The sequence below is a fragment of the Neisseria sp. P0004.S004 genome (assembly GCF_051963335.1).
Lineage (GTDB): Bacteria > Pseudomonadota > Gammaproteobacteria > Burkholderiales > Neisseriaceae > Neisseria.
On record NZ_JBQCUK010000013.1, the window covers coordinates 1 to 55,610 of the forward strand.

Consider the following 55,610-nt stretch of genomic DNA (forward strand, 5'->3'; position numbering starts at 1 on the left):
AAATCTCTTGCTTAATTTACAATTGGTTATCTGCATTTTCGTAGCCTAGCATAACTGCTAATCTACGTCAGCCCCTTGAATAAAGCTTGCTTAGTGATCCAAACTGTTGGTTTCCACCTTAACCGCTTTATCGGTTTTATCTTCCGGTAAAACCAAGTTCAACAATACCGCCATAATACCGCCTGCGGAAATTGAGTTTTGGAACAATACCGGCAGGTTTTTGAACACTTCCGGCTCAAACGCCACGCCCAAACCCAAACCGACAGAAGTCGCCGCGATAACTGCTTCACGGCGGCGAATACCGTGGCTGACCAAAATCCGCACACCGGCAATCGCAATCAGGCCAAACATCAATACCATCGCGCCACCCAAAACCGGACTCGGAATCGTGGTAAACGCCCGGCCGATAACAGGGAACAAGCCCAACAACACCAAAATCGCCGCAATATATTTGCCCACATGACGCGAAGCCACGCCGGTCATTTGAATCACGCCGTTGTTTTGCGCAAAAGTAGTCAAAGGCAAAGAACCCAACGCAGTCGCAATAACAGACACCAAACCATCCGCCAACACACCGCCGCGCAGGCGTTTGGTATATTCCTCACCCTCGATCGGCTGCTCGGAGACCATCGCAGTCGCCGTCAAGTCGCCCACTGCTTCAAATACGCTCAACAGGAAAATCGCACCGGCGACAATAAACGCGTGCCAATCGAATGCGAAACCATATTTAAACGGAACCGGCAGGGTAATCAGCGGCAGATTTTGTAGGGCGGAAAAATCCACTTTGCCCAAAAACAGCGCAACGATATAACCGACAATCAAACCCACCGCGATGCCGCTCATGCGCAGCAACGGATTTTTTAAGCAGTTGAAAACCAAAACAATCAGCAACACCAGCGATGCCAGACCCAAGTTTTCCATCGAGCCGAACGTACCGTCTGCTTTCGCACCGAAGCCGCCGCCAAAGTCAGTAATGCCGACATGCACCAAGCTCAAGCCGATCAACATCACGACCACGCCGCTTACAGTCGGCGTAATCACTTTTTTCAGATAAGGCAAAAGCCAGGCGGAGAAGCACACCAAAAACGCACCGACAAAGGACACGCCCAAAAGCGTTGAAATCATTACATCTTTAGTCAAACCGCCCTCTTTCATGCCGGTACCGAGCGCAATCATCACGGTTACAAAAGAGAAATTGACCGACTGAATCGACAACATGCCCGAACCGACCGGCCCGAAACGGTTGACCTGCAAATAAGTGCCGACACCGGAAGCCACCATCGCCATCGACACCAAATAAGCCGTCATTTCAACCGGCAGCTCCAACGCCCCGCCGACAATCAGTGCCGGCGTAATCATCGGGACAAAAATAGCCAAAAGGTGCGTAACCGCACTCAACAACGCATTCCCAAACGGCGGCTTGTCTTCCAAACCGTAAACCAAATCAGGCGAACCGGCCTGTTTATCTGTCATTTCGGCCATAATGACCCTTTCTTAAGAATCGTTAAAAAATATTAAGATGCGCATTTTAACTAATTTAAAATGTATCAGCAAATTCAAAATCATCAGGCCGTCTGAAAGTTTTGCCCGATCATTTTCAGACGGCCTCAAACAGCCTTAACACATTTTAATCCTTGACAGTATTTTTCCATCTTAAAACAAACAAACTAATGATTTAAAAATGTATTATTCATTAAGATAATGACAAATCACGATTAAACGGCCCGGCCTCATAGCGGATATGTTTCACACAAACAACAAAGTAAGCTACAATCCGATGAATAATCCACCCACATTATAAAATTAAAGGTTTCCGTATGTTAAAAGGCAGTCTGGTTGCCCTGATTACCCCGATGAATCAAGACGGCAGCATCAACTACGAACAACTTCGCGACTTAATCGACTGGCACATTGAAAACGGCACCGACGGCATCGTCGCAGTCGGCACCACCGGCGAGTCAGCCACCCTGCCTGTCGAAGAACATTTGACCGTTATCGAAGCCACTGTCAAACACGTCAACAAGCGCATTCCCGTTATCGCCGGCACAGGCGCCAACAATACTGTCGAAGCCATCGCCCTTTCCCAAGCCGCCGAGCAAGCCGGCGCGGACTACACCTTATCCGTCGTCCCCTATTACAACAAACCTTCCCAAGAAGGCATTTACCAACATTTCAAAGCCATCGCCGAAGCCACTTCGATTCCGATGATTATTTATAATGTTCCCGGCCGCACCGTCGTCAGCATGAGCAACGACACTATTTTGCGCTTGGCCGAAATTCCGAATATCGTCGGCGTGAAAGAAGCCAGCGGCAAAATCGGCAGCAACATCGAATTGATCAACAGCGTTCCTGAAGGTTTTGCCGTGTTCTCCGGCGATGATCCTACCGGCCTGCCCTTCATGCTGTGTGGCGGCCACGGCGTGGTAACTGTCGCAGCCAACGTTGCACCGAAACTCTTTGCCGACATGTGCCGAGCCGCCCTTGAGGGCGATATTGCGACCGCCCGTCGTCTAAACGAGCAACTTATCCCAATTTATAACACCATGTTCTGCGAGCCCAGCCCGGCCGCGCCCAAATGGGGCCTGAGCTTATTGGGCAAATGCGAACCCCATGTTCGTCTGCCTTTGGTTGCACTGACCGAAGACGGTCAAGCCAAAGTCCGAGCCGCTCTGGAAAAATCAGGACAAATCTGATCCGGAAATAAGGCCGTCTGAATCCCAAACACCTTTTCAGACGGCCTCCCTGTTAAGAACTTCATCCACAGGAAAACAAGATGACCTATATCAAACCCATCGTAGTAGCCCTCGCCCTGATTAGCATGACTGCCTGTTCCGGCAGCAAAAAAGAACAACCCAAACTCGACTATCAAAGTCAATCGCACCGCCTGGTCAAACTGGAAGTACCACCTGATTTGAACAACCCGGACCAAGGCAACCTCTATCAATTACCGGCAGGCAGCGGTGCCGTCCGTGCCAGCGACTTCAACAAACGCCGCACTCAAGCCGTACAACAACCTGCCAATGCAGAAGTTTTGAAATCCGTTAAAGGCGTACGCCTTGAGCGTGACGGTAACCAACGCTGGTTGGTTGTCGATGGCAAATCGCCTCGCGAAATTTGGCCGTTGCTGAAAGTATTCTGGCAAGAAAACGGTTTCGACATCAAATCCGAAGAACCGGCCATCGGCCAAATGGAAACCGAATGGGCTGAAAACCGAGCCAAAATCCCTCAAGACAGCCTGCGCCGCCTGTTGGACAAAGTCGGCTTGGGCGGCATCTACTCCACCAGCGAACGCGACAAATTCATCATCCGCATCGAACAAGGCAAAAACGGTTCGACCGACATCTTCTTCGCCCATAAAGGCATGAAAGAAGTTTATGCCGACCGTAAAAAAGACACCACCATGTGGCAGCCAAGCGAGAGCGACCCTAACCTCGAAGCCGCATTCCTCGCGCGCTTTATGCAATACTTGGGCGTTGACGGCCAACAAGCCGAACAGGCCCTGACCCAAAGCGTTGCCGCCCGCAACAATGCTTCTGAGTTGGCCCGTGTGGACAACGGCACCCTGCTGCTGGCAGGCGATTACGGCCGCAACTGGCGCCGTACCGCACTTGCGCTCGACCGCATCGGCCTGACTGTTATCGGTCAAAATGCCGAACGCCGCGCTTTCTTAGTTCAACAAGCGCCAACCGAAGGCGAAGCAGTTGCCAATAAAAAACCCGGCCTGTTCAAACGCGTATTTGGCAAAGGCAAAGCAGAAGCGCCAAAAACTTATCCTGAAATCATCGTTTATGTTGAGCCTATCAACAATGGCGCACGCCTCCATCTGTTGAACAAAGACGGCAGCCCATACAAAGGCAGCGATGCCTCCACATTGTTGAGCCGCCTGCACACAGAATTGCGTTAATCCGTTATTCGACTTAAGGCCGTCTGAAATATTCAGACGGCCTTTTTAACGAATCCGGCATGGTTTCAAATTCCCAATCTGACGTTATAATCAAAACATTTTTTCCCTTTACCCAAGCTGCCATGACCCGACAAAAAGCCTATCTGATCCTGACTGCCCTGTTTACCCTGATGTTTATCGTACTGATTCTGTTGGGCGCTTATCTTCTGAGCATTCACAGCAAACAATTCGCCGTTGCCGCCTTTCTGTTTGCCTTTGCTGCCGTTTTTGCCCAAATCGGCAGCCTTGCACTTTACATCCGCCACAAAGCACGCGCGCAAATGGCCCGTATGCAGCAAACCGAAACCCATTAAGGAAAAACCATGTTTGAAAAAATCGTCCTTGCCAGTGGCAACGCAGGCAAACTCAAAGAATTTGCCCGCCTCTTTGCCGACTTAAACATCGAAGTCCTGCCGCAATCGCAGTTCAATACGCCCGAATGTCCCGAGCCGTACCATACCTTTGTTGAAAATGCCCTGGCTAAAGCACGCCATGCCGCCAAATACAGCGGCTTACCGGCACTTGCCGACGATTCCGGCATCTGCACCAACGCCTTAAACGGCGCACCCGGCATTTTCTCCGCACGTTATGCAGGCGAAAACCCCAAATCCGATGCCGCAAACAACGCCAAACTGTCTGCAGATCTTGCCGATAAAGACGACAAAAGCTGCTACTACGTCTGCGTACTCGTACTCGTCCGCCACGAAAACGACCCGCAACCCATCATCGCCGAAGGCATCTGGCGCGGCCAATGGCAGTCCGAAGCAGCCGGCACAAACGGCTTCGGCTACGACCCTCATTTCTATCTGGCCGAACACGGTTGCACCGCCGCCGAGCTTGACCCTGAAATCAAAAATGCCGAAAGCCACCGCGCCCAAGCATTGCGTGAATTGTTAAGAAAAATCGAAGCCCTCTGAACAATAAAAACGTCGTCTGAAAACCCGCCACACCGTTTTCAGACGACGTTTTTCATCCCGTTTATCCGTAAAACGCACCACCAAAGGAACAAAACTTATAAAATTTTTTCAAAAACTTATAATATCCAAAAAACAGCAAATATCCTTACTCAAAAATCCCCATCATAAAAACATAAAACACATTCTACAAACCACTCCTTGAAAATTGATTACCGTCCGCACCCGACGGAGCGCCTGTTATAAAGACAATACAAGGAGTCATCACATGAGAAACTACCCCTTCAAAACCATCGTCGCCTGCCTCAGTATTTTATGGCACAGCCCGCACCTGTGGGCAGCAGATGCGGTTACACCCGACACCGCCGTCCTCGACACTATCGAAGTCCGCGGCAAACGCCTGACCAAAGACCAGAAAGGCGAAGCGCTGCAATACAGCAAAAACGTCTCCAACGCCTATCTCGGCAAAGAATACCTCGAACGCTACCGCCCCGATGCCGCCGGCGATATCCTCAAGGGGCTTAACGGCGTGTACAACATGAATACGCGCAATGCGGGTAGCGCGATTACGCCCAGCATCCGCGGCATCGCCGGAAAAGGCCGTATCCCCGTTACCATTGACGGAACGGAACAGACCGTCGATGTGTGGATGAACAATTACGGCGTTGCCGACCGAAACTACATCGATCCCGCCCTGTTCCGCAGTATTGCGGTAGAAAAAGGGCCGTCGATGACCCGAGGTGTCAAATCGGGAGTAGGCGGTTCGGTCGCCATTCAAACCATTGAGCCGGAAGACATTGTTCCCGAAGGGAAAAAATGGGGTATTCAGATAAAAGGCAGTTTTTCGGGCAATACGGCCAAACCCCGCGTTGATAATTTGCAATACCTCGGTGTTGAAGACTACCGCACCATTCCGGGCAGGCCGACGGCAGACGGGGCGGCTGGCGCAGTCGCCGGAACGTTGGAGCCTTATCAGGCACTCGATTTCCAAGAGAAAAACCCACCGCGCAGCCGCAGCAGCAAAATCGGCAATTTCAGAGACGACCGCTCAGGCATGGTTTCGGCGGCGTTTAAAACCGATATTTCAGATGGCCTGATTGCTTACAGCGACCGCAAAAAAGGCAATTACTTCAGCGGCAAACGCGGGGCGGGCGGCTATCTGAACAATCCGGAATACGACCCCGACAATGCGGATTTCGACAATACGGGCGCGACCATGATACCGAACATGGCGAAGCTCTATCGCCCCGGCGAAGAAGTGTTCAACAGTAACGTGGCGAGCAAAAGCCTGCTGCTGAAAAACAACTGGTATCTGCCTAACAACCAGAAAATCAGCCTCGGCCATATGCGCACCCGCGTCCGTTTTGGTGAAAACAACCCCTTTTACAACGCCATACTGCTGGGCTTCAGCAACGAGTTCAACTTCACCGGCAGGCCGCCGCTGGTCATACCTACGCAAACGCTCAATTCCACCATTGACACCAAAAGCCATAAAATCGGCTACGAATGGAAGCCCGAAGGCAGCCGCTGGATAGATTTGCAGGCCAATATCTGGCGCACCCAAACCACCGGTTCCCGCCATCAAAGCGGCGGGCCGGATTTGGCCGTTGCCTACGGCGATCAGGAATACGACAAGTGGGCGAACTGCTTTGTCCACAATAAAATTCCCAATGAATTTATCGGCAGGCACATCAACGAAGGTATAGGCTGCCGCGAGCTGGTTGCCGAAGGTTTGGTTCCTGCCGAAGAGCCGAAAGATCCGCCTCCTGTACCCAGTGCATACCGTGTCAAATCAGGCGTAGAACAGCGCACCCGCGCCACCCGTACCGGCGCCGACATCAGCAACCGCATGCGCCTGACCGACAAGATCGCCATGACCCTCTCCGCCAACGTCCAATATGAAAAACTGGACGAATCCAACCGAATCACCAGCAACGACAAAGATATCTTCGACATCATCGGTGCCGCCACAGCCGCCACAGCCGTTGCCGGCCCGAGGGCGGGACGCCGCCACGAATGGGGTACGGGAGTCGCTTTCGACTGGCAGGCGACCGACCGCCTGAACATTCAGGCAGGCATACGCTACGACAAATTCTGGGCTTACGACGATGCCTTGGCAAAAGCAAGGCGGGTGAGGAAAGATCCGTTTTATTCCGTCGATTTGCAAGGAGGGAAAAGCTCGGACGGCTATATCCTCGGCAGCTATATCCCCTATTACGAACTGATTGCAAATAAAGAAGAAGCGGAAGATGTGCGGAAAATCCTGAGGACAGAAGATGTTGACGAGTCAAATCGTCTGATAAACGAATTCCGCAACAAATACGGTTATGACTATAACGATAAAGGATATTCGATTAATGGAGAAAGGCAGACCGGCGAAGTCATCTATGCCAACGCAAACGGCGACAATCCACAGGTAGATAACCCGTCCTTCAACCACGACGAAGCCGTTTACCGGCAGAAAGAAGTCTATACACCCTATATCGACGGCAAATATCAAGGGCCGGTTTTCGCGCAAGGGCAATTTAACGAAAAAGTAAACAATCCTCAGGGATTGCAAGGCAGCTATTTCAAATATTTAAGCAATGCGGCAATAGATGATGTTAAAACACCCTATCTGCAAAAAAAAGAGCGGGCGACTACGATGGGCAGTACCGGCGGCCACCGCCTCTATAAAAAAACTACCAACGAAGACGAAGTATGGCCCATGCCTAAACACCTGAAAGCCAGCGCATGGTCGCCTGTCATCGCCGTCAGCTACGATTTGACCGACAACAGCCGCCTGTTCGCCCGCTTCGCGCAGGCGACCCGCTTTCCCAGCATTTACGAAGCAACCACCACCAACGTCAACCTGCTGGAAGCCTACAATACCGAATTCAACCTGAAGCCCGAACGCAGTACCAACTGGGAAGCAGGCTATTCCTTCAATTTCGCCCCCTACTGGCAACGGCTGAAACACGGCAACATCCGCCTGACCTACTACAACAACACCATCAAAAACGCCATCGATATTACCGAAAACAAAAACCTGACCCAATATGACAAGAAACAGACCAGCGGCATCGAGCTGCAAAGCCGTATCGACAGCGGCAAATGGTTTGCCTCATTCGGCGCAAACTACCGCCTGAAGCAGCGCACCTGCGACAAATCGACCGCTTTCAATTACGACGTCTATAACAACCGTATCCCCGAATGTATCGACGGCGGCTTCGGCGCCACCCGTTTCTATCAAACCATGCAGCCGAAATACTCGCTCAACCTCAATGTCGGCACCCGCCGCTTCAATAACAGGCTGGAACTGGGCATGCGCGGCATCTACCACAGCACCGTCGATACTGGCCAGCAGGACGAACTGGCGCGTCAAGGCTTGGCGCGGATTATGCAGGCATCAGGCCGCCCCTACCACTGGCGTTCCGCCTTGGTATTGGATGCTTACGGACACTACAACTTCGGCAAAAACTTGAGTATGAACTTCAGCATCAGCAACCTGACCAACCGCTATTATCTCGACCCGATGTCCAACGTTCCCATCCCCGCACCGGGACGGGCGGTTACCGTTGGGTTTACAGGTAAATTCTGACGGGGCAATGCTTGAGAGGTCGTCTGAAAATTTCAGACGACCTCTCCGACAAAAGCTGTTATGATGCCTGCGTTCCCGCCTGCCACGAAAACAACCCGCAACCCATTATTCCCAAAAGCCTCAGAGGGCAGGCGTTGCGGGAATTGTTGAAAAAATCGAAGCCTTATAAATCGATGATAGGTCGTCTAAAAACCCCGAAACGCTTTTTCAGACGACCCAAACCCACCACATCACGAAAGAAACTCATGTCCCCCAAACAAATCCTGATCGTCGCCGTCCGTTTGATCGTTTTAATCGGTATCGTACAAACGCTCAGCAGCATCGTTACCATATTTGCCCAGTCTGGAAGCGAATATAACAGCGCACAACTCCTGTTGCCGCTATCCATCTACGGCTTTTATTTGGCCGTATGGCTGCTGCTATGGTGTTTCCCTGCCGCCATTGCCAACCGCCTGTTGCCCGAACATCTGCAAACCGTACAGGAAGCCCCAAAACACCCTGCACCATGGCTGACGACCGGTATTGTATTAATAGGCATATATACTGTTTTCCAAGCTATCCCCGACCTAATTTACCAGTTCTCTCTCTATCTTTTTGTACAGTCTATTGCTATCGACACACATACATCCGTTTGGGCGGACCTCGGCGCACAAAACCAAGCCGGTATACTTGCCAACATCGCGCAGCTTTTTATCGGCATTTTTCTGCTATTCGGTGCACCCAAACTCTCATCTTGGATGCGCAAAAGACTTTAACTACATAAAAACAACAGGCCGTCTGAAACCTTCAGACGGCCTACCTCACATTCATTCCCATGCCCAAACCCTCGCCTGAAGAATTGGCAGCCTTTGCAAAACACGTTGCTGCCTTCATCCCAACCACACCTGACGAACTTCTGCAACTCATTGACAGTCAAGAAACTGCTATCGTCTTTTTAGGCAAACCAAGCTGTTCATACTGTCGCCGTTTTGTTGCAAAACTGTCTACCGTTTCCTTAAACAAGCAGCTTACCGTCCGCTTTACAGACAGCAACAACAAAGCGGCTTTAAAAACTTTTCGTGAACAACACGGCATCAAAACTGTTCCCGCATTACTCAACATCTCACAAGGCAAAATAAAATTTGTCTGCAATTCCAAATTATCAGAAGAAGAAATTGAGGCTTTTTTGAGCGCTTAGACTGCGCAAATTTCCTACTGATTACTTTCCCGGCCGACATTTCAGTTAAAATAAGGCCCTAAAAATTTCAGACGGCCTCGAGCCTCAACACATATCATGACCCAAATCACCTTCCAACGCCCCGGCCAGTTAACTGCCCTGCCTCCTTTATCACTCTATATCCATATTCCTTGGTGCATCAAAAAATGTCCATATTGCGATTTCAATTCCCACAGCCTGAAAAACGGCCTGCCGGAAGAAGCCTATATCGATGCCCTATTAACCGACCTGCAGCTTGAGTTGCCGAATATTTGGGGCAGACCTGTGGAAACCATATTCTTCGGTGGCGGTACGCCCAGTCTGTTTCAAGCTGAATCAATTGACCGCTTGTTAAGCGGCGTGCGTTCGCTGTTGCGCTTGCAACCCGAAGCGGAAATTACTTTGGAAGCCAATCCGGGCACATTTGAAATTGAGAAGTTTCAAGGATTTAAAGACGCAGGCATTACGCGCCTGTCTATCGGCGTACAAAGTTTTAACGACGATATGCTTGCTCGATTGGGACGCGTTCACAACGGCAAAGAAGCCCTGACAGCCATTGATACTGCCTTGAAATTATTTGAAAAAGTCAATATCGATTTGATGTATGCCCTGCCAAACCAAACGGTTCAGACGGCCTCAAACGATGTGCAAACCGCTATTGCAACAGGCGTATCGCATATCAGCGCATATCATCTGACCATGGAGCCGAACACGCCTTTTGGTCATACGCCGCCAAAAGGTTTGCCGCAAGATGAGGCAGTATTGGATATTGAAGATGCCGTACACGGTGCGCTGGAAGGCGCAGGCTTTGTCCACTATGAAACCTCGGCTTTTGCAAAACCAGCCATGCAGTGCCGCCACAATTTGAACTACTGGCAGTTCGGCGATTATTTGGGCATCGGCGCGGGCGCACACGGAAAAATTTCCTATCCCGACCGCATCGAGCGCACCGTCCGCCGCCGTCATCCCAACGACTATCTTACCGCCATGCAGAGCAATCCGCATGAAGCAGTTGAACGAAAAACCGTTGCTGCCGAAGACCTTCCATTCGAATTCATGATGAACGCCCTGCGCCTGACCGACGGCGTACCTACTACAACGCTGCAAGAACGTACCGGCGTACCCACTGCAAAAATCATGGCTCAAATCGAAACCGCCAGACAAAAAGGCCTGCTTGAATCAGACCCGACCGTGTTCCGCCCGACTGAGCAAGGCCGTTTGTTCTTAAACGACTTGTTACAGTATTTTTTATAAGTGCGGTTTTACAACAGTTGAAACATTTTTAGATTTGCTTAATTTACGACAAGAAAATACAATCAGAATAATTGTTGGGAACGACCAACCCCGGCGATTATCCACTACTTCTCATCCTACATTAAGGACAAATTATGAAAAAAGTTCTGGTAACACTGATTGCTCTTTCCCTGCCTACATTTTCATTGGCTGATGCAACCAAAGGTTTTTATGTTCAAGCAGATGCTGGTCATGCTACTGTAAAACAAAAAGCTAATAATGCCAGTGGCTCGGTTAAAGGCTTTAGTCCACGTATTTCTGCCGGTTACGATTTCGGCGATTTCCGTGTTGCCGCTGACTATACCCATTATAAGTCTGAAAAAATCAATACTGCCTCATTCGATGCTGAAGGTAAATACCACAGTGCCGGCGTTTCTGCTATTTATGACTTTGATCTGCAAACTCCTGTAAAACCTTATGTAGGTGCTCGTGTGGCTATTAATCATGCTTCTGCAAAAGTTAAGACAGCTAATTCATATTATGAACGCAGTGATACTAAAACTGGTGTTGGAGCAATGGCTGGCGTAAGCTACGAAGTAACACCTAACGTTGCCTTGGATGCAGGCTATCGCTACAACTATTGGGGCAAAATGAATAGCATTAAGTTCCATACTCACGAAGTATCTGCCGGCGTACGCGTAACATTCTAATTCTTGTCTTGAAGCAATCATTGCTTCAAATATCAAGTAACAAAAGGCCGTCTAAAACCTATTTCTCAGGATTTCAGACGGCCTTTAAGTTTTTTTTTAAATATATCTAACTTTTTGCTGCTTTTACTTTTGCTGCAAACCACAACGCCGCAGCCGTACCCGCCATATCGGCAATGCCGTCCGCGATCGAACCTTGGCGCGTAGTAGTCAGAAATGCCTGAGCCAGCTCGCTTCCTACTGCAAACAATAAAGCGGCAAACAGAATGCCTTTATAGGGAATATTCCTATTGTCTTGAATAAATATTTTTGCACACAACCATGCCTGACCAAAAAACAGTCCGAAATGGCCGACTTTATCAAAATGGGGAAATGGTGGAGCGCTATTACCGCCCTCTTTGAAAAGTAAGGCATAAATGGCGGCGGCAAACCAGATAAAGGCAGCGGCAGTAAATTTGTTTAACGGCAAGGCTTTCATTTGTCGGCCTCTTCATCCAGCCATGTTTGGCAGATGTCTGCCAAGCGGACAAATTTCCCACCCCGCGCCTTCAAAATATCACGCCATTGTGCTACTTCTTCTGCATCCGGGGCATCTTCAATACTGCATTCGTAAAGGCAGAAGTCTAATGTTTCGCCAACAATGCCTGGGGCTTCGGTCTGCATCAGGCTGGTCAGTTCGTTCATATTTACTGTTTCTTTAATTGGTTTATCGCTAGCCAGACTGCGCCGTCTGTTTTCGGGCCGTCTGAACTAATGTGCAAGGCTGTCCGTTTGATTTGGGCACGCTTACTTACTGTGTAAAAAACGTGTTGCCTCTTCCCATTCGCCATTCAACACGGCCGACAATCCTTGCAGGGATTTGGCGATGGAATCATCAATTTGCTGTCTGTGTTCCGCCGACGGTTTATTCAACACATAACCGACAACCAGATTACGGTCGCCCGGATGATCAATACCTAAGCGCAGGCGGTAGAAATTAGGCGTACCCAAACGAGCCTGAATATCTTTGAGGCCGTTGTGTCCGCCGTTGCCGCCGCCAAGTTTGAATTTGATACGGCCGCATGGAATATCCAGTTCGTCATGAACCACCAAGATTTCCTCCGGCTTGATTTTGTAAAACTGAGCCAAAGCGGCAACAGCCTGACCGGAGCGGTTCATAAAAGTCATGGGTTTGAGCAGCCAAACATCACCATCAGGCGTAATGGCGCGTGCTACTTCGCCGTAAAATTTCTTCTCGTCTTTAAAATTGACTTTCCATTTCCATGCCAGTTCGTCCAACAGCCAAAAGCCGACATTGTGGCGCGTTTGTTCGTATTCTTGGCCTGGATTCCCCAAACCGACGATTAATTTAATTTTCAAGCTCATTACTGTTCTTTCAGTTTGACAGGCCGTCTGAAAAAGTTTCAGACGGCCTTGGATTTATTCTTGCCCGGCGCGTTTACGTCGCGCTTCTTTCGGATCAATCAATAATGGACGATAAACCTCAATCCGATCGCCATCGCGCAAAACAGTCTCGTCTTTCACCGCCTTGCCGAAAATACCCAAAGGCGCTTGTTGCAAATCCAACTCTGGGAACTCTACCTCCAAACCGCTTTGCTGAGCAGCTTCGCGTACGGTTGTCCCTTCGGCAACGGTCATGTTCTTCAACACTTGCCTATCGGCCAGTCCGTAAACAATTTCAATCTCAAGCATAGCGGCGGTCGGCCTCTTTAATAAAAGCATCCACCAGCGTGCCGGCGAGGTGGCCGAACACCGGGGAAATCATGGCAGAGAGTACGGCATTGGAGAAATCGTATTCTAATCTGAATTCGACTTTACACATATCATCGCCCAAATCGATAAATTTCCAAGTGCCGCGCAGGGTTTTAAACGGCCCTTCGAGTAAATCCATGCGGATTTCCTGACCCGGGATATTGTGGTTGTGCGTTGCAAACGACTGTTTGACGCGCATATAGTCCATAAACAGGCGCGCTTTGAGCTCGTTGCCTTTGCGTTCGATGACTTCGGTCTTGCTGTACCACGGCAAAAATTTTGGATAGTCCTCGACCTTGTCCACCAGCTCAAACATTTCCTCAGCGCTATGCAGTACCAATACGTTTTTCTCGACTTTTTTCATGTGGTTGTAGACCTTGTTTTTGAATATTCGGGGTTCAGACGGCATGATTTAGAAAAATATCCGCCCAACTTTGGGACAAAATTCCCAATTTAAACCGCTTCTCCGTTTTGTTTCGCTTCCAGCCATTCCCAGCGTTCGAGCTTTTCCAAAAGCAGCATTTCGATTTCTTCCGCCCTGCTTTGCAATGCGCCTGCTTTTTCGTAATCTTTGAAAATTTCTGGATCGGAAAGCTGGGTATTGATTTCAGCCTGCTCGGTTTCCAAAACGGCGATTTCATCAGGCAGGGCGTCAAGTTCGCGCTGTTCTTTATAGGAAAGTTTGACTGTGCGGTTGGCTTTGGGTTTGACTTTCTCAGGCTCGGTAACCGCTTTAGGCGCAGAGGCCGTCTGAATTTTCTCTTCGCGCGATTTTGCGTCGATATAATCCTGATAGCCGCCGATGTATTCTTTCAGACGGCCTTGTCCTTCGAAAACAATGCTTTGGGTAATCACATTATCCAAGAACATACGGTCATGCGAAACAAGGAATACCGTGCCTTGGTAATCGCGCAGCAAGTCTTCGAGCAGCTCTTGGGTATCGATGTCCAAGTCGTTGGTCGGTTCGTCCAAAACCAGGATATTGGCAGGACGGGTGAAGAGTTTTGCCAGCAGAAGGCGGTTGCGTTCGCCACCGGAGAGCGATGAAACAGGACTTTGCGCACGGGCGGGGTGGAACAGAAAATCTTCCAAATAGCTCATTACATGCTTTTTCTTACCGCCGACTTCAACGTAATCATTGCCCTGTCCGAGCGTGTAAAACACGGTGTCGTTTTCGTTCAACGCGCTGCGGAACTGGTCAAAATAGGCAACTTCCTGCTTACTGCCAATACGGATTCTGCCGTAGGTCGGCTGCAATTCGCCCAGAATCAGCTTGAGGAAGGTGGTTTTGCCGATGCCGTTGGGGCCGATTAAACCGATTTTGTCGCCGCGCTGCAAGATGGCGAAGAATTTGTCCATGATGACTTTGTCGCCATAGGCAAACGAAGCGTGTTCCAGTTCGGCAATGATTTTGCCGCTTTTTTCGCCGCTGTCGAGCTTGAAGTTGACCTGCCCTTGTACGTTGCGGCGTTCGGCGCGTTGGCGGCGCAATTCTTCCAAACGGCGCACGCGGCCTTCGTTGCGGGTGCGGCGCGCTTCTATGCCTTTGCGTATCCATGCCTCTTCCTGAGCATGGAATTTATCGAAGAGGCGGTTGTGTTCCGCTTCAACCGCCAATTCCTGCGCTTTTTTCTCGCTGTATTTGGAGAACGAGCCGGGATAGGATCGTAGAATGCCGCGGTCGAGTTCGACGATGCGCGTGGCGATGTTGTCCAGAAAACGGCGGTCGTGGGTAATCACAACCAAACTGCCTTCAAACGCCTTGAGCAGGTTTTCCAGCCAGATAATCGCGTCGATGTCCAAATGGTTGGTCGGTTCGTCCAGCAGCAATACGTCGGGCTTCTGCACCCAAGCCTGCGCCAAGGCAACACGCTTTTTCTGTCCGCCGGAAAGGTTGCCGATTTTTTCGTTTTCCGGCAAACCGAGTTCGCCCAAAGTCTGCTTCACCGCCGCATCCAGTTTCCAGCCGTCCTTCGCTTCGATTTCAAGTTGCAATTCGTTGAGTTCTTTCAACAAAGCCTCACTCGAACCATTTTCCAACTCATGGCTGACATGATGATAACGGCGCAATAAATCGCGAATTTCGCCCAAACCTTCGGCGACGGTATCAAATACGGTTGCGTCCTTATCAAAAAAGGATTCCTGCGGCACATAAACGATTTTAAGGTTGTTTTGAACAATAATCTGCCCGTCATCGAGCTTTTGTACGCCTGCAAGGATTTTTAAAAACGAAGACTTACCCGCACCGTTGCGGCCGATTAAACCGATTTTCTCGCCGCTGTCGAGTTGAAAAGAAGTTTTGTCGAGCAAGGCGACATGGCCGACGGCAAAAGAAGCATTTTCTACGGATAAGATATTCATGGGGAAACTTCAAAAAAGAAAAGGGGGAACATTTTAACCGATTATCGGCAGATATTTACCGACAATCATATGAAATTGAAAGTATCAGGCCGTCTGAAAGCGGTTTTCAGACGGCCTTCATTATTATTCTTGAACCTTCAAGCCGAAATGCAGATAGGCTCGTTCGGTTGCCACGCGTCCGCGCGGTGTACGCTGCAAAAAGCCCTGCTGAATCAGATAAGGTTCAATCACATCTTCGATGGTATCGGTCGATTCGCCAATCGCAGCGGCCACGTTTTCCAAACCGACAGGGCCGCCGCTGAATTTGTGCAGAATCGCCTCAAGGAATTTCCTGTCCATCACATCCAAACCTTGCCCGTCCACATCCAGCATACTCAAAGCCGCATCGGCAATTTTCGCATCAATGACGCCGTTGTTTTTCACATCGGCGTAATCACGCACACGTCGTAAGAGGCGGTTGGCAATACGCGGCGTACCGCGGCTGCGCTTGGCCACTTCCATCGCACCCTCTTCACCCATTTCCAACTGCAATAGTTGAGCAGAACGGGCAACAATAGTCGCCAAGTCTTTGTTTTGATAAAACTCCAATCGGGAAACGATACCGAAACGGTCGCGCAAAGGGTTGGTCAACATACCGGCACGGGTCGTCGCGCCCACCAATGTAAACGGCGGCAAATCGATTTTGACCGAACGCGCGGCCGGTCCTTCGCCTATCATGATGTCCAACTGATAATCTTCGAGCGCAGGATAAAGGATTTCTTCAACCACTGGGCTCAAGCGGTGGATTTCATCGATAAACAGCACATCATGCGGCTCTAAGTTGGTCAATAAGGCTGCAAGGTCGCCGGCGCGCTCCAAAACCGGGCCGCTGGTTTGGCGCAAATTAACGCCCAACTCTTTAGCGATAATATGTGCCAAAGTAGTTTTGCCCAAACCCGGTGGGCCAAACAACAAAGTGTGGTCAAGCGCTTCGCCACGTTTTTTCGCAGCCTGAATAAAAATGGCCAACTGCTCTTTTGCTTTATCCTGTCCGATATAGTCGTCTAAAGTTTTCGGACGTAAAGCGCGTTCAAGCAATTCTTCCTGAGCGGAAATATTTTGAGCAGTGATAATGCGCTGAGGTTGTGCAGAAGTAAGATTATCGGTTTGTAACATAATGTTTCTAAATTCTAAGACCGTTCCCGACCCGTTATTTCAGACGGCCCGAACAATCAGATAAAGCGGTTAAATTATGATTTTGGCCATTATACCCGATAAGGCCGAGCCACTTTTCCTTCAAATCTAAATCACACAAAAATTTTCGTTTTCAGACGGCCAAAGCAACGTATAATAAACGGTTAATTCAAATACCTATCGCATTCAGGAGAATACATGAGCCTCAAGCAAAAAGTCATCGCCATCGACGGCCCCAGCGCATCCGGCAAAGGGACGGTTGCCTCACGCGTAGCCGAAGCCTTGGGTTTTCTTTACCTCGACTCCGGTGCGCTTTACCGCCTGACCGCGCTTTACGCACAAAAACAAAATGTCGCTTGGACCGATGAAGATGCCGTCAGCACACTGGCAGAAACTTTGCCCGCACAATTTGAAGGCAGCGCCGTATTATTAAACGGCGAAGATGTATCCGAACAAATCCGTACCGAAGCGATCGGTATGGGCGCATCTGCCGTCGCGCAGTTGCCTAAAGTGCGTACCGCCCTTTTGCAGCGCCAACGTGATTTCTTAACCGAAAAAGGTTTGGTCGCCGACGGCCGCGATATCGGCTCGGTTATTTTCCCCGATGCCGCATTAAAAATCTTCCTGACTGCAAGTGCCAATGTCCGTGCCCAACGTCGTGCCAAGCAACTCGGTATCCCATGCGAAGGCGTTGCATTCGAGCGCATTTTATCGGACATTGAAGCGCGCGACGAAGCAGACCGCCGCCGCCCTGTTGCTCCGTTGAAACAGCTGCCCGACGCCCTGCTTTTAGATACTGACAACCTTTCTATCGAAGAAGCTGTAAAAAAAGTGCTTGATTGGTATCATAAAGTTTAAAATTTGGAGTATAATCGCGAAGTTTTCATTTCAGACGGCCTGTTAACCGTATAACAAGGCCGTCTGAAAACATTTCCCAACCTGCCGCGCCAAGGACGGCAGGTCATTTCAAACCTAACCCGCACCCCTTGGCGGTGTACCGAAAAGAGTATATATGACTATGGAAAATTTTGCCCAGCTGCTGGAAGAAAGCTTTACCCTGCAAGAGATGAACCCAGGTGAAGTGATTACTGCCGAAGTAGTCGGCATCGATCAAAACTTCATTACCGTTAACGCAGGTCTGAAATCAGAATCTCTGATTGATGTTGCTGAATTCAAAAACGCTCAGGGCGAGATTGAAGTTAAAGTTGGCGATTTCGTTACCGTTACCATCGAATCTGTTGAAAACGGCTTCGGCGAAACCAAACTGTCCCGCGAAAAAGCCAAACGCGCTGCCGACTGGATCGCTTTGGAAGAAGCTATGGAAAACGGCGACATCCTGTCCGGCGTTATCAATGGCAAAGTCAAAGGCGGCCTGACTGTTATGATCAACAGCATCCGCGCATTCCTGCCGGGTTCTTTGGTTGACGTACGTCCTGTAAAAGACACTTCTCACTTCGAAGGCAAAGAAATTGAATTCAAAGTGATCAAACTGGACAAAAAACGCAACAACGTTGTTGTGTCCCGCCGCGCTGTTCTGGAAGCTACTTTGGGCGAAGAACGCAAAGCCTTGCTGGAAAACCTGCAAGAAGGTTCAGTTATCAAAGGTATCGTTAAAAACATCACCGATTACGGTGCATTCGTTGACTTGGGCGGCATCGACGGTCTGTTGCACATTACCGACTTGGCATGGCGCCGTGTGAAACACCCAAGCGAAGTTTTGGAAGTTGGTCAAGAAGTAGAAGCCAAAGTTCTGAAATTCGACCAAGACAAACAACGCGTTTCCCTGGGTATGAAACAACTGGGCGAAGATCCTTGGAGCGGCCTGACCCGTCGTTACCCACAAGGTACCCGCCTGTTCGGTAAAGTATCCAACCTGACTGACTACGGTGCATTCGTTGAAATCGAACAAGGCATCGAAGGTTTGGTACACGTTTCCGAAATGGATTGGACCAACAAAAACGTACACCCAAGCAAAGTTGTTCAACTGGGTGACGAAGTTGAAGTCATGATCCTGGAAATCGACGAAGACCGCCGCCGTATCTCTTTGGGCATGAAACAATGCCAAGCTAACCCTTGGGAAGAGTTTGCCGCCAACCACAACAAAGGCGACAAAATCTCCGGCGCAGTTAAATCTATTACTGACTTCGGTGTATTCGTAGGTCTGCCTGGCGGCATCGACGGCCTGGTTCACTTGTCTGACCTGTCTTGGACTGAAGCCGGCGAAGAAGCTGTACGCAAATACAAAAAAGGCGAAGAAGTTGAAGCCGTTGTATTGGCCATCGACGTTGAAAAAGAACGCATCTCTTTGGGTATCAAACAACTGGAAGGTGATCCGTTCGGCAACTTCATCAGCGTAAACGACAAAGGTTCTTTGGTTAAAGGTTCTGTGAAATCTGTTGACGCCAAAGGTGCCGTAGTTGCTCTGTCTGAAGAAGTTGAAGGCTACCTGCCTGCTTCTGAATTCGCCGCTGATCGCGTTGAAGACCTGACTACCAAACTGAAAGAAGGCGACGAAGTTGAAGCCGTTATCGTTACCGTTGACCGCAAAAACCGCAGCATCCGTCTGTCTGTTAAAGCGAAAGACGCTAAAGAAAACCGCGAAGCGCTGAATTCAGTTAACGCCGCTGCAACTGCCAATGCCGGTACTACCAGCTTGGGCGACTTGCTGAAAGCCAAACTGTCCGGCGACCAAGAATAAGGTTGCAGACATGACGAAGTCTGAATTGATGGTTCGCCTCGCAGAAGTGTTTGCCGAAAAAAATGGCAACCAACTGCTGGCTAAAGATGTCGAATACAGTGTAAAAGTCTTGGTTGATACCATGACCCGCTCACTGGCTCGTGGACAACGTATCGAAATCCGCGGCTTCGGCAGCTTCGACTTGAACCACCGCCCTGCCCGTATCGGGCGCAACCCTAAAACCGGCGAACGTGTGGAAGTACCTGAAAAACATGTTCCCCACTTCAAACCGGGTAAAGAGTTGCGTGAGCGTGTAGACTTGGCATTGCAAGAAAGTGCTCATTAATACTTAGTAGCAAAACGCCGCAGAAATGCGGCGTTTTTTGTTTTTTCAAAAAATACTAAAGCCAGCCCTTTTTACTTGCACTTTAATCGCACACTTTTCCAACTATATTGACAACAAAGCCTTTGCAAAAAACGCAGGCCGTCTGAAATCATTTATAATAGACCGACTATTCCATAATGAGAACATCATTCCGACTACTGTCCATATTATTGCGGATGATGTTTCGACTATCGCCAGCAAAACATAATAAAGGTTATACATGAGCAATAGAGACCAACTATTTACGCCACCGCCATTTGAAAACCACAGCCCATTGACTTGGTATCAGGCCGCCGCCGAACAACCCAACTTCATCCGTGACGAAGCACAAGCACGAGCCATTGAGTATTTGGATCGCTTGTGGACCGAGCTGATGATGTTCAAACGCAAACGCAACCGTTTTCTCGGCCGCAGCCTGCGTTCCCCTCAAGTGCCTAAAGGACTCTATTTTTATGGCGGCGTAGGACGCGGTAAAAGTTTCCTGATGGACGCTTTTTTTGGCTGCCTCCCTTATCGCCGTAAGCGCCGCGTGCATTTCCATGCCTTTATGGCCGAAATTCATCAACGGCTGAAAACTTTAAAGAGCGAAGCAAATCCTTTAAAAGCCGTTGCAGCAGAAATTGCCAAAGAAACACGCGTATTATGCTTTGATGAATTTCACGTCAGCGACATTGCCGATGCGATGATTTTAGGCCGTCTATTGGAAAACCTGCTGAGCGAAGGTGTTGTTTTGGTGGCCACTTCCAACTACGCTCCATCAGAACTCTATCCTCAAGGCCAAAACCGCAGCAGCTTTCTGCCAACCATCGCCCTTATCGAATCTAACCTGACCGTTTTAAATGTAGATGGCGGCGAAGATTACCGATTGCGCACATTACGCCCTGCCGAAATTTTCTTTGTACCCAATAATGAAGAAAACGAACAAAAACTGGCCGCTTTATTTAAAGAAATGAGCGGAATCTCTGAATTGAATCCGGGAATCAGCATTATTCATGGACGGGAAATTCCTCATAAAGCCCAGTCGGAACGCGCCATCTGGTTTGATTTCCGTGCATTGTGTTTCGGCCCGCGATCACAAGCCGACTATCTTTATTTGGCCGAACATTACGAGATGGTTTTTCTATCGGGATTGGAACGCCTGACCCCTCAAGAAAAAGCAGAAGCACGCCGTCTGACATGGTTGATTGACGTTTTATATGACTTCCGCGTGAAATTGTGCGCCACCAGTGCCGTTGGCGTAAACGATATTTATGTTGAAGGCGATTTTGCCGAAGAATTTACCCGTACAGCCAGCCGTATGGTCGAAATGCAGTCCGAAGTCTATTTGGAGCAACCGCACCTGACTTTAAGCAAATAATGCCTTTCCCAAAAAAGGGCGAAATTTGGTAAAATACACTCCCCTTGCCTTTGGGTTACGACAACTTACCTTTCAATAAAAACAAGGACATAATATGGCCATCGAACGTACGATTTCCATCATCAAACCCGATGCGGTAGAAAAAAACGTCATCGGCAAGATTTACAGCCGCTTTGAAGAAAACGGCCTGCGCATTATTGCGGCAAAAATGAAACAGCTGTCTGAGCGCGAAGCAAAAGAGTTTTATGCCGTACATAAAGGCCGCCCTTTTTACGAAGACTTAGTTAAATTCATGACACGCAATCCCGTCATGATTCAAGTATTGGAAGGTGAAAACGCCGTTGCTAAAAATCGTGAATTGATGGGCGCAACCAATCCGGCTGATGCCGCTCCAGGTACAATCCGCGCCGACTTTGCAGAATCTGTCAGCGTCAATGCTGTACACGGTTCTGACAGCGTGGAAAACGCTGCGATTGAAATTGCCTACTTTTTCAGCCAAAGCGAAATCTGCCCACGATAAAAGCAAAAAGCCTGTAGCCGCTTTACGGCCGTCCGATTCCATATCGGACGGCAAAACTGCTTTGTATGCCCTGCAAATGACAGGCCGTCTGAAACCCCTAAAGGCTTTTAAAGCAAAGCTGACCGATAAGCCTCTTTACTTTAAAAGCTTTATTGAGAAACATAAAAATACATGAAAACCAATCTACTGAATTACGATTTAAACGGACTGACGCAACACTTTGCCGAAATGGGTGAAAAACCTTTCCGCGCCAAGCAGGTAATGCGTTGGATGCATCAAGCCGGTGCACAAAACTTTGAAGAAATGACTGACTTGGCCAAATCATTGCGCGCCAAGCTGAATGAACAAGCCACAATCGAAGTGCCTAAATTAATGATGGCACAAGAATCTACGGATGGCACACGCAAATGGTTGCTGGATGTCGGCACGGGCAACGGTGTAGAAACCGTCTTCATTCCCGAAGCCGAACGCGGCACTTTGTGCATCTCTTCCCAGGTAGGTTGCGCATTGGAATGCACCTTCTGCTCTACCGGACGACAAGGTTTCAACCGCAATCTGACTGCCGCAGAAATTATCGGCCAGCTTTGGTGGGCCAATAAAGCCATGGGCGTTACCCCTAAAAATGAACGCGTTATCTCCAACGTGGTGATGATGGGCATGGGCGAACCCATGGCAAACTTTGACAATGTTGTTACCGCTTTGAGCATTATGTTGGATGATCACGGCTACGGCTTGAGCCGCCGTCGTGTAACTGTTTCCACTTCGGGCATGGTTCCACAAATGGACAGACTGCGTGATGCAATGCCTGTTGCTTTGGCCGTATCTTTACACGCATCCAACGATGAAGTGCGCGATCAAATTGTTCCACTCAACAAAAAATACCCACTCAAAGAATTGATGGCGGCTTGTCAACGTTATCTGGTCAAAGCCCCCCGCGACTTTATTACCTTTGAATACGTTATGCTCGACGGTATCAATGATAAAGCACAACATGCGCGTGAATTGATTGAATTGGTTAAAGACGTACCATGTAAATTCAATCTGATTCCGTTCAATCCTTTCCCAAATTCCGGCTACGAACGTTCTACCAATGAAAATATCCGTGTCTTCCGCGATATTCTGCAACAAGCCGGCTTTGTCGTTACTGTCCGCAAAACCCGCGGCGACGATATCGATGCCGCTTGCGGACAATTGGCCGGACAAGTACAAGATAAAACACGCCGCCAACAAAAATGGCAACAGATTTTGGTCGAACAATAAGGTTAATTATGAAAATCAAGTTCGGATTCGCTTTACTTACCGCACTGACTCTTTCTGCCTGCGCTTCCTCTTCCGGACCAAGCCCCAAAGAACGTGCCATTCAGGTTTCCAATATCAAAACCCAGCTTGCCGTGGAATATATGCGCGGCCAAAACTACCGCCAAGCTACCGAAAGTATCGAAGAGGCGCTTAAATTCAATTCAAAAAACGATATTGCTTGGCTGGTACGCGCTGAAATTTATCAATATCTGAAAGTCCGCGATAAAGCTCAGGAAAGCTTTCTTAAAGCATTGTCTTTAAAACCGGATAGTGCTGAAGTTAACAACAATTACGGTTGGTTCTTATGCAATCAAATGAATGCACCTGCCGAATCTATGGCTTATTTTGATAAGGCACTGGCCGACCCAACCTACCCGAGCCCCTTTATTGCCAATATGAATAAAGGCATTTGCAGCGCAAGGTTAGGCCAATACTCTTTGGCTCAAGCCTATTTGGAAAGGTCTTTGGCAGCCAATCCACAATTCTTCCCTGCTTTCAAAGAGCTTGCCCGAACCAAAATGATGGCAGGCAATCTGAACGATGCCGACTATTATTTCCGTCAATACCAAAGCAAAGTCGATGTCCTGCAGGCTGACGATTTGCTTTTAGGCTGGCGCTTGGCCACTGCCTTGGGCAATAAACACGCCGCATACGAATACGAAGCCCAGCTTAGGGCAAACTTCCCTTATTCTGACGAACTACAAACTGTTACAACAGGCCACTAAATGGAAAATAACGATAAAATCAACTACGACACACAAGCCGCCAAAACACTGGGGGATGAATTACGCAAACACAGAACTGATGTCAAAATCGATATCGAAGATGTTGCTTCACGTTTAAAACTGTCTGCCGAACAAATTAACGCCTTGGAAAAAGGGGAATATTCAAATTTTCCGGGCCTGGTCTTCGTCTCAGGCTATCTTCGTTCATATGCACGATTCCTCAAAATCGATGAACAAACCATCACCAAACATTTGCACTCGATTACTCCGCAACTTGAAGACCATGTATATGCAGTAACACGCAGCACCAACAGCGGCTTGAGCTATGAAGATGCTGAAAAACAGGGTTTCCCTAAATGGATATTGGGGGCAGCTGCATTGGCTTTAGCAATAGGCGGTGTTTACTTTTGGCAAAGTAAATCCAGCTATGAAAACGAACAGGCAAATATTCAAAACAGCAAAGATGTTGCCGATACGATGAAAACGCCTGCTTTGAAAACGGATAATGTTGCCGTTAGCGAAATGACCGAAGACAGTAAAAAAGAAATTACCAATAAGCCTGAAGCCGTCAATGAACAAGCAGCTTCAGCAGCTTCTGCCGTTGTAGAAGAAAAACCTGCCGTCAAAGTCGAGAAAGACGAACTGTGGATTAAAGTCCAATACCGAAGCAATCTGATTATTGCAGACAAAGATGGAAAAGTAGTATTCAGCCGCATTGTTCCGGCCGGAAGCGAACATCGTCTGAGAGGCGGCGCGCCTTATAATGTTTGGATCGGTATTGCAGCCGGTTCGGAAGCCAATTACGGCGGCACACCAATCGAACCTTTAAAACACCGTGTTGCCGGTGAAAAATCCGCCTCTTTTGTTGCAGGAAAAAACTAAAATGACCACACCTAAACGCCGTCTGACACATCAAGTACAAATCGATCATCTCATCGTTGGTTCGGATGCGCCCGTTGTTGTGCAATCTATGACCAATACCGACACCGCAGATGCAGAAGCAACCGCCCGACAGGTCAAAGAGTTGAGCGATGCCGGCTCGGAAATGGTACGTATCACGGTCAATACTCCGGAAGCGGCTTCCAAAGTCGCCGAAATCCGCAGCCGCTTAGACGATATGGGTTACACTACGCCCCTGATCGGCGACTTCCATTTCAATGGCGAACGCTTATTGGCTGAATTTCCCGAGTGCGGAAAGGCCCTGTCTAAATACCGCATCAACCCGGGCAATGTCGGCAAAGGCGCAAAAGGCGATGAGAAATTTGCCTTTATGATTCGTACAGCGGCAGAAAACAATAAAGCCGTACGCATCGGTGTAAACTGGGGTTCGCTTGATCAAAGCCTTGCCAAGCGCATGATGGATTCCAACCTAGCTTCTGCCACACCGAAGCCGCCTGAAGAAATCATGAAAGAAGCTTTGATTGTTTCAGCACTGGAGTCGGCAGAAAAAGCCGTGGCTTTGGGCTTGCCTGAAGATAAAATCATTTTGTCGTGCAAGGTCAGCGCCGTACAAGACTTGATTCAGGTTTATCGCGAATTGGGCAGCCGTTGCCGCTATCCGCTCCATCTCGGTCTGACTGAGGCCGGCATGGGCAGCAAAGGTATTGTGGCATCTACCGCTGCCTTGGCCGTATTGCTGCAAGAGGGTATCGGCGACACCATTCGAATTTCCCTGACTCCTGAGCCTGGCAGTTCGCGCACTCAGGAAGTCGTTGTCGGTCAGGAAATCCTGCAAACCATGGGCTTGCGCTCCTTTACGCCAATGGTTACAGCCTGCCCGGGTTGCGGCCGTACCACCAGTACCGTATTCCAAGAATTGGCGCAAGACGTACAAAACTATTTACGCCAAAAAATGACTGTTTGGCGCACTGAGTATCCAGGCGTTGAATCATTGAACGTTGCCGTAATGGGTTGCGTAGTCAATGGTCCGGGCGAGAGCAAGCTTGCCGATATCGGTATCAGTCTGCCAGGCACTGGAGAAACACCGGTTGCGCCGGTTTATGTAGACGGCGAACGCAAAGTGACCCTCAAAGGCGACAATATCGCTGCCGAGTTTTTGCAAATCGTTGAAGATTATGTCAAAACCAACTACTGCGAAGGTGGTGCAAAACGTAAGCAAAACCGTGTCATTCCGATTCAGTCTGCCTAAAACATTATCAAGATAAAGAGGCCGTCTGAAAATATGTTGGGCAAACTGGATACTTGGCTGACTGAGCATCCCAAACGCAAGGATTTGCATGGTTGGCGACGCTTTATCGTTGAATTTTGGTTTTTCGGTTTGAAAGAAGCACGAGCCTGCTTATTTGCAGGCTTGTTTTTCATTGCTATGTTTCTTATTCCGAAAACAGGTTGGCTGGGAATTTCGCGCTATGACCTGCTGCTGATTTTTGCCGTCTCCGTGCAAGCAGCCATGCTGTATTTCAAGCTGGAAACTTGGGACGAAGTAAAATCGATTACGTTGTTTCACTTGGTCGGCTTTACTTTAGAGTGGTTCAAAACATCGGGCGGTATCCAATCCTGGAGCTATCCGGAAGAAGCATATACCAAAATCGGCGGCGTACCGCTGTTTGCTGGCTTTATGTATGCCGCGGTCGGCAGCTATATTATCCAAGCATGGCGGCTGTTTGACCTCAAAATCAAAAGCCATCCGCCATATTGGTTGGGCACTTTGTGCGCGCTGGCGATTTATATCAATTTTTTCACTCATCACTATATCGGCGACTATCGCTGGTATCTCGCAGCCTTTGCTCTCGGCCTATACGCCCGGACGACAGTCTTGTACACGCCCTATGACACCACTCGCAAAATGCCACTCCTGCTTGCTTTCGTCCTGATTGGATTTTTCATTTGGCTGGCGGAAAATTTAGGAACTTTATTCGGCGTTTGGCGCTATCCCAACCAAATCGGCGCGTGGGCATCGGTACACATCAGCAAATGGAGCTCATGGGCTTTATTGGTGATGATGACTTTTACCATCGTTGCGAATTTAAAACATATCAAGCATACCATCAGCGTATCAAAAGATTAATTGTTCAACATATATGAAAAGGCCGTCTGAAACTTTCAGACGGCCTTTCATTTTCAACAATCAATTAAACAAACTTAAGGCTTTCACAAACACCATAATAACGCCGTAGCCCAAAGGAATGCAGACCAAAGCCCAGCGCCACCATACGCCGATACCGCCCGCTGATACTTTTTTGCTAATCAGATAGGCATCGGATACAGCGGTTTCATCATCGGGATTACGGCTATGGGCCGCTACTTTAATGTCTTTCTCGTGATGCTTTTCATGAACCGAGCGGACACTCAAGTTACACAGCAAACCGACAATCAACAAACCCGCCATGATGTACATGGTAATGCTATAAGCCTCGGCAGCCGGAACGCCGCTTTCAATTTGACTTTGGCGGATATAGTTAACCAATACCGGGCCAATAACGGCCGCAGTTGACCATGCCAGCAAAATCCTGCCGTGGATTGCACCGACTTGATAAGTGCCGAACAAATCCTTCAAATACGCCGGAATCGCTGCAAAACCGCCGCCATACATGGAAATAATGACGCAGAAACCTATGACAAACAAAGCCTTGTTACCGCTTCCGCCAATAGACGGAATGGCAAAATACAACAGCGAGCCGAGCACGAAGAAAATAGTATAAGTGTTTTTACGGCCGATTTTATCGGACACGCTGGACCACAAAAAGCGGCCACCCATATTAAACAGGCTCAACAGGCTCACAAAACCTGCCGCTGCGCCCGCACCAATGGCCGCTTGTTTTCCTACAGATGCCTCGGAAAACAGCTCCTGAATCATGACGGAAGCCTGTCCCAACACACCAATACCGGCTGTCACATTCAAACACAACACCCAAAACAAGAGCCAAAATTGCGGCGTTTTCATGGCTTGTGAGACATTGACATGATTGCTGCTGACCAATTTGCTTTTGTTTTTCGGCGCAACATAACCTTTAGGTTTCCAGCCATCGGCAGGTACACGGATCGTAAACGCGCCGAACATCATCAACACCAAATAAAACAACCCTAAAACCACAAAAGTCTGCGCGACGCCAACCGAAGTTTCACTGGAGAAAAAACTCATCAGCGATACCGACAAAGGCGAGGCCAACATCGCGCCGCCGCCAAAACCCATAATCGCCAAGCCTGTCGCCATGCCCGGTTTATCGGGAAACCATTTCATCAATGTCGATACAGGCCCAATATAGCCCAAGCCCAAACCAATCCCGCCAATCACGCCGTTGCCCAAATAAAGCAAAAACAGATTGTGCGTATGGACGCCGATTGCCGATACAAAAAAGCCCAAGCTAAAGCAGCAGGCGGCAACAAACATCGCCTTACGCGGCCCAACGCGTTCCATCCATGTACCGAACATGGCCGCAGACGCGCCCAGCATCGCCAAGGCAATACTGAAAATCCAACCCACCGTGGTCAGCTTCCAATCTCCGGCAGCCGACTCAGTGATACCGATAAGCTTGGTTAAAGGCGCATTAAACACGGAATAAGCGTATATCTGCCCGATGGCAAGATGCACGGCCAAAGCGGCAGGCGGTACCAGCCAACGATTAAAGCCGGGTTGGGCAATGGTCGCCTCACGGTCTAAAAACTTCATAAAATCCTCTTATCTTATGTATGTCAAACGCTGATTCCATATCATGTGGAATCAAAAAATTGTTAACAATATTGTAACATTAATCTCCCATTTTCCTTTTTGTCCGCTCCATGATAATTTTGCGCATCAGACAGAAAAAACATTCATCCAAACCATTTTCCTCATCCAATATCAACAAAAAGGCCGTCTGAAAATCTTTCAGACGGCCTTTTCATTCATATCGTTTTATGCGGCGAAGCGTTTGACAACTTCATCCCAGTTAACGATTTCCCAAAAACCTTTCAGGTAGTTAGGACGGCTGTTGCGGTAGTCGATGTAGTAGGCGTGTTCCCATACGTCACAAGTCAACAGCGGAGTATTTTCAGTAGTCAGCGGAGTACCTGCATTGGAAGTAGAAACCAGATCCAATTCTCCGGCAGGCGTTTTCACCAACCATGCCCAACCGGAACCGAAAGTACCGGCCGCGCAGGCATTGAACGCTTCTTGGAATTTCTCGAAGCTGCCCCATTTGGCGTCGATGGCCGCAGCCAATTCACCGGCAGGTTTGCCTTGGCCTTTAGGGGTAAAGCCCAGCCAGTAGAAAGTGTGGTTCCAAGTTTGGGCAGCGTTGTTGAACATACCGCCGGAAGATTTTTTTACGATTTCTTCCAAAGGCATTTCTTCAAACTCAGTGCCTTTGATTTGATTGTTCAAGTTAGTGATGTAGGTTTGATGGTGTTTGCCGTAGTGGAACTCCAAAGTTTCTTTGGTCAGATGTGGGGACAATGCGTCCAGTTCATAAGGCAGTTGTGGCAGCTTATGTTCCATTTTTGTGCTCCTGATTGTTGATATTTATATTTTGGTAGTGTGCGTCGTCATATTGACAACATGACTATTTTACCTGCTTTAGCCTAAACAAACCAATTAAACTTACACTGCGTTATAATAGCGGATTACAATTTTCCAGCCAGAGATGCCCGTCATGAGCAATTATTCCGACATGCCGTCTGAAGACCGTGAAATCAGCGCATTATCCTTGCCGCCGCATTCCACAGAAGCGGAGCAATCCGTTTTGGGCGGCCTGATGCTGGAAAATTCTGCTTGGGACCGTATTGCCGATGTCGTTTCCGGCGAGGATTTCTACCGCCACGAACACCGCCTGATTTTTCGTGCTATTGCTAACCTGATTAACGAAAGTCGCCCTGCCGATGTCATTACTGTTCAAGAAAGTTTGGAACGCAATGAAGAATTGGAAGCGGCAGGCGGATTCAACTATCTGATTACGCTGGCGCAAAACACGCCATCCGCTGCCAATATCCGCCGCTACGCCGAAATCGTGCGCGAACGTTCCATCATGCGCCAGCTTGCCGAAGTCGGCACGGAAATTGCACGCAGCGCATACAATCCGCAAGGGCGCGATGCAGGCCAGCTTTTGGACGAGGCGGAAAACAAAGTATTCCAAATCGCCGAAAGTACCGCCAAATCCAAACAAGGCTTCCTTGAGATGCCCGACCTTTTGAAAGAAGTGGTCGAGCGCATCGATATGCTTTATTCGCGTGACAATCCTGACGAGGTAACCGGCATATCGACAGGTTTTATTGACCTCGACAAAAAAACATCAGGCCTCCAGCCGGGCGATTTGATCATCGTCGCAGGCCGTCCGTCTATGGGTAAAACCGCCTTTTCGATCAACATCGCCGAACACGTTGCCGTAGAGGGCAAACTGCCTGTCGCTGTATTCTCAATGGAGATGGGCGGTGCGCAGCTGGTTATGCGTATGCTGGGTTCAGTCGGACGTTTGGATCAAAGCGTTTTAAAAACCGGCAGATTACAAGACGAACACTGGGGCCGTCTGAACGAAGCGGTCGTTAAACTCTCCGATGCACCCATGTATATCGATGAAACGCCGGGTTTGACCGCGCTCGAACTGCGCGCCCGCGCCCGTCGTCTTGCGCGCCAGTTCAACGGTAAATTGGGCTTGATCGTCATCGACTACCTGCAATTAATGTCAGGCTCCGGCCGTTCTGACAACCGCGCTTCCGAGCTTGGCGAAATTTCCCGCTCCCTTAAAGCATTGGCTAAAGAGTTGCAAGTTCCCGTCATTGCCCTGTCGCAGTTGAGCCGTACCGTTGAGCAGCGTACCGACAAACGCCCGATGATGTCCGACTTGCGTGAATCCGGCGCAATCGAACAAGATGCCGACTTGATTATGTTCATGTATCGTGATGAATACTACAACTCAGAATCACCCGCAAAAGGCTTGGCGGAATGTATTATCGGCAAACACCGTAACGGTCCCGTCGGGAAAGTATTCCTCACTTGGATGGGCCAATTTACCAAATTTGATAATGCTGCCTATGTTCCAGAATCCATGTTGATGGAAGATTGAGACAGGTTATCTGAAAAACTAACCGAATTTCATATTTTATTAGTCACGCATTCCAAAATCGTTTAGAATAAATCCAATAAAAGCAAAAGCATTGCCACAAGCAAATGCAAAAAGAGAAAACGTCGGTTACCCCAACACATTACTACCCAAAAATCACTCATGTATCAGACACAAAAAGGCTTCACCCTAATTGAGTTGCTGATCGTCATTACTATTGCAGCAGTAATGGCCGTCATCGCATTCCCAAATATGAATCAATGGATTGCCTCCAGACGTGCGGCATCGCAAGCAGAGCAAATTGCCAATCTGCTGCGTTTCGCGCGAAATGAGGCCGTCCGTCTCAATCTTCCCGTTTACATCTGCCCGGTCAAAATCAAATCCGATGGCTCGCCCAATAATGGTTGCGATTCCAAATATGCCGGTAATGGTATGTTGGCCTACGCCGATAAAAACGGAGATTCCAACTATAAAAACGATACAGTCGATTTATCCGTCCGCTCCATTATCCTTAATGGGGATACCGACAAAGTGGAATACAGCTTCAACTATATCCCTATCGGCAATGACCGTTCCGCCCTCTCGACCTCAGCTTCAAAAGAAGTCTGGTGGAGATTCCTGCCCAATGGTACATTTGGCCATTCGACCGATGGAAAGAATTATCAATTTTCAGACGGCCACATCAAAATCAGCCTGACGGATAAATATGCTACCGATGCTGAAACCAAGAAAGCCCGTGCTACCGTACTTTTGATCAATGGCAATGGGCATGTCGAAATCTGTGCTAAAAACGATGAGCGCAAAATATGCGAATACTCTTCCAAATAATAACAACGGTATCTTATGAACATTACTAATCCTACTCATCTCAGATCATTTAAAGGCCGTCTGAAAACGAGCTCAACAAGCTTTACCCCAAAACTTCAATCAGGCATGACCCTGATTGAAGTTTTGATTGCCATGTTTGTCCTTGCCATCGGTGTGCTCGCCCTTCTGGCTGTCCAACTGCGTACCGTATCCAACGTGCGTGAGTCTGAAAATCAAACCACTGTCGCCCAAATTACACAAAATCTAATCGAAAGCATGCTCATTAACCCGACGCTCTCTGAAGAAACCGATACTGCAGGCGACAAAACCTCCCGTTATAAAAAATCCTACGATGCTTACATCACATCAAGCTCTGAACAGCTGAAAGACTCAAAGCAAACCAATGAATTTAAAGAAAAAATGACAAAAGCGCAACTTGCACAAGCTCAAATTGCCCAGTTTAAAGCCGATTTAGCCAAAGCCCTTCCCGAAGCCCAAGTTTTCTCGACCATCTGCAAAGATTCTTCCGGTGCAGAACCGACTTACGAAAAGGGGTTTAATGCAAAATGCGATGGCAAAGGCGACACGACCATCGTGAAAGTTTTATGGTTGCAAGATGTCGAAGAAGAAAATACTTCAAAAAATCTCAATACATCGGGGCATCACGTTGTCTATACCTACCAATCACGCGTAAGAGACTAACAATGAACAATAAACGCTTACTCAACCATATTCCCAATAAAACCGCGATGCGCGGTTTCAGCATCCTTGAATTTCTGGTTGCCAGCCTGCTCAGCATGATCGTCTTAATGGCGGTCAGCTCCACCTACTTTACTGCACGCGGATTGAACAAATCTGCCAACACCCGTATCGGTATCCAACAAGATTTGCGCAACGCCGCCAATATGATTGTCCGCGATGCGCGTATGGCAGGCAATTTCGGCTGCTTCAATATGTCTAATTTTCCTGCCTCTGCAGTGATAGAAGACAAAAGCTCAGATGAATATACATTGAAAACGACGGGTGTGAATAATCTGTTACCGATTAAAGAAATCAATAAATTAGGCTATGCAGGCTTTGCTCAAACCGGCAAAGCCCTGCTGTTTCAATATGGAATCGACAAAGCAAACCCTGCTGCAAAAACTGCCATTGTCAGCAGCTGTTTCGGTATTGCCAAACCTCAAACAGAAATTAAAGATTTGGATGCGGCAAAAACGGCTTTGAAAATGACCGACTCTGATCAAAACGGCAGTATCGCCATTATGAAGCATGAAATGATTGCCTACGCTGTCGGTAAACTTGGCGAAGAGAGCGGTTTGTTCCGTTTCCAATTATCAAATGATGGCTCATGGAGTAATCCGCAGCTCCTGATTAAAGGCATCACTACTATGGATATCCACTATATCTATGCAGAATGTCCTCATTCTGAAAATGCCTCTGCCAGCGGAGTAAATACAGAATCCTTTGATTACAAAACCGCATTGGATAGCTCAGCTGAAGCCAAGTCTCCCGCCTCAATCCAAATCGTACTGAATAACGGCAGTATCGACCCATCGAAAGAACAAGACAATAAAGTCGATATCTACAATATTAATGCCACCATCCGCGGAGGAAACGTATGCGCCGACCGATCACTCTAATTAAACCTGACCGGCAGCAAGGCTATGCTTTGTTTATCGTATTAATGATGATGATCGTCATCGCCCTGCTCGTGGTTACAGCCACCCAGTCCTACAATACCGAACAGCGTATCAGCACCAACGATGCCGACCGCAAACTGGCAACCACCTTGGCCGAAGCCGCATTGCGTGAAGGTGAAAATCAAATTTTTGATATTGAAGGGAAAAAGACTAATTTTACCAAAGAGTGTAAAGATGGTTTTTGCGCCACACCTAACGTGAAATCTGACAGCGAAGCCATCGAAGAAACCGCTACGGAAGATGCCTGGAAAAGAAAATGTGATAAAAATCAAAATCTTTGCATCGATGCCAACGGTAAAGAATACTCTCTAGGTAAAAATAGCGGCATTGCAAAAAATCCCCGCTACATTATCGAATATTTAGGTAAAACTACTGAGGGTCGAATTACCTACCGCGTTACTGCCAAAGCATGGGGTAAGAATGCCAATACCCAAGTCGTCCTTCAGTCTTACGTTGCCAGCGAATAATAAAATGAATACCACCTCTACCAAACAACTAGGCTTTACGCTGGTTGAGATGATGATTGCCGTCGCCATCTTAGCCATCCTGAGCGTCATTGCCATTCCCTCTTACAACCGCTACATTGAACGCGGCTACCAATCACAAGCGCATGCCGAGTTAGTCGCCATCAATTCTGCTTTTAAAAACCAGTTGGTTAAAAATCCAAAGTGGAAAACTGATGAGATTAAAACCAAATTGGATGACTTTATTTCCTCATACAAAGGCCATAAAGATTTGGCAGACAAATACCAATACTCTGCCGAAATGATTGATGCCAGTACAAGCCGAGCCTATCGTTTGAAAGCTATTCCCATAAAAACAGGCTATACCCTTTCCGTTTGGATGGATAGCTTGGGCAATGCTTACAAATGCACTGATATTAATTCTGCCAAAGATTCTAAAACCACAATGACCAATGGAAAAGGTTGCGAATCGGTTTCCAAAAAGAAATCTTCTTAAACTGACAACCATAAAAAAAGCAGTGCCATCTTACTGACACTGCTTTTTATATTTTACTGTTTCCAATCATCGTCTCGGCGTTGACGCTTCAACAAGATTCTGACTGCGCCATCATTGCCTTGTCGAGGCTCGACATAAGCCAATACATCAGGATGTTGCATCAACCAGCGGCGCGTCATATTTTTCAAAACTGGTTTATAGCCCGCAGAACCCAAGCCGCTGCCGTGGACAATCTCGCCGCAAACGCCGCGTTTTTTCGTAAACTCAATAAATTCGTTCAATACCTGCTGCGCTTCTTCCTGCGTATAGCCGTGCAAATCTACATCCGCCACCACGGGATAATGGCCGTTTCGCAAACGCATCAAATCATTTTTCCCCTGTCCGTTTTTACTGAACGAAGCCGGCGGTTCTTCCCAGCCGCCGCTGCCCACATAAAAATAATCTTCCTGCTCCAAAGTCGCCATTTCTTTAGGTCGCGGTTTGATAGGCGATTTATCGCGGGGCTGTTCATAATAGTTGCCGGCATTTTTCAACGGCGTAACCTTGCCAACCGCCTTGCTGAAATCCACATCTTCCGCCTGCTTTTTAGCCTTCGCTTCCGCCTCCCGCTCCGCAGCTTCCTTTTTCGCCTGTTTGCCCAAAGCCTTCAGCGTTTCTTGAAAGTTTGCCGTCATGGTTTGTCCTTTCCAAAAAATTGATTGCACACATTATAGCAAACCCGATTACAAGGCCATCTGAAAGACTCTTATCATCGCACCTTGTTTAGGGTATAGTATTGTCGCCTTGTCAGTCTTAAAAAGAGAAAAATCATGTTTAAACGCCCGGAAGAAATTATTGTTTTGGTACTTGCCCTATTATGGGTCGCACTCAGCTACTACTTTGCCGCCATCCTGATTTCAGATGCCTACACCATCCTCCTGATTACCGTACTGACTTTCGTTTGGGCGGCCATCTGTTTCCTTTTATGGCAACGCAACTTAAGCCGTCATATTTGGCCGCTGTTCCTCGGCAGCCTGGTTGCCTGCTGGTGGCCGTACTTCACTTGGCTTGCAAGCGATGTTCCCGAAGGCACATGGTATTCAGGCTGGACATTCAAATCCATTATTGCCCTGATTCCCGTTGTTGCCGCTTATGTTTTCAAGTGGAAACGGAGCCGAAAAAACAAAATCTCCAATACCCTTGCCTGATACCTCGCGCCGTCTTTTTCAGACGGCGTTTTCCATATCTGACATAACGCTCAGACTGTCAACAATTCCAATAAAATGCTATACTCTTCACACGATTTAACACCCTGAAACAGGCCGTCTGAAAGACTTATCAAGATGATCAGCAAACAAGAATACCAAGCCCAAGCCGCACAAGGTTACAACCGCATTCCACTCGTTCAAGAGCTGCTTGCCGATTTGGATACACCGCTCTCAATCTACCTCAAACTTGCCAACAAGCCTTTCACCTACCTGCTCGAATCCGTTGTCGGTGGCGAACGCTTCGGCCGCTATTCCTTTATCGGTCTGCCTTGCAGCTACTATCTCAAAACCAGCGGCAAACATGTCGATGTGTATCAAAACGGCAAAATCGTCGAACAACACGACGGTAATCCCCTACCCTTTATCGAAGCCTTCCACAACCGCTTCAAAACGCCCGAAATCCCAAGCCTGCCGCGCTTTACCGGCGGCCTGGTCGGCTACTTCGGTTATGAAACCATCTACAATTTCGAACATTTTGCCCACCGCCTGAAACATACGGCCAAAGCCGATCCCCTCGGTACGCCCGACATCCTCCTGATGCTCTCGCAAGAGCTTGCCGTAGTGGATAACCTAAGCGGCAAAATCTACCTGATTGTTTACGCCGATCCGTCTCAAGCCAACGGCTACGAACGCGCGCGCGAACGTCTTGAAGACATCCGTACCCAGTTGCGCCAAAGTTGCGCCATCCCGCTCTCGCTCGGCAGCAAACAAACCCAAGCAGTCAGCGAATTTGGCGAAGAACCTTTCAAAGCCTGCGTCAACAAAATCAAAGACTACATCTTTGCAGGCGACTGTATGCAGGTTGTGCCCAGCCAACGCATGAGCATGGAATTTACCGATAATCCGCTTGCCCTCTACCGCGCCCTGCGTACGCTGAACCCATCGCCGTATATGTTCTACTACGATTTCGGTGATTTCCATATTGTCGGCTCTTCGCCCGAAATCCTCGTCCGCCGCGAACGCGACGATGTTATTGTCCGCCCTATCGCCGGCACACGCCTGCGCGGCAAGACACCAGCCGAAGACCTTGCCAACGAACAAGACCTGCTGAGCGACGCCAAAGAAATTGCCGAACACGTCATGTTGATTGACCTAGGACGCAACGACGTCGGCCGCATCAGTAAAACCGGCGAAGTCAAAGTCACCGACAAAATGGTGATTGAAAAATACTCCCATGTGATGCACATCGTCTCCAACGTCGAAGGCCGTCTGAAAGACGGTATGACCAACATGGACATCCTCGCCGCCACGTTCCCCGCCGGCACACTCTCCGGCGCCCCCAAAGTCCGCGCCATGGAGATCATCGAAGAAGTTGAACCGAGCAAACGCGGCATCTACGGCGGCGCAGTCGGCGTATGGAGTTTCAACAACGACATGGACTTGGCCATTGCCATCCGCACCGCCGTGATTAAAAACAATACCCTATTCGTCCAAAGCGGCGCAGGCGTAGTTGCTGATTCCGACCCGACATCCGAATGGCAGGAAACCCAAAACAAAGCCCGGGCAGTAATCCGTGCAGCGCAAATGGTGCAAGAAGGATTGGATAAATAATTTTCAGACGGCCTGCGCTCTGAAATGACTAAACAACAAGATTATGATACTAAAAGAAAAACAACTAAAATCCATCAGCAAATTCCTCAGCTTTATCTTACGTCATCATCCCGAGCAAATCGGCATTACTTTAGATAAAGACGGCTGGGTGGATATTGATACCCTACTGACGCAGGCAAACCATCCCGAGCGCGGCTTTACGGGCAATCCGCTGACCTACGAAATATTGTTGGAAGTGGTCGAAAACAACGATAAAAAACGGTTTACCCTGTCTGAAGACGGCAAACGTATCCGCGCGGCGCAAGGTCATTCGACGGCACAAGTTCAAGTTGAACACAAAGTGGCGACGCCTCCTCAGATTTTGTATCACGGTACGGCTGAACGCTCTGTTCCGTCTATTTTGGAGCAAGGCTTGCATTCTGCCTCGCGCCATTTTGTCCATCTGTCTGCCGATGCCGAAACAGCCGTTAAAGTCGGTTCCCGACACGGCAAGCCGGTTGTATTGACCATCGACACTGTCGCCATGCTTGCGGCAGGACATCAATTTTATCTGGCGGACAACGGCGTATGGTTAACTGAAAACGTTCCGCCGCAATTTATCGGCAAACTTTAAAACATCAGGCCGTCTGAAGCTGTAAAACCATGTTCAGACGGCCTGCAAACACCCTACCCAATTTCTTCATAAAGCGATTATCCATGAACACATCCCCCATCCTCCCTCCTGCAATGCTCGGCATCCTTGGCGGCGGACAATTAGGCAGAATGTTTACTGTTGCTGCCAAAACCATGGGCTACAAAGTAACCGTACTCGATCCCGATCCGGACGCGCCGGCAGCGGAATTTGCCGACCGCCATTTGTGCGCGCCGTTTGATGACCCGGCCGCTTTGGAAGAATTGGCAAAATGCGCGGCGGTTACGACCGAGTTTGAAAACGTCAATGCCGACGCGATGCGTTTTCTCGCCAAACACACTAATGTTTCCCCCAGCGGCGACTGCGTTGCCATCGCGCAAAACCGTATTCAGGAAAAAGCGTGGATACGCAAAGCGGGGCTGCAAACCGCGCCGTATCAAGCAATTTGCAAAGACGAAGACATCACTGAAGAAAGCGTACAATTTCTGCCCGGCATCCTGAAAACGGCTACTTTGGGCTACGACGGCAAAGGCCAAATCCGCGTAAAAACATTGGATGAACTCAAAGCCGCGTTTGCTGAACACGGCGGCGTGGATTGCGTTTTAGAAAAAATGGTGGATTTGCGCGGCGAAATTTCCGTTATCGTATGCCGTCTGAACAATGATAATGTGCAAACTTTCGACCCTGCCGAAAACATTCACGAAAACGGCATCCTTGCCTACTCCATCGTCCCAGCCCGACTGAGTGCCGACATTCAGCAACAGGCGCGGCAGATGGCGCAGCGTTTGGCCGATGAATTGAACTACGTCGGCGTATTGGCGGTAGAAATGTTTGTTGTCGGCGATACACATGAATTGGTCGTCAACGAAATCGCGCCGCGTCCGCACAACTCCGGCCACCATACCATCGACGCCTGCGCGGCAGACCAATTCCAGCAACAGGTCCGCCTGATGTGCAACCTGCCTCCGGCTGACACTAAATTGCTGAATTCTTGCTGTATGGCGAATATTTTGGGCGACGTTTGGAAGGAAGACGGCGGCGAACCCGAATGGCTGCCGCTGCAAAGCAACCCGAACGCACATCTGCATCTTTACGGTAAAAAAGCTGCGCGCAAAGGCCGAAAAATGGGCCACTTTACCGTTTTGGCCAACGATGCGGACAACGCGTTCCAAACCGCACAAACCTTACATCAAAGCCTGTAACCTTACCCACTTTTTTCAGACGGCCTTTGATTGCCAAAGGCCGTCTGAAATCAATTTTTCCGACCATCCGCCATGAGCCTTCTGACCATCCTCCGTCCGGCAACCGAAAAAGACTGCCAAGCCATACACAATGCCCATCTGCATGCCGTTCAATACGCCTGCATCCGCAGTTACGACGAAACCATTATGCACGCATGGGAAAGTCTGCTCGACATCAACAGCTATTTGGAAACCATCTCCGACAAAAACAAAGCCTTGTGGGTGGTCGAATACAAGGGGCTGATTCAAGGTTTCTTCCAAGTCGATTTCAAAGAAGCGCAACTGGACGCCTTATACGTCCATCCGCTCTTCCACAATCTCGGCTTGGGCACGGCCCTGCTCAGCCGCGCCGAAGAAATGGCCCGAAATGCAGGCCTCAGCTTTCTCAAACTGTATGCCTCGCTCAATTCCGTGCCTTTCTATCGGCTCAACCGTTATGAATCGCTCGGTACTGCCGTGTTGCAGCTGAACAAAACCGTCCGCGTCGAATGCGAATTGATGCGCAAATACCTGTAATTTCCCCTTCCGCCGTTGCTTTTTTGAAAGAAACCGATGTCCCGAATTGCCGCCCTGCCCGACCATCTTGTTAACCAAATCGCCGCCGGCGAAGTGGTCGAACGCCCTGCCAACGCCTTGAAAGAAATCGTTGAAAACAGTATCGATGCAGGCGCGACAGCGATTGATGTCGAGCTGGCAGGCGGCGGTATCCGCCTGATCCGCGTCAGCGACAACGGCAGCGGCATCCATCCGGACGACATCGAGCTTGCACTCCACCGCCATGCCACCAGCAAAATCAAAACCTTAAACGATTTGGAACACGTTGCCAGCATGGGCTTTCGCGGCGAAGGTTTGGCCAGTATCGCCTCCGTCAGCCGCCTGACCCTGACCAGCCGTCAAGAAGACAGCACGCACGCTACCCAAGTCAAAGCAGAAGACGGCAAACTCAGCAGCCCTACGGCAGCCGCCCACCCCGTCGGCACCACCATCGAAGCCGCCGAACTCTTCTTCAATACCCCCGCGCGGCGCAAATTCCTCAAATCCGAAAACACCGAATACGCCCACTGCGCCACCATGCTCGAACGCCTCGCGCTGGCGCATCCGCACATCGCCTTCTCGCTCAAACGCGACGGCAAACAAGTATTCAAACTTCCTGCACAAAGCCTGCATGAACGTATCTCCGCCATTGTCGGCGATGATTTTCAGACGGCCTCATTGGAAATTGACAGCGGCAATGGCGCGCTAAGGCTCTATGGCGCGATTGCCAAGCCGACTTTCGCCAAAGGCAAAACCGACAAACAATACTGCTTCGTCAATCATCGTTTTGTCCGCGACAAAGTTATGCTCCATGCCGTCAAGCAGGCATACCGCGACGTTTTGCACAACGCGCTGACGCCTGCTTTCGTCCTCTTTCTCGACCTGCCGCCCGAAGCCGTGGATGTCAACGTCCACCCGACCAAAACCGAAATCCGCTTCCGCGACAGCCAGCAGGTGCACCAACTCGTGTTCCACACGCTCAACAAAGCCCTTGCCGACACGCGCGCCGACTTGACCGAAAGCGTCAGTAATGCAGGCGAAGTGTTGCATGACATTACCGGCGTTACGCCTGCACCAATGCCGTCTGAAAACAACAGCGAAAATCTGTTTGATAGCGCATCCAACTACCCGACAGGCAACAAATCCGACACACGCAATGCCTTTGGTTCATCAGGCAAAACCGCGCCCATGCCTTACCAAGCCGCACGCGCGCCGCAACAACGCAGCCTGTCCCTGCGCGAAAGCCGCGCGGCCATGAATACTTATGCCGAACTCTACAAAAAAACTGACGATATCGACCTTGAGTTGAGCCAATTCGAGCAGGCACGTTTCGGCAATATGCCGTCTGAAATGCCTACCCAAAAAACAGATACGCTGCTTTCAGACGGCCTTCCATCACAATCCGAACTGCCGCCGCTCGGCTTTGCCATTGCCCAATTATTAGGCATCTACATCCTTGCCCAAGCCGAAGACAGCCTGTTGCTCATCGATATGCACGCCGCCGCCGAACGCGTCAACTACGAGAAAATGAAACGCCAACGTCAGGAAAACGGCAACCTGCAAAGCCAGCGCCTGCTTATTCCCGTAACCTTTGCCGCGTCCCACGAAGAATGCGCCGCCCTCGCCGATCATGCCGAAACGCTGGCAGGCTTCGGGCTGGAATTGTCCGACATGGGCGGCAATACCCTTGCCGTCCGTGCAGTTCCCGCCATGCTCGGCAAAGCCGACGTCGTTTCGCTGGCGAAAGACGTTTTGGGCGAACTCGCCCAAGTCGGCAGCAGCCAAACCATCGAAGAACACGAAAACCACATCCTTGCCACCATGTCCTGCCACGGCTCCGTCCGTGCCGGCCGCCAACTTACCCTGCCGGAAATGAATGCGCTCCTGCGCGATATGGAAAATACACCGCGCAGCAACCAGTGCAACCACGGCCGTCCGACTTGGGTCAAACTGACTTTAAAAGAATTGGATGCGTTGTTTTTACGCGGACAGTAATAAAGAGCAATCAAAAGCTTTAAAGCTCCCTGAAAACATCAATATGTGTTTTTAGATAGCTTATTTGCAAAATCTCGTCTATGAATAAAACCCTATTTTTCATACTGATCACCTTATTGATACAACCTGTTTATGCAGAAAAAATAAGATATGACAAACCTGAATATTGGCTATTAATCCATTCTTATCCCGATAAAAGTAAATCGATCTACGGTAATACTCTTATCCGCTCGCTTTCACCCCAAAGTTTATTGATGGAGATACGTCATAAGAAAGCTAAGCCACTGCCTAAAAATAACTCAATGAATAGTCAAAAGAATATGATAGGAAAGGACTATATTAAAGCTCGTTTTAAACTCCAAATTGACTGTGAAAATCAAAAAATGGCATATGAAGACTTTGCATTTTTTGATAGTAAGGATCAATTGAGTGCATATGGGGTCCTATCTTCCGAAGAACTGCAATGGTTTAAAATAAAAAACAATTTAATTGCAGAAAAACTCTATCGCTTTACTTGTGAATTTTGAATAAATGCAATAAAAAATATAAAAGGCCGTCTGAAAATGCTTTCAGACGGCCTTTTAATTGATTGACCCTTAACAAATATCCATAGGCGCAAACGATTTCACGGTTTCATCGATTGCTTTAACACGGGTCAGGAAGTCTTCCAATTGCGCAAGCGGCAATGCACTTGGGCCATCGCATTTGGCTTGGTCTGGATTGGCATGGGATTCAAGGAACAAACCGGCCAATCGGGTTGCCATGCCGGCAAGCGCCAAGTCCAATACTTGGGCGCGACGACCGCCCGATGCGGCAGCACCGGATTCGCGCGTTTGCAGGGAATGGGTTACGTCAAAAATAACGGGCAGGTTGTTACACGTTTTTTTCATCACGCCAAAGCCGAGCATATCGACCACCAAGTTGTCGTAGCCGAAGTTTGCGCCGCGTTCGCACAAAATGATTTGCTCGTTGCCTGCTTCTTGGAATTTCTCAACGATGTTTTTCATTTGAGACGGGCTGAGGAATTGCGGCTTTTTGATGTTGATGACATTGCCGGTTTTCGCCATTGCCACCACCAAATCGGTTTGGCGTGCCAAGAAGGCTGGCAGCTGGATGACATCGCAGACTTCGGCAACCGGCTGGCATTGGTAAGGCTCGTGAACGTCGGTAATCACAGGAACGTTAAACTCGCGCTTCACTGCTTGAAAAATCTTCATGCCTTCGTCCAAACCCACACCGCGGAAAGAGTGGATGGAAGAGCGGTTTGCCTTGTCGAAAGAGGCTTTGAACACGTAAGGGATACCGAGTTTATCGGTTACTTTAACGTATTGTTCACAGGCTTTCAGCGTAGAGTCGAGGTCTTCAAGGACATTGATGCCGCCGAAAAGGGTAAAGGGCGCATCGTTGCTGACGGTGATGTTGTTGATTTGGATATTCACGGCAAAGCCTTTCATATAAGTTGAATTTGGGAAACAGGCCGTCTGAAACGTTTCAGACGGCCTTTGTTTGAATATTACAACACGGTGTGCGGCGGCTCATAAGAAATCACGTCGCGGATTTTATTGTTCTCATCGACGAGGACGACTTTTGGCTCATGCGCTGCAATTTCGGGTTCGGACAACATGACGTAAGACATGATGATCACGATGTCGCCTTTTTGAACCAAACGCGCAGCCGCGCCATTGAGGCAAACGACGCCGCTGCCGCGTTCGCCGGGGATGGTGTAGGTTTCAAGGCGTTCGCCGTTGTTATTGTTGACGATGGCGACTTTTTCGTTTACGCAAATACCTGCCGCATCCAGCAGGTCTTGGTCAACGGTAATGCTGCCGACGTAGTTGAGGTCGGCTTCGGTAACGGTGGCACGGTGGATTTTGCCGCCGAGCATGGTACGAAACATGGGTTTCCTTTTTGATTGTGGGTTGATTTGCGGTTTTAACTTCAGTGAAGCTAAAACCGCTGTTTGTGTGATTGAGGATTAGTTATTGGGAAAGTCTGATTCGTCGAACTCGGGTTCCGGGTCGCTTTGAAGGACTTTTCCGTTTAATTTCAACTCGCTGTTTTGCAGAGTCAGATGGGTTTTGACATTATCGTCTTCTAAGGTCAAATATTTCTCACTTGCCATGCTTTTGATGGTGCTGTCTACCATCAGGCGCAAGGTCTCGTTGATATCGTCGATGCTGGCACGGCCTGCGGCTTCATCTTCGGCATTGACGCTAAACAGGCTGCTGGCTTGGTTGACGGCGAGCTGCTCCAACAATTTTTGCGGTACGCTCATGTTGAAGTCGGCTTCGGTTTTCTTCAGCATATCGCCCAGGCTGTTGAGGTCTTTGGCTGTCAAACCTTTAAAGGCAAGCTTGCCGCTGACATCGACATCACCATTAGGCATGGTAAATTTGAAGGTTTTGATGTTTAAAACCGGATTGTTGGTAAACAGGCCCGAAGCCTCGTTTTTGGCCGTCTGAAGCAAAGAAGCCTGAATTTCTTCTTCGCTCATTTTTTTCACGGACACTTCGGCAATTTTGTTTTTCAACGCCAAAAGTGATGCGGCGTCCAAATGCTCGGCGGCAACATTGATGTCCAGAGGGCCGTATTTGTCTTCGCCATAGGTCAGACTTTCAAATTGGAAGCGGCCTTCGCTGTTGATGAATTTATCGACTGCGCCGGTCTGGGTATCGAAACGCAGTTTGTTGACTTCGATTTTAGACGGAGCAATCGTGCCGGTCGGATTGATGAATGCACCAATTTGCAGATTGGTTACGAGGTTGACCAACTCGTTCAACTTAACGTTGTAATCGATGTTTTCTTTCCATTGCAGCAGGAATTTATCCAGCGTAATGCTGCTCTTGCCCAAAGAAAGTTTGGTCAGGCCGTCTTCCGTTTCGGATTGGAAGCGCAGGTTTTCCAAAGACACATCGCCTTTGTCGGCCAATTTGACTTGCAAAGACGGCGCAAGGTAATCGTGGCGATAGCTTTTGAAGCCTTGGCTGTAATCGGTATTGCCGCTAAAGCCTTTCCAGTTGAGCTTGATGCCGGAAAGCTCTTCGTAGTCGAAGGCGGGGATATTGAGGCTGAGTTTGCCGTCGCCGGAAAGGTAAACCGTATTGGTCATGGTCAACGGCGTTTGCTGGCCGAAGAAGCGGTCCAAAACCTTTTTGGTTTCCGGATGGTATTGGAACTCGGTTTCCACGTGGGCGCGCGTACCGAAGCCGCCGGCAAACGGGCCGTGTGTTACGTGGTTGATAACCGTAATCGGCTCTTGCAGGACAGTTTTCAAATTGTCCGGCAGGTATTTTTGCGTATTTTGAAGCAGGGTCGGCTTGAGGCGGATGACGGTCGTCTCGGTTGAACTGAACCAGCCGCGATCGTATTGGTGGGATTCAACGGTCAGGAAACCGGATTCCTGCAACAGCTTTTGTTGCTCGGTCAGGCTTTCTTCCGCTTTGACACCGAGATAGTAAGGCGTGCCGAGCGCAGCGGCGATAACGACGGCGGCAGTCGGGATAAGATACTTTTTCATCACTTCAAACAGATTAGGTTCAAAGCGTAAAGCATAGCATTTTTTAGCTGTTTTGTCTTATCCGCCGTTTCAGACGGCCTTTAGGGGAAGATTGTGATATTATGCAAATATAAACGGTTTTTACACTTTTGGCAGGCCTTACCCTGTCTGCCGAAATGTCATTAAAGGTTTGCAAATGCTTTTATTTATCGACAATTACGACAGCTTCACCTACAACATCGTTCAATACTTTGCCGAATTGGGGCAGGAAGTTTTGGTACGCTGCAACGATGAAATCACCCTCGAAGAAATCGAAGCCCTGAAACCGCAATATCTGGTCATCGGCCCGGGCCCTTGCTCACCGAAAGAAGCAGGCATTTCTGTTGCGGCCATGCAGCACTTTGCCGGCAGGCTGCCCGTCATGGGCGTGTGCCTCGGCCATCAAACCATGGGCGAAGCGTTCGGCGGCAATATCGTGCGCGCGCAAACGATGATGCACGGCAAAGTCTCCCCCGTTTTCCATCACGGCACAGGCATGTTTAAAGACCTGCCCAATCCGGTCAACTGCACGCGCTACCACAGCCTGGCCATCGACCGCGCCACCCTGCCCGACTGCCTCGAAATTACCGCATGGACGGAAGACGGCGAAATCATGGGTGTACGCCACAAAGAATATGCCGTCGAAGGCGTACAGTTCCACCCCGAAGCCCTGCTGACCGAACACGGCCACGATATGCTGAAAAACTTCTTGGAAGAATTCAAAGACTATCGTCCGCAAAAATCTTAATGAAAGGCCGTCTGAAATGTGTTTGACAGTGTTCAAACCGCATTTTCAGACGGCCTGAATCACATCGGACACGAACAAAGGAACAATCATGATTACCCCTCAACAAGCGATTGAACGCCTCATCAGCAACAACGAACTTTTCTACGATGAAATGACCGACCTCATGCGCCAAATCATGAGCGGCCAAGTTCCGCCCGAGCAAATCGCCGCCATTCTGACCGGCCTGCGGATTAAAGTTGAAACCGTTTCCGAGATTACCGCCGCAGCCAGCGTGATGCGTGAATTTGCCACGAAAGTGCCGCTGGAAAACACCGACGACTTGGTCGATATTGTCGGCACAGGCGGCGACGGTGCCAAAACCTTCAATATTTCCACGACTTCCATGTTTGTCGCGGCTGCGGCAGGTGCGAAAGTCGCCAAACACGGCGGCCGCTCCGTTTCTTCATCCAGCGGTGCTGCTGATGTTATGGAACAAATGGGTGCCAACCTCAACCTCAACCCCGAACAGGTTGCCCAAAGCATTCAGCAAACCGGCATCGGCTTTATGTTCGCGCCCAACCACCACAGCGCCATGCGCTATGTTGCTCCTGTCCGCCGTTCGCTCGGCTTCCGCAGCATCTTCAATATCTTGGGCCCGTTGACCAATCCTGCCGGCGCGGCAAACCAACTCTTGGGCGTGTTCCACATCGACTTGTGCGGCATTCTTTCCCGCGTATTGCAACAGCTTGGTTCCAAGCATGTTTTGGTTGTGTGCGGCGAAGGCGGTTTGGATGAAATCACGCTGACCGGCAAAACCCGCGTTGCCGAACTGAAAGACGGCAAAATCACCGAATACGATATCAGCCCGGCCGATTTCGGCATGGAAGTCCGCCGCAATTTGGACGAAATCAAAGTCGAAAACGCGCAAGAATCCCTGCAAAAAATGAACGAAGTGCTGGATGGCAAAGTCGGTGCCGCACGCGACATCGTCGTCCTCAATGCAGCCGCCGCGCTCTACGCAGGAAATGTGGTCGCATCGCTGGCGGACGGTGTCAAAGCCGCGCAAGAAGCCATCGACTCCGGCAAAGCCAAAGCCAAAAAAGACGAGTTTATCGAATTTGGCAAACAGTTTGCCTAAACTTTAAAACCATAAACAAAGGCCGTCTGAAAAATCTTTCAGACGGCCTTTTATTCTTTAAATATTAAAATTTGCTTTTAATATCATTAATCAAGCCTTCAGCTTTTTCTTTGGCTTCTTCAGCCAAGTGTGCTACTTTCTCTTTGGCTTCACCGGCTAAATGAGCTGCTTTTTCTTTAGCTTCACCTGCAAAGTTTTCTACTTTTTCTTTAGCCTCGCCTGCGAAGTGCGCCGCTTTTTCTTTGGCTTCACCTGCAAAGTTTTCTGCTTTTTCTTTAGCATCCGCAGCAACTTCTTTTGTCTTACCGACGCCTTGTTGAACTACGCCTTCAGCTTTGAGTTTGGAATCGTCAAGAACTTCGCCGGCTTTCTCTTTTACTTCACCGCTGATTTGATCTAATTTGCCAGTCATCATTTATTCCTTCTTAGTTTCATGTTGATAAGAGTAATCACTATACCCCAATAGATATTGGGTTGCAACTTAAAGTCTGTCTCAATATTAAAAACATAATAAAAATGGATTACGTCAAGTTAGCACAACTGTTTCAATATCGCTTCGGCTACTGCCTCGCCTATCATCTTGCTGCCGAACTCATTGAAATGAAGTCCATCGCACAGCATCACATCGGTCAAATCCTGCTCAAACATCAGAATGTATAAATCATTGACGGTAAAACCATATTGCCTTGCCAAATCCTCCGCCACACGGTTATAGGCCTTCAAGTCGGCCAGATAGCGGCGCGAGGGTTTGACGATATTGTGTACGCTTTCCAAAAACGGCGTACTGCTCGCCCAAATAATTTTTGCCCCTGTCTGTTTCAGATAATCGAAAATTTGGGTCAGGTTGTTGCGGTAGGTTTCTATATCGGCCACCGGCCCATTACAGCCTTGATTGTGGCGGATGTCGTGCAAACCGCAGTTGATGTGGATAATGTCTCCCACAGTCGCGCCCTCTGTCCATTGCCCGATATGCTCTAACACATCATGCGACGAGCGGCAGTTTTCCGATGGAGAAACAATTTCCGCCTCAGGCAAAGCGGCGCGCGTGTAAGGCTCCGAAGCAAGCCGCACTGAATCGCCGATTAAGTAAACGGTCATTTTTGTTCTCCTCCCTTTATTTGAACCAACATCAAGGCCGTCTGAAATATCACTTATATTATTATAAGAGTGCTATTTCAGACGGCCTTAACTTCAATCAAGTTCTATCGTCAAATCATCAATTAACGCTGACTGTTTTTATAAAAATCAATTAATTGCTTGGCCTGCAACATGGGCAGCCCAAAACGGTCACTCACAGCTTTCAAATCCTTCCACTCCTGACCGGTCAGATTCTGCCCAACCCACTTGAGGTTTTCCGGATTGCTTTTGATTTTCTCAAAATACGCCTGCTTGCGTTTCCAGTTGCGCGACCACACCAGCAACATGGTAAAAATACATAAAACAATCAATACAATATTGGTAAACAACATCATGTCCATACGACAAACTCCCGCTTGAGTCTCAAAATCAGAAAATATGGATTAAAGGCCGTCTGAAAAAACAATCTTCAGACGGCCTCAGCTTGACGCTCAACGTTGCATTTCCAGCATTAGCGCCTGACAAGCAGCTTCGTTTTCCAAAGCACAAGATTCGCTCAGTTGATTTAAACGGCTGTCGCGGTCTGATGTAGTGCCTTGCGCCATCTCTGCTTTAGTTTCTTCAAGATTAGTACAGGCATTTTCATAACCGCCTTTACATGCCCGTTCGTAGAGTTTGACCGCGGCGGCATAATCCATGCCCAAACCGCTGGACGGATTGAGATACAGATTACCCAAAACATTGCAGCCGCGCATATTGCCGCCATCGCAGGCTTTTTTCAGAAACGGATAAGCATGAGCAGGCGCTTCAAGATAATCGCGCGTCCAAATGGCCGCAGTGACACAACTTTCCAGATTGTTCCGATTGCATTCTCGTATCAGCTTATCGTGCTGCTTCTCGCTGTAATCCCCAGCCTGCACGCTAAATCCAGTAGCAACCAATGCCAAGCCAAACAATAAACGAAGTGTTTTCATCTGATTATTCCTTCAAAAATACTTAAATGACAGGCCGTCTGAAAAAACAATCTTCAGACGGCCTTTATATTATCACTCAATCTTCACCCGTTTCAGGCGCAAGGCATTGCTCAACACGGAAACCGAGCTTGCTGCCATTGCCGCGCCTGCGATAACAGGGTTTAGGAAGCCGAGCGCGGCGAGCGGAATGCCCAAGATATTGTAGAAGAAGGCGAAGAACAGGTTTTGCTTGATGTTTTTCAAAGTCGCCTGCGATACCAGCAGTGCATCGGCGAGTTGGTTAACCGAATGCTGCATCAGCGTGGCGGAGGCGGTGTGTTCGGCAACGTCCGCACCGCCTTTCATGGCGAAGCTGACGTTGGCGGCGGCGAGCGCGGGGGCGTCGTTGATGCCGTCGCCGACCATTGCCACGGTTTTGCCGGCGGCTTTGAGTTTCTGCACTTCGGCGGCCTTATCGCGCGGACTCATGTTGCCGAAGGCGTGGGCAATACCCAGTTGTTTGGCGACGTATTCGACCGTACCTTGATTGTCGCCGCTCATGATGTAAACGTCGATGCCGTGTTTTTTCAGACGGCCTATGGCTTCGGCGGTATCGGCTTTCAGCGCGTCGGCAAGTGCGAATGCGCCGATGGGTTTGTTATCGACCGAGACTGCGACAATACTTGCGATGTCCCAAACGCCGTCTGAAAACTTCGGCAAGGCCAGTTCGGCAAATTCAGCTTTGCCCACTTTCACCAAACCCGCGCCTTCGACTTCGGCGGCAATGCCTGCGCCGACAACGGTTTGCGCATCTTGTGCGGTGGGAATGTCCAAACCGCGCGCTTGGGCGGCGGAGACGATAGCGCGGGCGAGTGGGTGGGCGGCGTTTTGTTCAACGGCGGCGGCGATGCGGTACAAAGCGTCTTCATCAAAACCGCTATCGGGAACACAATAAACGGCGGCAACCTGCGGCTTGCCTTCGGTCAGCGTGCCGGTTTTGTCCAACACAACGGCATCGACGTGGGCCGCCTCTTCCATCGCCGCCGCGTCTTTAAACCAAATGCCGTGTTTCACCGCCTTGCCCATGCCGACCATAATCGCGGCGGGCGTTGCCAGACCGAGCGCGCACGGGCAGGCAATCACCAAAACGGCAACGGCGTGCATCAGCGCAACCGTCCAATCACCTTTTACCAGCCAAGTGGCGATAAAAGTCAGAAGCGCGATGCCCACGACGGCAGGCACGAATACCGCCGCCGCCTTATCCGCCACGCGCGCAATCGGTGCCTTGCTGCCCTGCGCTTCGGACAGCGCATTCATCATGTCGCCGAGCAGGGTTTGGCTGCCGAGCTGCGTGGCGCGGTACACCACGCTGCCTTCGGTTATCAGTGCGCCCGCCAACACTTTGCCGCCCGCTTTTTTCTCTTCAGGATTGGATTCGCCAGTAAGATGGCTCTCGTCCGCCCAGCCGCTGCCGCTCTCGATGATGCCGTCGGCGGCAATGCGTTCGCCGTGGTTGGCGCGGATAAGGTCGCCGATTTGCACTTGGTCGATGGGCAGTTGTTTCCATTCTCCATCGCGTTGCACGTTGACTTGAGTAGGCGTGAGTTTCAGCAGTAGGCCCAAGCTGTTCAGGCTGGATTTTTTGGTGCGGTGTTCCAAAAATTTGCCCAGCGACACAAAACCAATCACCATCACGCCTACTTCAAAATACACGTGTGCCATGCCGTGCGCCGCGTGCGGGCTGAAAAACAGCATATAAACGGAATATAGGTAAATCGACACCGTGCCAATGGTAACGAGCACGTCCATATTCGCCAGCCCGCCTTTAATGCTCGCCCATGCGCTTTTGTAAAACGGGATGGCCAGCCAAAGCTGCACCACGCTTGCCAGCACAAACTGCCATACAGGCGGAATCATCCAATCGTGCCGCCCGATCATCATGCCTGCCATGCCGATTAAAAACGGAATATTAATGGCCAGCAAAAGCCACAGCCTCCAGCCGATATGGTGTTCTGCTTCAGGTTGCGACAATGTATCTTCCGTTTTTTCCTTTGCGCCGTAACCGGTTTTCTCAATGATTTTGGCGATGTCGGCAGCGGAAGTTTTGCTGTCGTCAAACGTAACCTGCGCCTCCTCGCTGGCAAAGTTCACCCCTGCCGATTCGACAAAATCTTTTTTGTTCAACACTTTTTCAATACGCGAAGCGCAGGCCTGACAGGTCATGCCTTCGATTTGGAAACGGACTTTTTGTTGCATGGTTTCTTCCTTCTGAATGTGGTTGGGCTACCTGAAAAAAGCGGAGCAGGGTTTTCAGGTAGCCTTTGGGGTGTTGCAGTCGATTTGTTGCGATTCGATTTACAAAGCCGCATCAAAGCCGCCGTCTTCCACCGCTTCTATCAGCGCGGCGGGGTTGGTTTGGGCGGGGTCGAATTCCACGACGGCATTCTTGTTTTCCAGGCTCACTTCGGCCTTGTCCACGCCGTTTACGCCTTCGAGGATGCTGGTAACGCTTTTCACGCAGCCGCCGCAGGTCATGCCTTCGATGTTTAATGTGATGGTTTGCATAGGGTTTCCTTTCTGTTGGAATGAGGCTGAGGTTTTAAAGCCCGTTGCAGCCAAAGCTTTCAGGTAACCTGAAATGATGGGTCTGCTCTTGCTTTCCCGCTAAGTGCCGCCACTATAAAGCTTTACCCGAAGTAAAGGTCAAGCATCATGATGAACATCAGCCAGGCCGCGGCCGAGATCGGCCTTTCCGCCAAACAAATCCGCGACTACGAAAAGCACGGCCTAATCGCCCCGGCCGCGCGCAGCGAAGCGGGCTACCGCCGCTACGGACAGGCCGACCTTGTCCGGCTGTGCTTTATCCGCCATGCGCGGGAAGTGGGCTTTTCGCTGCCGCAGATCGGGCAGCTTTTGAGCCTGCAACACAACCCGCAGCGTACCAGCCGCGAAGTGAAAACGCTCACCGCGCGGCACATCGCCGAGCTGGAAGCCAAAATCGAACGCTTGCAGGGCATGGTGGCCGAGCTGCAACGTTGGCACGATGCCTGCGCGGGAGACGACTGCCCGGATTGTGCGATTTTGGCCGGGCTGGAGGAGCGTTAGGCGGCTTGGGCAGAATAGAAACAGGCTACCTGAAAAGTTTCAGGTAGCCTTAGTCGGCCGCTAACGGTTTGGTACAGGCCTCGTCGTAATACGGCAGCCACTTGCCGCCGCTTTGCTTCAGATATGCGCGAAAACTTTTGTTTACCCGTGTGGCGGTGTAATCCAAATAATGGCAAAAAGTAAGTTATCAAGAGACAGAGGCCGTCTGAAGCGTTTCAGACGGCCTTTTCAAAATACGCTTATCGGTTACAAAGCCACATCGTAGCCGCCATCTTCTACGGCATCAATCAGCGCGTCGGCATCTGTTTTGCTTTCATCGAAAGTAACCACTGCATTTTTGTTTTCCAGGCTGACTTCTGCTTTTTCTACGCCTTCTACGCCTTCCAAAAGACGGGTTACGCTTTTCACGCAGCCGCCGCAGGTCATGCCGTCGATATTGAGGGTAACAGTTTGCATTTGTATTTCCTTTCATTCAAACAAATATGGTTGCCAAATACTTTACTCCTTACATAAACAGCTTGCAAATTCTTCATTAGGGCCGTCTGAAAAATGCAGATAGGCGTATAATAACGTCCCTTACTTCATCAAACGGACATAATAATGACTTTAACATTGAAACAATGGGTTAGTGTATGCGCGCTGGCGGTGGGAGCGTTTATTTTCAATACCACCGAATTCATTCCGATTGCGCTTTTGAGCGACATCGGTCAAAGCTTTGGCAAACCGGCAACGGAAGTGGGCATGATGATCACGGTGTATGCGTGGATTGTTGCGCTCCTATCGCTACCGCTGATGCTGATGACGAAAAACATCGAACGGCGCAAATTATTGCTGATGCTGTTTGCACTGTTCGCGCTGTTTCACGCGCTGTCGTTCTTTTCTTGGAACTTCACCATCCTCTTGGTCAGCCGTGTCGGGATTGCGCTGACACACGCGATCTTTTGGTCGATTACGGCTTCTTTGGCGGTACGGCTTGCCCCCGCCGGCAAAACCAATCAGGCTCTGGGCTTGCTCAGTACGGGTTCGGTTTTGGCGATGGTTTTGGGTATTCCGCTGGGGCGCGTGGTCGGGCAATACTTCGGCTGGCAGCTCAGCTTCCTGCTGATCGGGGTCTGCGCTGCCGGCGTAATGCTGGTGTTGGCCAAAAATCTGCCTGCTTTACCCAGCCAAAATACCGGCTCTTTAAGCAGCCTGCCGAGTTTGTTCAAACGCCGTAATCTGATGTTACTTTATGCCATGACGGTGTTAATTATTACAGCACATTTCACGGCATACAGCTATATCGAGCCTTTTGTGTTGCAAGTTGGTGGATTTAAGGCAGAACAAGTTACCATCGTTTTGAGCCTGTACGGTTTGGCAGGCTTTGCCGCTTCTTATCTGTTTGGCAAATGGTTTGCCAAATCGCAACGCCTGTTTATGCTCGGCGCAGTGGCGGTCATCCTGCTCTCCGCCCTGCTGCTTCTGCCGCTTGCCTCTTTCCCGTATGCGGTATATGCGCTGGTATTTATTTGGGGCGTGGCCATCGTCATCGTCAGCTTGGGCATGGTCTCCAAAGTATTGACGTTTGCTTCCGATGCGACAGATGTGGCCAACTCGATTTATTCAGGTTTGTACAATGTCGGTATCGGCGGCGGTGCGCTTTTGGGGCATTACGTGACCACTTGGTTCGGCCTTTCCAATATCGGCATTGCAGGCGCGCTCTTGGCTGCGGCTGCTTTGGCCGTGTGCAGCCTGCTGGTTAAAGCACAAGATAACCCGCCACAAAACGTTTAAAATCCAATCACTTTCCTAATCGAACGGACAAACAGCCTTCTTGCTGCTTGTCCGTTTTTTATTTTATTTTAAAAAATAATTTACAATTTATTTACACTACATTAAATTACAAATATACTGTCGCTGTCAGGCCGTCTGAAAACGGCTGGCACAAGCGTAAAAGAAAAACCAGTAAATTTCAGAGGAACATTCTATGGATCTGCACGCAAAGGACAAAACCCAGCATCCGGAAAACGTCGAGCTGCTCAGTGCACAAAAGCCGATTACCGACTTTAAAGGCCTGCTGACCACCATCATCTCCGCCGTCGTCTGTTTCGGCATTTACAGTGTCCTGCCTTACAGCCCCGACGCCAACAAAGGTATCGCGCTGTTGATTTTCGTTGCCGCGCTTTGGTTTACCGAAGCCGTCCACATCACGGTAACCGCATTGATGGTGCCGATTCTCGCCGTCGTACTCGGCTTCCCCGACATGGACATCAAAAAAGCGATGGCAGGCTTTGCCGATCCGACGATTTACATCTTCTTCGGCGGCTTCGCGCTTGCCACAGCCCTGCACATGCAGCGCCTCGACCGTAAAATCGCCGTCAGCCTGTTGCGCCTGTCGCGCGGCAATATGAAAGTCGCCGTGTTGATGCTGTTTGCCGTTACCGCCTTCCTGTCCATGTGGATCAGCAATACCGCGACCGCCGCCATGATGCTGCCTTTGGCAATGGGTATGATGAGCCACCTCGACCAAGAAAAAGAACGTAAAACCTACGTCTTCGTCCTGCTCGGCATCGCCTACTGCGCCAGTATCGGCGGTTTGGGTACCGTGGTCGGTTCTCCGCCAAACATGATTGCCGCCAAAGCGCTGAACTTGGACTTCGTCGGCTGGATGAAGCTCGGCCTGCCGATGATGCTGTTGATCCTGCCGCTGATGCTGTTCTCCATGTATGTCATCCTCAAACCTAATTTGAACGAACGCGTGGAAGTTAAAGAGGAATCTATCCCTTGGACGTTGCACCGCGTGATCGCGCTGTTGATTTTCTTGGCTGCCGCTGTTGCTTGGGTATTCAGCTCCAAAATCAAAGCTGCATTCGGTATTTCCAACCCAGACACCGTCATCGCCCTGATTGCCGCCGTTGCCGTCGTCGTATTCGGCGTGGCGCAATGGAAAGAAGTTGCGCGCAATACCGACTGGGGTGTTTTGATGCTCTTCGGCGGCGGTATCAGCTTGAGCGCGTTGCTGCAATCTTCCGGCGCGTCCGAAGCATTGGGTCAACAGGTTGCCTCCACCTTCTCTCATTCTCCTGCATTGCTGGTGATTTTCGTGGTTGCCGCCTTCATCATCTTCCTGACCGAATTCACCAGTAACACCGCCTCCGCCGCGCTGCTCGTACCCATTTTCGCCAGCATCGCCACGCAAATGGGTCTACCCGAACAAGTCTTGGTATTCGTCATCGGCATCGGCGCATCTTGCGCGTTCATGCTGCCGGTTGCTACGCCACCCAACGCGATTGTGTTCGGTACGGGCTTAATCAAACAACGCGAAATGATGAACGTCGGCTTATTGCTGAACGTCCTCTGTATCGTATTGGTTGCGCTGTGGGCTTATTTCGTCCTAATGCCGTAAACCCGTAAATATAGTCCAGGCCGTCTGAAAGAATATTTTTCAGACGGCCTTGAAGTTTGTTGTTCAGACACAATTTAACAAATGATTAAAACCGGATTCTAACGAAAGGAAACCCATGATTATCCTGCACACCAACAAAGGCGACATCAAAATCGAACTCGATTTCGACAAAGCCCCCGTTACTGCTAAAAACTTCGAGCAATACGTT

Annotated in this window: 59 protein-coding genes and 2 pseudogenes (1 of these 61 running past the window's edge); 38 read left to right on the top strand and 23 right to left on the bottom strand. The window is 49.4% G+C overall.

The annotated features are described in order from the left end of the window. Positions 1-90: 90 nt before the first annotated feature. Positions 91-1,482 (bottom strand): nucleobase:cation symporter-2 family protein, encoded by a 1,392-nt coding sequence (locus ACTHRY_RS10165; RefSeq protein WP_049322658.1) that lies wholly within the window; start codon positions 1,480-1,482, stop codon positions 91-93. Positions 1,483-1,817: 335 nt separating this feature from the next. Here ACTHRY_RS10165 and dapA point away from each other — a divergent pair, with 335 nt between their 5' ends. The 9 genes from dapA (at position 1,818) to ACTHRY_RS10210 (ending at position 11,575) form a co-directional block, all read left to right on the top strand. Further along, positions 1,818-2,693, top strand: a complete 876-nt coding sequence (dapA, locus tag ACTHRY_RS10170; protein ID WP_049322659.1) for a 4-hydroxy-tetrahydrodipicolinate synthase — start codon at positions 1,818-1,820, stop codon at positions 2,691-2,693. An 80-nt stretch (positions 2,694-2,773) separates the two neighbouring features. Next, positions 2,774-3,904: an outer membrane protein assembly factor BamC gene (bamC, locus tag ACTHRY_RS10175; RefSeq protein ID WP_049322660.1), complete on the top strand. Its 1,131-nt coding sequence runs from the start codon at positions 2,774-2,776 to the stop codon at positions 3,902-3,904. Positions 3,905-4,026: 122 nt separating this feature from the next. Continuing rightward, positions 4,027-4,257, top strand: a complete 231-nt coding sequence (locus tag ACTHRY_RS10180) for an NGO_0222 family membrane protein (RefSeq protein WP_003746993.1) — start codon at positions 4,027-4,029, stop codon at positions 4,255-4,257. 9 nt (positions 4,258-4,266) lie between these two features. Next, positions 4,267-4,860: an RdgB/HAM1 family non-canonical purine NTP pyrophosphatase gene (gene rdgB, locus ACTHRY_RS10185; protein WP_049359772.1), complete on the top strand. Its 594-nt coding sequence runs from the start codon at positions 4,267-4,269 to the stop codon at positions 4,858-4,860. A 265-nt stretch (positions 4,861-5,125) separates the two neighbouring features. Next, positions 5,126-8,437 carry a TonB-dependent receptor domain-containing protein gene (locus tag ACTHRY_RS10190; protein WP_049359774.1) on the top strand — a complete coding sequence of 1,104 codons (3,312 nt, stop codon included), beginning with the start codon at positions 5,126-5,128 and terminating at the stop codon, positions 8,435-8,437. An 11-nt stretch (positions 8,438-8,448) separates the two neighbouring features. Beyond that, positions 8,449-9,192, top strand: a complete 744-nt coding sequence (locus ACTHRY_RS10195; protein WP_239665064.1) for a hypothetical protein — start codon at positions 8,449-8,451, stop codon at positions 9,190-9,192. Positions 9,193-9,251: 59 nt separating this feature from the next. After that, on the top strand, positions 9,252-9,614 hold the full coding sequence (locus ACTHRY_RS10200) for a thioredoxin family protein (protein ID WP_440374227.1): 363 nt from the start codon (positions 9,252-9,254) through the stop codon (positions 9,612-9,614). 96 nt (positions 9,615-9,710) lie between these two features. Further along, complete coding sequence (gene hemW / locus ACTHRY_RS10205; protein ID WP_049322664.1) at positions 9,711-10,886, top strand: radical SAM family heme chaperone HemW; 1,176 nt, start codon at positions 9,711-9,713, stop codon at positions 10,884-10,886. Between the two features lie 134 nt (positions 10,887-11,020). After that, on the top strand, positions 11,021-11,575 hold the full coding sequence (locus tag ACTHRY_RS10210; protein ID WP_049322665.1) for an opacity family porin: 555 nt from the start codon (positions 11,021-11,023) through the stop codon (positions 11,573-11,575). 106 nt (positions 11,576-11,681) lie between these two features. On the opposite strand, the gene ACTHRY_RS10215 is transcribed toward ACTHRY_RS10210, so the two are convergent. From ACTHRY_RS10215 to ruvB, 9 genes and pseudogenes are all read right to left on the bottom strand, one after another. Beyond that, positions 11,682-12,050 (bottom strand): VanZ family protein, encoded by a 369-nt coding sequence (locus ACTHRY_RS10215; protein WP_049359781.1) that lies wholly within the window; start codon positions 12,048-12,050, stop codon positions 11,682-11,684. After that, positions 12,047-12,256, bottom strand: a complete 210-nt coding sequence (locus ACTHRY_RS10220; RefSeq protein ID WP_039862142.1) for a hypothetical protein — start codon at positions 12,254-12,256, stop codon at positions 12,047-12,049. Before ACTHRY_RS10220 ends, ACTHRY_RS10215 begins: the two co-directional genes overlap by 4 nt. A gap of 102 nt (positions 12,257-12,358) precedes the next feature. Continuing rightward, positions 12,359-12,937 carry an aminoacyl-tRNA hydrolase gene (pth, locus tag ACTHRY_RS10225; RefSeq protein WP_049322667.1) on the bottom strand — a complete coding sequence of 193 codons (579 nt, stop codon included), beginning with the start codon at positions 12,935-12,937 and terminating at the stop codon, positions 12,359-12,361. A gap of 54 nt (positions 12,938-12,991) precedes the next feature. Next, complete coding sequence (locus ACTHRY_RS10230) at positions 12,992-13,264, bottom strand: RnfH family protein (RefSeq protein ID WP_049322668.1); 273 nt, start codon at positions 13,262-13,264, stop codon at positions 12,992-12,994. Continuing rightward, positions 13,257-13,688, bottom strand: coding sequence for a type II toxin-antitoxin system RatA family toxin (locus tag ACTHRY_RS10235; RefSeq protein ID WP_003747011.1), 432 nt, complete (start codon positions 13,686-13,688; stop codon positions 13,257-13,259). Before ACTHRY_RS10235 ends, ACTHRY_RS10230 begins: the two co-directional genes overlap by 8 nt. A gap of 89 nt (positions 13,689-13,777) precedes the next feature. Beyond that, positions 13,778-14,194 carry a hypothetical protein gene (locus tag ACTHRY_RS10240; RefSeq protein WP_432760684.1) on the bottom strand — a complete coding sequence of 139 codons (417 nt, stop codon included), beginning with the start codon at positions 14,192-14,194 and terminating at the stop codon, positions 13,778-13,780. Between the two features lie 96 nt (positions 14,195-14,290). Continuing rightward, positions 14,291-14,650, bottom strand: a pseudogene (locus tag ACTHRY_RS10245) (ATP-binding cassette domain-containing protein); the annotation flags it as partial. 147 nt (positions 14,651-14,797) lie between these two features. Beyond that, positions 14,798-15,685: pseudogene (locus ACTHRY_RS10250) on the bottom strand (ABC-F family ATP-binding cassette domain-containing protein); the annotation flags it as partial. Between the two features lie 123 nt (positions 15,686-15,808). Then, on the bottom strand, positions 15,809-16,840 hold the full coding sequence (gene ruvB / locus ACTHRY_RS10255; protein WP_049322670.1) for a Holliday junction branch migration DNA helicase RuvB: 1,032 nt from the start codon (positions 16,838-16,840) through the stop codon (positions 15,809-15,811). Between the two features lie 216 nt (positions 16,841-17,056). On the opposite strand from ruvB, the gene cmk reads away from it, so the two are divergent. The 10 genes from cmk to ACTHRY_RS10305 all read left to right on the top strand — a co-directional run bounded on the left by cmk (position 17,057) and on the right by ACTHRY_RS10305 (position 26,849). After that, the gene (cmk, locus tag ACTHRY_RS10260) at positions 17,057-17,716 is read left to right on the top strand and encodes a (d)CMP kinase (protein WP_049322671.1); all 660 of its coding nucleotides are present in this window, start codon (positions 17,057-17,059) and stop codon (positions 17,714-17,716) included. Between the two features lie 154 nt (positions 17,717-17,870). Beyond that, positions 17,871-19,556 carry a 30S ribosomal protein S1 gene (rpsA, locus tag ACTHRY_RS10265; protein WP_152691278.1) on the top strand — a complete coding sequence of 562 codons (1,686 nt, stop codon included), beginning with the start codon at positions 17,871-17,873 and terminating at the stop codon, positions 19,554-19,556. Between the two features lie 10 nt (positions 19,557-19,566). Further along, positions 19,567-19,881 (top strand): integration host factor subunit beta, encoded by a 315-nt coding sequence (locus ACTHRY_RS10270; protein ID WP_003678992.1) that lies wholly within the window; start codon positions 19,567-19,569, stop codon positions 19,879-19,881. A gap of 259 nt (positions 19,882-20,140) precedes the next feature. Then, positions 20,141-21,277, top strand: a complete 1,137-nt coding sequence (gene zapE / locus ACTHRY_RS10275) for a cell division protein ZapE (protein ID WP_049322672.1) — start codon at positions 20,141-20,143, stop codon at positions 21,275-21,277. 94 nt (positions 21,278-21,371) lie between these two features. Then, the gene (gene ndk / locus ACTHRY_RS10280; protein WP_003747024.1) at positions 21,372-21,797 is read left to right on the top strand and encodes a nucleoside-diphosphate kinase; all 426 of its coding nucleotides are present in this window, start codon (positions 21,372-21,374) and stop codon (positions 21,795-21,797) included. A gap of 171 nt (positions 21,798-21,968) precedes the next feature. Further along, on the top strand, positions 21,969-23,057 hold the full coding sequence (gene rlmN / locus ACTHRY_RS10285; RefSeq protein ID WP_003683577.1) for a 23S rRNA (adenine(2503)-C(2))-methyltransferase RlmN: 1,089 nt from the start codon (positions 21,969-21,971) through the stop codon (positions 23,055-23,057). An 8-nt stretch (positions 23,058-23,065) separates the two neighbouring features. Beyond that, positions 23,066-23,821, top strand: a complete 756-nt coding sequence (pilW, locus tag ACTHRY_RS10290; protein ID WP_003683469.1) for a type IV pilus biogenesis/stability protein PilW — start codon at positions 23,066-23,068, stop codon at positions 23,819-23,821. After that, entirely contained in the window at positions 23,822-24,703 is an 882-nt protein-coding gene (locus ACTHRY_RS10295; RefSeq protein ID WP_049322673.1) for a helix-turn-helix domain-containing protein, read from the top strand. Between the two features lies 1 nt (position 24,704). Continuing rightward, positions 24,705-25,970: a flavodoxin-dependent (E)-4-hydroxy-3-methylbut-2-enyl-diphosphate synthase gene (ispG, locus tag ACTHRY_RS10300; protein ID WP_049322674.1), complete on the top strand. Its 1,266-nt coding sequence runs from the start codon at positions 24,705-24,707 to the stop codon at positions 25,968-25,970. Positions 25,971-26,003: 33 nt separating this feature from the next. Further along, the gene (locus ACTHRY_RS10305) at positions 26,004-26,849 is read left to right on the top strand and encodes a DUF817 domain-containing protein (RefSeq protein ID WP_049359783.1); all 846 of its coding nucleotides are present in this window, start codon (positions 26,004-26,006) and stop codon (positions 26,847-26,849) included. A 60-nt stretch (positions 26,850-26,909) separates the two neighbouring features. On the opposite strand, the gene ACTHRY_RS10310 is transcribed toward ACTHRY_RS10305, so the two are convergent. Together ACTHRY_RS10310 and ACTHRY_RS10315 are read right to left on the bottom strand one after the other, a co-directional pair. Further along, positions 26,910-28,451, bottom strand: coding sequence for an L-lactate MFS transporter (locus ACTHRY_RS10310; protein ID WP_049322676.1), 1,542 nt, complete (start codon positions 28,449-28,451; stop codon positions 26,910-26,912). Between the two features lie 225 nt (positions 28,452-28,676). Beyond that, positions 28,677-29,258: a superoxide dismutase gene (locus tag ACTHRY_RS10315; protein WP_049322677.1), complete on the bottom strand. Its 582-nt coding sequence runs from the start codon at positions 29,256-29,258 to the stop codon at positions 28,677-28,679. A 154-nt stretch (positions 29,259-29,412) separates the two neighbouring features. On the opposite strand from ACTHRY_RS10315, the gene dnaB reads away from it, so the two are divergent. The 6 genes from dnaB to ACTHRY_RS10345 all read left to right on the top strand — a co-directional run bounded on the left by dnaB (position 29,413) and on the right by ACTHRY_RS10345 (position 34,283). Beyond that, entirely contained in the window at positions 29,413-30,819 is a 1,407-nt protein-coding gene (dnaB, locus tag ACTHRY_RS10320) for a replicative DNA helicase (protein ID WP_036490624.1), read from the top strand. A 159-nt stretch (positions 30,820-30,978) separates the two neighbouring features. Next, a complete protein-coding gene (locus ACTHRY_RS10325) occupies positions 30,979-31,644 on the top strand; it encodes a pilus assembly FimT family protein (RefSeq protein WP_049322678.1) in 666 nt (221 codons plus the stop codon). A gap of 15 nt (positions 31,645-31,659) precedes the next feature. Further along, on the top strand, positions 31,660-32,325 hold the full coding sequence (gene pilV / locus ACTHRY_RS10330; RefSeq protein WP_193388258.1) for a type IV pilus modification protein PilV: 666 nt from the start codon (positions 31,660-31,662) through the stop codon (positions 32,323-32,325). A gap of 2 nt (positions 32,326-32,327) precedes the next feature. After that, on the top strand, positions 32,328-33,263 hold the full coding sequence (locus ACTHRY_RS10335) for a PilW family protein (protein ID WP_036490620.1): 936 nt from the start codon (positions 32,328-32,330) through the stop codon (positions 33,261-33,263). Next, complete coding sequence (locus tag ACTHRY_RS10340) at positions 33,242-33,790, top strand: pilus assembly PilX family protein (RefSeq protein ID WP_036490618.1); 549 nt, start codon at positions 33,242-33,244, stop codon at positions 33,788-33,790. The genes ACTHRY_RS10335 and ACTHRY_RS10340 overlap by 22 nt, the downstream gene beginning before the upstream one ends. A 4-nt stretch (positions 33,791-33,794) precedes the next feature. Beyond that, the gene (locus ACTHRY_RS10345; protein WP_036490616.1) at positions 33,795-34,283 is read left to right on the top strand and encodes a PilX family type IV pilin; all 489 of its coding nucleotides are present in this window, start codon (positions 33,795-33,797) and stop codon (positions 34,281-34,283) included. 53 nt (positions 34,284-34,336) lie between these two features. On the opposite strand, the gene ACTHRY_RS10350 is transcribed toward ACTHRY_RS10345, so the two are convergent. Next, positions 34,337-34,957 (bottom strand): Smr/MutS family protein, encoded by a 621-nt coding sequence (locus tag ACTHRY_RS10350; RefSeq protein ID WP_036490614.1) that lies wholly within the window; start codon positions 34,955-34,957, stop codon positions 34,337-34,339. Between the two features lie 135 nt (positions 34,958-35,092). Between ACTHRY_RS10350 and ACTHRY_RS10355 the strand changes: the two genes are divergently transcribed. The 7 genes from ACTHRY_RS10355 (at position 35,093) to ACTHRY_RS10385 (ending at position 42,009) form a co-directional block, all read left to right on the top strand. Further along, a complete protein-coding gene (locus tag ACTHRY_RS10355) occupies positions 35,093-35,470 on the top strand; it encodes a hypothetical protein (protein WP_036490612.1) in 378 nt (125 codons plus the stop codon). Positions 35,471-35,605: 135 nt separating this feature from the next. Then, positions 35,606-37,081 carry an anthranilate synthase component I gene (gene trpE / locus ACTHRY_RS10360; RefSeq protein ID WP_440374228.1) on the top strand — a complete coding sequence of 492 codons (1,476 nt, stop codon included), beginning with the start codon at positions 35,606-35,608 and terminating at the stop codon, positions 37,079-37,081. A gap of 43 nt (positions 37,082-37,124) precedes the next feature. Next, a complete protein-coding gene (locus ACTHRY_RS10365; protein WP_440374229.1) occupies positions 37,125-37,694 on the top strand; it encodes an RNA 2'-phosphotransferase in 570 nt (189 codons plus the stop codon). Positions 37,695-37,777: 83 nt separating this feature from the next. Continuing rightward, on the top strand, positions 37,778-38,914 hold the full coding sequence (locus ACTHRY_RS10370) for a 5-(carboxyamino)imidazole ribonucleotide synthase (RefSeq protein ID WP_049322687.1): 1,137 nt from the start codon (positions 37,778-37,780) through the stop codon (positions 38,912-38,914). Between the two features lie 72 nt (positions 38,915-38,986). Next, positions 38,987-39,469, top strand: coding sequence for a GNAT family N-acetyltransferase (locus tag ACTHRY_RS10375; RefSeq protein WP_003747064.1), 483 nt, complete (start codon positions 38,987-38,989; stop codon positions 39,467-39,469). Between the two features lie 36 nt (positions 39,470-39,505). Further along, on the top strand, positions 39,506-41,482 hold the full coding sequence (mutL, locus tag ACTHRY_RS10380) for a DNA mismatch repair endonuclease MutL (RefSeq protein ID WP_049322688.1): 1,977 nt from the start codon (positions 39,506-39,508) through the stop codon (positions 41,480-41,482). Positions 41,483-41,562: 80 nt separating this feature from the next. Next, positions 41,563-42,009, top strand: coding sequence for a hypothetical protein (locus ACTHRY_RS10385; protein WP_440374230.1), 447 nt, complete (start codon positions 41,563-41,565; stop codon positions 42,007-42,009). A 69-nt stretch (positions 42,010-42,078) separates the two neighbouring features. Here ACTHRY_RS10385 and kdsA read toward each other — a convergent pair whose 3' ends face one another. From kdsA to ACTHRY_RS10400, 3 genes are all read right to left on the bottom strand, one after another. After that, complete coding sequence (gene kdsA, locus ACTHRY_RS10390; protein WP_440374231.1) at positions 42,079-42,921, bottom strand: 3-deoxy-8-phosphooctulonate synthase; 843 nt, start codon at positions 42,919-42,921, stop codon at positions 42,079-42,081. Between the two features lie 74 nt (positions 42,922-42,995). After that, positions 42,996-43,379, bottom strand: coding sequence for an aspartate 1-decarboxylase (gene panD, locus ACTHRY_RS10395; RefSeq protein ID WP_003678944.1), 384 nt, complete (start codon positions 43,377-43,379; stop codon positions 42,996-42,998). 78 nt (positions 43,380-43,457) lie between these two features. Continuing rightward, entirely contained in the window at positions 43,458-44,999 is a 1,542-nt protein-coding gene (locus tag ACTHRY_RS10400; protein ID WP_440374232.1) for a YdgA family protein, read from the bottom strand. 175 nt (positions 45,000-45,174) lie between these two features. On the opposite strand from ACTHRY_RS10400, the gene ACTHRY_RS10405 reads away from it, so the two are divergent. Beyond that, complete coding sequence (locus ACTHRY_RS10405; protein WP_440374233.1) at positions 45,175-45,765, top strand: aminodeoxychorismate/anthranilate synthase component II; 591 nt, start codon at positions 45,175-45,177, stop codon at positions 45,763-45,765. 88 nt (positions 45,766-45,853) lie between these two features. Next, positions 45,854-46,882 carry an anthranilate phosphoribosyltransferase gene (gene trpD, locus ACTHRY_RS10410; protein WP_440374234.1) on the top strand — a complete coding sequence of 343 codons (1,029 nt, stop codon included), beginning with the start codon at positions 45,854-45,856 and terminating at the stop codon, positions 46,880-46,882. Between the two features lie 64 nt (positions 46,883-46,946). Here trpD and ACTHRY_RS10415 read toward each other — a convergent pair whose 3' ends face one another. The 6 genes from ACTHRY_RS10415 to ACTHRY_RS10440 all read right to left on the bottom strand — a co-directional run bounded on the left by ACTHRY_RS10415 (position 46,947) and on the right by ACTHRY_RS10440 (position 51,477). Continuing rightward, entirely contained in the window at positions 46,947-47,297 is a 351-nt protein-coding gene (locus tag ACTHRY_RS10415) for a CsbD family protein (RefSeq protein ID WP_003747074.1), read from the bottom strand. A 116-nt stretch (positions 47,298-47,413) separates the two neighbouring features. After that, positions 47,414-47,980 (bottom strand): SGNH/GDSL hydrolase family protein, encoded by a 567-nt coding sequence (locus ACTHRY_RS10420; RefSeq protein ID WP_440374235.1) that lies wholly within the window; start codon positions 47,978-47,980, stop codon positions 47,414-47,416. 122 nt (positions 47,981-48,102) lie between these two features. Next, the gene (locus ACTHRY_RS10425) at positions 48,103-48,360 is read right to left on the bottom strand and encodes a hypothetical protein (protein ID WP_004519821.1); all 258 of its coding nucleotides are present in this window, start codon (positions 48,358-48,360) and stop codon (positions 48,103-48,105) included. A 90-nt stretch (positions 48,361-48,450) separates the two neighbouring features. Continuing rightward, positions 48,451-48,933, bottom strand: coding sequence for a sel1 repeat family protein (locus ACTHRY_RS10430; RefSeq protein WP_314593337.1), 483 nt, complete (start codon positions 48,931-48,933; stop codon positions 48,451-48,453). A gap of 72 nt (positions 48,934-49,005) precedes the next feature. Further along, positions 49,006-51,168 carry a heavy metal translocating P-type ATPase gene (locus ACTHRY_RS10435; protein ID WP_440374236.1) on the bottom strand — a complete coding sequence of 721 codons (2,163 nt, stop codon included), beginning with the start codon at positions 51,166-51,168 and terminating at the stop codon, positions 49,006-49,008. Between the two features lie 99 nt (positions 51,169-51,267). After that, positions 51,268-51,477 (bottom strand): heavy-metal-associated domain-containing protein, encoded by a 210-nt coding sequence (locus tag ACTHRY_RS10440; RefSeq protein ID WP_003674677.1) that lies wholly within the window; start codon positions 51,475-51,477, stop codon positions 51,268-51,270. 147 nt (positions 51,478-51,624) lie between these two features. Here ACTHRY_RS10440 and cueR point away from each other — a divergent pair, with 147 nt between their 5' ends. Beyond that, entirely contained in the window at positions 51,625-52,017 is a 393-nt protein-coding gene (cueR, locus tag ACTHRY_RS10445; protein ID WP_049322431.1) for a Cu(I)-responsive transcriptional regulator, read from the top strand. A 246-nt stretch (positions 52,018-52,263) separates the two neighbouring features. On the opposite strand, the gene ACTHRY_RS10450 is transcribed toward cueR, so the two are convergent. Beyond that, positions 52,264-52,473, bottom strand: a complete 210-nt coding sequence (locus ACTHRY_RS10450; protein ID WP_003747085.1) for a heavy-metal-associated domain-containing protein — start codon at positions 52,471-52,473, stop codon at positions 52,264-52,266. Positions 52,474-52,617: 144 nt separating this feature from the next. Between ACTHRY_RS10450 and ACTHRY_RS10455 the strand changes: the two genes are divergently transcribed. The 3 genes from ACTHRY_RS10455 to ACTHRY_RS10465 form a co-directional block, all read left to right on the top strand. Further along, positions 52,618-53,790 (top strand): sugar transporter, encoded by a 1,173-nt coding sequence (locus ACTHRY_RS10455; protein WP_049322430.1) that lies wholly within the window; start codon positions 52,618-52,620, stop codon positions 53,788-53,790. Between the two features lie 193 nt (positions 53,791-53,983). Further along, positions 53,984-55,402 (top strand): SLC13 family permease, encoded by a 1,419-nt coding sequence (locus tag ACTHRY_RS10460; RefSeq protein WP_003747091.1) that lies wholly within the window; start codon positions 53,984-53,986, stop codon positions 55,400-55,402. A 115-nt stretch (positions 55,403-55,517) separates the two neighbouring features. Next, a protein-coding gene (locus tag ACTHRY_RS10465) for a peptidylprolyl isomerase (RefSeq protein ID WP_003747093.1) crosses the window boundary here: on the top strand, positions 55,518-55,610 show its 5' end (the start). It continues 417 nt past the right edge of the window; the window shows 93 of its 510 coding nt (coding positions 1-93); the start codon lies at positions 55,518-55,520; its stop codon lies beyond the right edge, outside the window.

What these genes read in the sequence shown, in the direction of transcription:
- ACTHRY_RS10165 (WP_049322658.1), bottom strand. Translation starts at nt 1,482, where the DNA reads ATGGCCGAAATGACAGATAAACAGGCCGGTTCGCCTGATTTGGTTTAC.
- dapA (WP_049322659.1), top strand. Translation starts at nt 1,818, where the DNA reads ATGTTAAAAGGCAGTCTGGTTGCCCTGATTACCCCGATGAATCAAGAC.
- bamC (WP_049322660.1), top strand. Translation starts at nt 2,774, where the DNA reads ATGACCTATATCAAACCCATCGTAGTAGCCCTCGCCCTGATTAGCATG.
- ACTHRY_RS10180 (WP_003746993.1), top strand. Translation starts at nt 4,027, where the DNA reads ATGACCCGACAAAAAGCCTATCTGATCCTGACTGCCCTGTTTACCCTG.
- rdgB (WP_049359772.1), top strand. Translation starts at nt 4,267, where the DNA reads ATGTTTGAAAAAATCGTCCTTGCCAGTGGCAACGCAGGCAAACTCAAA.
- ACTHRY_RS10190 (WP_049359774.1), top strand. Translation starts at nt 5,126, where the DNA reads ATGAGAAACTACCCCTTCAAAACCATCGTCGCCTGCCTCAGTATTTTA.
- ACTHRY_RS10200 (WP_440374227.1), top strand. Translation starts at nt 9,252, where the DNA reads ATGCCCAAACCCTCGCCTGAAGAATTGGCAGCCTTTGCAAAACACGTT.
- hemW (WP_049322664.1), top strand. Translation starts at nt 9,711, where the DNA reads ATGACCCAAATCACCTTCCAACGCCCCGGCCAGTTAACTGCCCTGCCT.
- ACTHRY_RS10210 (WP_049322665.1), top strand. Translation starts at nt 11,021, where the DNA reads ATGAAAAAAGTTCTGGTAACACTGATTGCTCTTTCCCTGCCTACATTT.
- ACTHRY_RS10215 (WP_049359781.1), bottom strand. Translation starts at nt 12,050, where the DNA reads ATGAAAGCCTTGCCGTTAAACAAATTTACTGCCGCTGCCTTTATCTGG.
- ACTHRY_RS10220 (WP_039862142.1), bottom strand. Translation starts at nt 12,256, where the DNA reads ATGAACGAACTGACCAGCCTGATGCAGACCGAAGCCCCAGGCATTGTT.
- pth (WP_049322667.1), bottom strand. Translation starts at nt 12,937, where the DNA reads ATGAGCTTGAAAATTAAATTAATCGTCGGTTTGGGGAATCCAGGCCAA.
- ACTHRY_RS10230 (WP_049322668.1), bottom strand. Translation starts at nt 13,264, where the DNA reads ATGCTTGAGATTGAAATTGTTTACGGACTGGCCGATAGGCAAGTGTTG.
- ACTHRY_RS10235 (WP_003747011.1), bottom strand. Translation starts at nt 13,688, where the DNA reads ATGAAAAAAGTCGAGAAAAACGTATTGGTACTGCATAGCGCTGAGGAA.
- ACTHRY_RS10240 (WP_432760684.1), bottom strand. Translation starts at nt 14,194, where the DNA reads ATGTTCTTGGATAATGTGATTACCCAAAGCATTGTTTTCGAAGGACAA.
- ruvB (WP_049322670.1), bottom strand. Translation starts at nt 16,840, where the DNA reads ATGTTACAAACCGATAATCTTACTTCTGCACAACCTCAGCGCATTATC.
- cmk (WP_049322671.1), top strand. Translation starts at nt 17,057, where the DNA reads ATGAGCCTCAAGCAAAAAGTCATCGCCATCGACGGCCCCAGCGCATCC.
- rpsA (WP_152691278.1), top strand. Translation starts at nt 17,871, where the DNA reads ATGACTATGGAAAATTTTGCCCAGCTGCTGGAAGAAAGCTTTACCCTG.
- ACTHRY_RS10270 (WP_003678992.1), top strand. Translation starts at nt 19,567, where the DNA reads ATGACGAAGTCTGAATTGATGGTTCGCCTCGCAGAAGTGTTTGCCGAA.
- zapE (WP_049322672.1), top strand. Translation starts at nt 20,141, where the DNA reads ATGAGCAATAGAGACCAACTATTTACGCCACCGCCATTTGAAAACCAC.
- ndk (WP_003747024.1), top strand. Translation starts at nt 21,372, where the DNA reads ATGGCCATCGAACGTACGATTTCCATCATCAAACCCGATGCGGTAGAA.
- rlmN (WP_003683577.1), top strand. Translation starts at nt 21,969, where the DNA reads ATGAAAACCAATCTACTGAATTACGATTTAAACGGACTGACGCAACAC.
- pilW (WP_003683469.1), top strand. Translation starts at nt 23,066, where the DNA reads ATGAAAATCAAGTTCGGATTCGCTTTACTTACCGCACTGACTCTTTCT.
- ACTHRY_RS10295 (WP_049322673.1), top strand. Translation starts at nt 23,822, where the DNA reads ATGGAAAATAACGATAAAATCAACTACGACACACAAGCCGCCAAAACA.
- ispG (WP_049322674.1), top strand. Translation starts at nt 24,705, where the DNA reads ATGACCACACCTAAACGCCGTCTGACACATCAAGTACAAATCGATCAT.
- ACTHRY_RS10305 (WP_049359783.1), top strand. Translation starts at nt 26,004, where the DNA reads ATGTTGGGCAAACTGGATACTTGGCTGACTGAGCATCCCAAACGCAAG.
- ACTHRY_RS10310 (WP_049322676.1), bottom strand. Translation starts at nt 28,451, where the DNA reads ATGAAGTTTTTAGACCGTGAGGCGACCATTGCCCAACCCGGCTTTAAT.
- ACTHRY_RS10315 (WP_049322677.1), bottom strand. Translation starts at nt 29,258, where the DNA reads ATGGAACATAAGCTGCCACAACTGCCTTATGAACTGGACGCATTGTCC.
- dnaB (WP_036490624.1), top strand. Translation starts at nt 29,413, where the DNA reads ATGAGCAATTATTCCGACATGCCGTCTGAAGACCGTGAAATCAGCGCA.
- ACTHRY_RS10325 (WP_049322678.1), top strand. Translation starts at nt 30,979, where the DNA reads ATGTATCAGACACAAAAAGGCTTCACCCTAATTGAGTTGCTGATCGTC.
- pilV (WP_193388258.1), top strand. Translation starts at nt 31,660, where the DNA reads ATGAACATTACTAATCCTACTCATCTCAGATCATTTAAAGGCCGTCTG.
- ACTHRY_RS10335 (WP_036490620.1), top strand. Translation starts at nt 32,328, where the DNA reads ATGAACAATAAACGCTTACTCAACCATATTCCCAATAAAACCGCGATG.
- ACTHRY_RS10340 (WP_036490618.1), top strand. Translation starts at nt 33,242, where the DNA reads ATGCGCCGACCGATCACTCTAATTAAACCTGACCGGCAGCAAGGCTAT.
- ACTHRY_RS10345 (WP_036490616.1), top strand. Translation starts at nt 33,795, where the DNA reads ATGAATACCACCTCTACCAAACAACTAGGCTTTACGCTGGTTGAGATG.
- ACTHRY_RS10350 (WP_036490614.1), bottom strand. Translation starts at nt 34,957, where the DNA reads ATGACGGCAAACTTTCAAGAAACGCTGAAGGCTTTGGGCAAACAGGCG.
- ACTHRY_RS10355 (WP_036490612.1), top strand. Translation starts at nt 35,093, where the DNA reads ATGTTTAAACGCCCGGAAGAAATTATTGTTTTGGTACTTGCCCTATTA.
- trpE (WP_440374228.1), top strand. Translation starts at nt 35,606, where the DNA reads ATGATCAGCAAACAAGAATACCAAGCCCAAGCCGCACAAGGTTACAAC.
- ACTHRY_RS10365 (WP_440374229.1), top strand. Translation starts at nt 37,125, where the DNA reads ATGATACTAAAAGAAAAACAACTAAAATCCATCAGCAAATTCCTCAGC.
- ACTHRY_RS10370 (WP_049322687.1), top strand. Translation starts at nt 37,778, where the DNA reads ATGAACACATCCCCCATCCTCCCTCCTGCAATGCTCGGCATCCTTGGC.
- ACTHRY_RS10375 (WP_003747064.1), top strand. Translation starts at nt 38,987, where the DNA reads ATGAGCCTTCTGACCATCCTCCGTCCGGCAACCGAAAAAGACTGCCAA.
- mutL (WP_049322688.1), top strand. Translation starts at nt 39,506, where the DNA reads ATGTCCCGAATTGCCGCCCTGCCCGACCATCTTGTTAACCAAATCGCC.
- ACTHRY_RS10385 (WP_440374230.1), top strand. Translation starts at nt 41,563, where the DNA reads ATGAATAAAACCCTATTTTTCATACTGATCACCTTATTGATACAACCT.
- panD (WP_003678944.1), bottom strand. Translation starts at nt 43,379, where the DNA reads ATGTTTCGTACCATGCTCGGCGGCAAAATCCACCGTGCCACCGTTACC.
- ACTHRY_RS10400 (WP_440374232.1), bottom strand. Translation starts at nt 44,999, where the DNA reads ATGAAAAAGTATCTTATCCCGACTGCCGCCGTCGTTATCGCCGCTGCG.
- ACTHRY_RS10405 (WP_440374233.1), top strand. Translation starts at nt 45,175, where the DNA reads ATGCTTTTATTTATCGACAATTACGACAGCTTCACCTACAACATCGTT.
- trpD (WP_440374234.1), top strand. Translation starts at nt 45,854, where the DNA reads ATGATTACCCCTCAACAAGCGATTGAACGCCTCATCAGCAACAACGAA.
- ACTHRY_RS10415 (WP_003747074.1), bottom strand. Translation starts at nt 47,297, where the DNA reads ATGATGACTGGCAAATTAGATCAAATCAGCGGTGAAGTAAAAGAGAAA.
- ACTHRY_RS10420 (WP_440374235.1), bottom strand. Translation starts at nt 47,980, where the DNA reads ATGACCGTTTACTTAATCGGCGATTCAGTGCGGCTTGCTTCGGAGCCT.
- ACTHRY_RS10425 (WP_004519821.1), bottom strand. Translation starts at nt 48,360, where the DNA reads ATGGACATGATGTTGTTTACCAATATTGTATTGATTGTTTTATGTATT.
- ACTHRY_RS10430 (WP_314593337.1), bottom strand. Translation starts at nt 48,933, where the DNA reads ATGAAAACACTTCGTTTATTGTTTGGCTTGGCATTGGTTGCTACTGGA.
- ACTHRY_RS10435 (WP_440374236.1), bottom strand. Translation starts at nt 51,168, where the DNA reads ATGCAACAAAAAGTCCGTTTCCAAATCGAAGGCATGACCTGTCAGGCC.
- ACTHRY_RS10440 (WP_003674677.1), bottom strand. Translation starts at nt 51,477, where the DNA reads ATGCAAACCATCACATTAAACATCGAAGGCATGACCTGCGGCGGCTGC.
- cueR (WP_049322431.1), top strand. Translation starts at nt 51,625, where the DNA reads ATGATGAACATCAGCCAGGCCGCGGCCGAGATCGGCCTTTCCGCCAAA.
- ACTHRY_RS10450 (WP_003747085.1), bottom strand. Translation starts at nt 52,473, where the DNA reads ATGCAAACTGTTACCCTCAATATCGACGGCATGACCTGCGGCGGCTGC.
- ACTHRY_RS10455 (WP_049322430.1), top strand. Translation starts at nt 52,618, where the DNA reads ATGACTTTAACATTGAAACAATGGGTTAGTGTATGCGCGCTGGCGGTG.
- ACTHRY_RS10460 (WP_003747091.1), top strand. Translation starts at nt 53,984, where the DNA reads ATGGATCTGCACGCAAAGGACAAAACCCAGCATCCGGAAAACGTCGAG.